Raw genomic sequence first — 55,270 nt, 5'->3', positions numbered from 1 at the left:
GCGAATAGACGAGCATCGCCTGGCGCAGCCTGTTGTCGGGGATGACGAGCTCGAACTCGGTGGCGCTTTCGCCGACCTTGCCGAACACCCTCAATATTCTCTGGCCGCCGAAGAACAACGTATCGATCGCGCCCGACATGGCGGCCACGGGCCCGGTGTGGGCAAGGTCGATATGCTCGTCGACCTCGGGCGGCATCTCGGCGATGACGAGCAGCCGCGAGACGCCGTCCTCGCGCACCGCGATCGCCTTGGCGCCGATCGCCAGCAGTACATTGTCCTGCAGGGCGCGGGGCAGGCTTTCGGAATCTTCCTGGACGAGCACCACCGAGACGGCCGCCGCCGTCCCCAGCCGTTCTTCCAGCCAGCGCAGCTTGAAGGTGGCGATCGACGGCACGAAGATCAGGATTTCCGCGATCATCACGAAGAGGACCGTGAGGACCAGCAGCTTGATCGACAGGCCGCGTGCGAGCGGCACCGTCCGTGACGGGATCACTTCAGGCGTTTTGGCGGGATCCTGCAGAATTCTCTCGCTCATGCCAGACAAGGTCCCCGGCCACAGCGGTCTGTTGCTCAGCCGAAAAGTTGCAGCAGGCGCACCATGCCGCGTGCGAGCGGGGTGCGCTTGTTCCTTCCAAAATAGGCGATTGCGGCGCTTTTGCCAATTTCGCCCAATGTCGGGTGCGGCGGTATCGCCGCCGCCATGTCTTCGAGGCCGAGCCCTTTCGACAGAGCGAGCGTCCAGATGCCGATCAGTTCGGACGCGTTGGCGCCGGCGATCGTGACCCCCAATATGCCGCCATTCCTGGCCGCGACCACCTTGATATGGCCCTCGGTGCAGCGCCCGGCGCGCGCCCGGTCGTTCTCGGCGTAGGGCCAGCGCAGGATGGTGAGCTTCCTGTGCCGCGTAGACGCCTGCGCCTCGGTCAGTCCGACATGGGCGAGTTCGGGATCGGTGTAGACGACGCGCGGCACGATGGCGCGGTCCTTCGCCGGCAGCCGGAACAGCAGCGCCTTCAGCACCAGGCCGGCATGGTATGTCGCCGTCTGGGCCGAATCGGGCGTGCCGGTCACGCCGCCGATGGCGTATATCCGGCGGTTTGTCGTGCGCAGCATGGCGCTGACGTCGACGGCGTTGCCCTTGAGCCCGACGCGCGCCTTCTTGAGGTCGAGGCCCCCGACGTCGGGCATGCGCCCGACGGCGACGAGCAGATGGCTGCCGTCGACGTCGTCGGTGCCGGCCGCGGTCTCGATCCGCACCCTGACGCTGGTCTTGCCGCGCCGCTCGACCGCCGTGACCTTGGTGCCTTCGAGGAGGACGACGCCTTCGGCGCGCAGCCTGCGGGCGACGACCGCAGCCATTTCCGGATCCTCGCCGGGCAGCACCGTCGTCTCCACGAGCATGGTGACCTGGGAGCCGAGGCGCCGGAATGCCTGCGCCATCTCAAGTCCCGTCGGGTCGCCTCCAATGATGACGAGATGCCCCGGCCGGCGGCCGACCTCGAGGATCGTATCGCTCGTCAGGCAGCCTATCTCCGCGAGGCCGGGGATATCGGGCACGACCGGCGAGGAACCGCTCGCCAGCACGAAGCGGCGTGCGCGTATCTCCGTATCGCCCGCCACCACTCGCCCCCGGCCGGTGAAGCGGGCCTCGCCATGGATCAACGTCACGCCGAGCGTGGCCAGCCGCTCGGCCGAGACGGCGGGCGCGGCGGCGCCCGCCACCTCCCGCACATGGGTCATCACCGCCTTGAAGTCGATTTCCGGCTCGGACGCTTCCAGGCCGAACCGGCCGCCGGTGCGTGTCGCCTCGGCCTGCCGCGCTGCCGCCGCGAGCGTCGCGGCGGGCAGGATACGACCGAGATTGCCGCCGCCCGGCGGACCCTTGTCGACCAGCACGACCTTGATGCCGTACGTCGCTGCGCCGGTCGCAACCGCGAGGCCGCCCGGCCCGCCGCCGATGACGCAGATGTCGGGAATGAGTACCTTTGCCATGAATGCCTTTACCCCGGAGCCTGACGCTTTCGCGGCAAAGCGGCGAAGAGTCAGGGCGCTTCGCCCCCGCATCTTCCTTACAATCGTGGCGAGCATCGCGACAAGCGCCAGTGCCAACAAGGCGACGGTAATCTCGGCGTAACGTATCCGGGACGGCCACTTTGTCGGCTGGCGGCCGGTACGGCGCTTCCGGTTGACTCCGCGAACCTTTGTTCATTATAAGCCGCGCACGCTCGGGCCTTCAGTCCGGCGCTCTTTTTGTTGCGCCAGACATGCCCAAGCCAAGCTCCTGTTGCATCGGTGACAGAACCAAGAAGGGCCGCACGCCGCGGTATTAAATAAATGAAGCGTACCTATCAGCCGTCCAAACTCGTCCGCAAGCGCCGGCACGGTTTCCGTGCCCGCATGGCCACCAAGGGTGGTCGCGGTGTCGTCGCCGCCCGCCGCAATCGTGGCCGCAAGCGGCTCTCCGCCTGAACGAAGGCAACCCGTTGCCGGATACCGGCAAGCCCCGGCAGCCCGCCCCGGCGCGGCTGCGTAAGCGGGCGGAATTCCTGGCCGTCCGGCGTGGTGAGAAGCGCCGCGGGCGGCTTTTTCTGTTGGAAGTGCTCGACCGCGGCGACGAAGAGCCCGCCCGTGTCGGCTTCACCGTGACCCGGAAGGTCGGCAATGCCGCGGTGCGCAATCGAGTCCGCAGGCGGCTGAAAGAGGCCGTCCGCGTTCACGCCGCAGGTGACATGCAGCGCGGCAATGACTATGTGATCGTCGGGCGCGAGGACGTGCTGGCGGCACCCTTTGCCGAAATCAAGACCGAACTGTCGCGGCGGCTGCGCAAGACGCGCTAGGATCCCAAAGGCCTACGATGGAAAACAACCGCAATTTCTTTATCACCATCGCGCTTTCGGTGCTGATCCTGACGCTCTGGCAGGTCTTCTACATGAATCCGAAGATCGAGCGGGAGCGCGAGACTACCCGCATCGAGCAGGAGCGCGTCGCGGCCGAGCAGAAGACGGCTGCGCCGCAGAGCCAGGGCACTGCCGGCGATACGCCTGCGACCCCGCCCGGCGCGGTTCCTGGCGCACCGGGCGCCGAGAGCCGCGAAGCGGCGGTCGCCTCCACTGCCCGCATCAAGATCGACACGCCGAGCCTGTCCGGCTCGATCAATCTGACCGGCGCCCGCATCGACGACGTCAGGCTGAAGCGCTATCACGAGACGGTCGACGACAGCTCGCCGATGATCGAGCTGCTGACGCCGTCCAACCTGCCGAAGGGTTATTTCGCCGAGGTCGGCTTTGTCGGGCAGCCCGACGTCGGCACGCTGCCGGGTCCCGAGACCGTCTGGACCGTCGAGGGCGAGCAGACGCTGACCCCGACCACGCCCGTCACGCTCGCCTTCACCAACGAAAAGGGCCTGACCTTCCGGCGCACCATAGCGGTCGATTCCGACTACATGTTCACCGTCTCGGACACGGTGACGAATGATGGCGGGGCGCCTGTGTCCCTCCACAATTACGGCCGCATCATGCGCTTCGGCAAGCCGACGACCGCCTCGATCTACGTGCTCCACGAAGGTCTGATCGGCGTCACCGGCGAGGAGGGGCTGCAGGAGATCGACTACTCCCAGATCGAGGAAGACCGGGAGATCAAGCCCGGCAAGTCGAGCGACGGCTGGCTCGGCATCACCGACAAATATTGGGCTGTGGCGATGGTGCCGTCGGGCGCGCAGCCCTTCCAGCCGGGCTATGCCTATTTCGACGACAACGGCCGCCCGCGTTATCGCGCCGATTTCGTCACCGACGCCATCACCATCGCGCCCGGCGAGTCGGCGACCGTCGAAACCCGCGTCTTTGCCGGCGCCAAGGAAGTCGGCAAGATCCAGGCTTACGAGAACGACCAGAAGATCCGCCAGTTCGACCTGCTGATCGACTGGGGCTGGTTCTATTTCATCACCAAGCCGATGTTCTATCTCATCGACTGGCTCTACAAGGCGCTCGGCAATTTCGGCCTCGCCATCCTGGCCACCACCGTCATCGTGAAGGCGATCTTCTTCCCGCTCGCCAACAAGTCCTACAAGTCGATGGCGCGCATGAAGGTCGTGCAGCCGAAGATGATGGAGATCCGCGAGAAATACGCGGACGACAAGATGAAGCAGCAGCAGGCGATGATGGAGCTCTACAAGACCGAGAAGATCAATCCGGTCGCAGGCTGCTGGCCGGTGCTGATCCAGATCCCGGTCTTCTTCGCGCTCTACAAGGTGCTCTACGTCACCATCGAGATGCGCCACGCGCCCTTCTTCGGCTGGATCCAGGACCTTGCCGCGCCGGACCCGACCTCGATCTTCAACCTGTTCGGCCTGCTTCCCTTCGCCGTGCCGGCCTTCCTGATGATCGGCGTCTGGCCGCTCATCATGGGCATCACGATGTTCCTGCAGATGCGCATGAACCCGACGCCGCCGGACCCGACTCAGCAGATGATCTTCACCTGGATGCCGGTGATCTTCACCTTCATGCTGGCGTCGTTCCCGGCCGGCCTCGTCATCTACTGGGCCTGGAACAACCTGCTCTCGATCATCCAGCAGGGCGTGATCATGAAGCGCCAGGGCGCCAAGATCGAGCTCTGGGACAATCTCGCAGGCATGTTCAAGAAGAAACCGTCGCCGGCCGAATGATCGGCCGGCGTGCAGCGCTATTCACCGGAAGCACAAACGGCCCATAGTAGGCGGCTGACGCAGCGCATCAGCCGCCGTTGATCCGGTTGCCTGGTTGAGTATCGTGAACGGGCCGGCGATCCCGCCGCTCGTCAGGTCCCTCTTAGCAGCGCGCCGTATAGATAGAACCGTCAGGACGCTGGTAGCGGCAGTATTCCGTGCTCCGCGGCGTGGATGCGGTTCCGACAACTGCCCCGAGAAGAGCACCGGCGCCCGCGCCGGCCACCGTGGACCTCGTATTGCCGCCAATCGCCTGGCCGGCCAGGGCGCCGACGCCGGCGCCTACCAGTGCGCCGGTACCGGCGCGCTGTTCCTGCTCGGTTGCAGCGCAGCCGGCCAGCGAAATGCAAAGAAGTGCGGAGACGAAAGCAACTTTACCATGAAGTCTCATTAGACGCTCCTAACAATAATCTAGGCGGACCCCCGGCAACACTAGCATGAATGATGTCGCGCGCCAGTCGTGCTTGCCGGAACCTGCGCGTTGCCTGATCAGGCAGGAACATACGTCAATCGGATCACGTCCCTGCCGATCAAGTCGCTGGCGACGAGGCGGAGCGGCGGCCGGGGACCGGCGAAGAATGGCTTGCCGCGACCGAGCACGACGGGGTGGAAATAGAGGCGGTACTCGTCGACAAGACCGAACTCGGTCATGCTTTGCGCCAGTTCCGGTCCGGAAACGGAAACCTCGCCTGCCAGCCTATCCTTCAGCCCGCGTACCACCGCCTCGACGTCATCGGCGACGAGCGTGGCGTTGGGACCGACAGACTTCAGCGAGCGCGACACGACCCATTTCGGCTGGCGCCGCCACGCCTCCGCGAAGTCGCGGCGTTCCTGGGTCCAATCAGGGTGGTCTTCGTCCCAATAGCGCATGACCTCGTACATGCGGCGGCCGTAGACGCTGCCGGTCAGGCCGCGAACGTGATCTGTCCAGTGACGGAAGAGCGCGGGATCAGGCGCAAATTCCTGAAAGTCGACATAGCCGTCCAGGGACAGGTTCATTCCAAAGACGAGCTTCGCCATGCGATACTCCTCCGCCCCAGGCTTCAGAATACCCGGCGGTGCCGGGCTTCCGGGCCCTGTCGGTCCCGGTACCGGTTTCCCGTATTTACGCCGGGATCGTGCCGCCGAGTTCGTCCTCGACATGCGCGCGGATGATCTCGTCGAAGGAGCTCTCCGCCTCGAAGCCCAGCGAAACCGCCCGGCTGGCATCGAAATTCTGCGGCCAGCCGGCGACCATCTTGGCGATCGTCTCGTCGGGCTCGTGGCGGATCAGCTTCACCGCCTTCTCGCCGGCGATGCGCCGGAGCGCCTCAATCTCCTCGCCGACCGTCGCCGACAGGCCGGGCATGCTGAGCGAGCGCTGGTTGCCGAGTGCCGCCGTATCGAGTGCGGCGGCATGCATCAGGAAGCGGACCGCCGCGCGCGGGCTGGCGAACCAGTGGCGAACGCTTTCCTTGACCGGCAGCACGGCCTCCAGTCCCGACAGCGGCTCGCGCAATATGTTGGAGAAGAAGCCGGACGCTGCCTTGTTGGGCTTGCCCGGCCGGATCACGATGGTGGGCAGCCGGATGCCGATCCCGTCGAGGAAGCCGCGCCGCGAATAGTCGGCGAGCAGAAGTTCGCCGATCGCCTTCTGTGTGCCGTAGCTGGTCAGCGGCGTGTGATGGTGCGTGTCGTCTATGACTGCAGGCAGCGGCTCGCCGAACACTGCGATCGACGAGGTGAAGACGAGCTTGGGCTTGTAGGGAGCCTTCTTGCCCTCCAGCCTGATCGCCTCCAGGAGTTCCCGCGTTCCGTCGAGGTTGACCCGGTAGCCCTTCTCGAAATCGGCTTCCGCTTCGCCCGACACGATCGCCGCAAGGTGGAAGATCAAGTCCGGCCGCTCGGCGGCCAGTCCTGTCGCCACTCCCTCGTCGGACAGGTCGGCCGCGAGGGTGCGGGCCTTGCCGGCGAAGCGCGCCGGCACGGCCGGTTCGACGATATCGACCAGCGTCAGCCGTTCGATCAGCTTGCCGTTGATCTCGCCCTTGGCGACGAGCGCCTCGACCAGCTTGCGCCCGACCATTCCAGCCGCGCCGATAACAAGTATGTGCATGTCTGTCCGATCGTGTTGGTGTCAGTCTTCGTCGGGCCCGTCGGAAACTTCCGTTTGCGGGCGATCGTCGCCCTGGGCAACCTCGCCGTGCCACTTGCCCGCCGCATCTTCGTACTCGATTCCCTCGGTTCTGCCAGCTACCTGCTGCTCCGCCGCCGCGATTTTCGCGGCCGCGAGGGCGTCGGCATGGGAAGGGAACGTCTCCGAATAGGTGGTGCCGAGCTTGTAGGCCCAGCCTCCGTCATGCTCGACGATCTCGTAGGTGACCTTGTTCATCGCCTTCTCCGCTCATCTTCTCCCGCTGCCGGCTTCATATGGAGCGCTGCCCGGCGGAAGCAAACCGCCCGGCAGTCGGTCCGGCAGCAGGCTCGGCCGTCCGCACGAAGCCGGCGCTCGCCGCCAGCAGCCTGCGGCTATAATCCTGCGTCACATGCCCGGCGGCAAGGCTTGCGGCGTCGAGCGTCTCGACCTCGGCGCCATTATGCATCACCATCAGCCGGCCGCACAGATGGGTGATGATCGCGAGATCGTGGCTGACCATCAGGAAGGTGAGGCTGCGCGTCCGCCGCACCTCCTCCAGCAGGTTCAGCACCTCGGCCTGCACCGAGGCGTCGAGTGCGGAGGTCGGCTCGTCGAGCAGCAATATGGAAGGCTCGAGGATCAGCGCCCGTGCGATTGCCACGCGCTGCCTCTGTCCGCCCGAAAGCTGGTGCGGATAGCGGAAGCGGAAGCCCGAGCCCAGCCCGACCTCGTCGAGTGCGCGCACGATGCGTTCCTCCGCATTCGCGAAGCCGTGTATGGCGAGCGGCTCCAGCAGCAGCCGGTCCACCGTCTGGCGTGGATGCAGCGAGCCGTAGGGGTCCTGGAACACCATCTGGACCTTGCGGTGGAAGGCCTTGTCGCGGCGCGGGCCGAGCGTTTCGCCGTCGACCGTGATCGTGCCGGCCGACACGGGCGCCAGCCCGGCGATCGCCCGCAGAAGCGTCGACTTGCCCGAGCCGGACTCGCCGACCAGCCCGTAGGATTCTCCCGGCTCGATCCGGAGGCTCACCCCCTTCAGGACATGGTAGTGGTCGTAGACCACGCCCAGGCCGTCGATCGCCAGGGCCGCCGTCAAAGCGCCCACTCCGGCTTGCGGTCGAGCACCGGCAGCGGATGCCGCTGCTCGCCGATCCTCGGCATGCAGTCGAGCAGGCCGCGTGTGTAGGGGTGGCGTGCCCGGGCAAGCTCGGCGGCGGGCAGTTCCTCCACGATCTTTCCCGCATACATGACGATCACCCGGTCGCAGAAGGACGAGACCAGCCTCAGATCATGCGAGATGAAGATCAGGCCCATGCCGCTTTCGCCGACCAGCCGGTCGAGGATGCGCAATATGTCGAGCTGCACCGTCACGTCGAGCGCCGAGGTCGGCTCGTCCGCGATCAGAAGCTGGGGCCCCGCGATCAGCATCATCGCGATCATGGCGCGCTGGCCCATGCCGCCCGACACCTCGTGCGGATAGAGGTCGTAGACGCGGTTCACGTCGCGGATCTGCACTGCCTCGAGCATGGCGAGCGCCCTTTCGCGCGCCTGTGCCTTGCCGACGGCCTCGTGCGCGCGCAGCGCCTCGACGATCTGCCGGCCGATCGTCATCACCGGGTTCAGCGAATATTTCGGGTCCTGCAGGATCATGGCGATGCGCTTTCCCCTGAGGTCGCGGCGCAGCCGGGGAGGGGCCTTCATGAGGTCGATGCCGTCAAATTCCAGTCGGTCCGCGGAAACCTCGGCATTCGCAGGCGTCAGCCCCATGATCGCGCGGCCGGTCTGCGACTTGCCAGAGCCGGATTCGCCGACGATGCCGAGCCTTTCGCGACCGAGCGTGAAGGAGATGCCGCGCACGGCCTCTATCGTGCCGGTGCGGGTCGGGAAGCGGACGCCGAGCCTCTTCACGTCGAGCAGCGGCTTCATTGCTCGCCGCTCCTCGGATCCAGCGCATCGCGCAGCCCGTCGCCGAGCAGGTTGAAGCCGAGGCTGACGACGAGGATGGCGATGCCCGGCATGCCGGCCACCCACCACTGGTCGAGGATGAAGCGGCGGCCCGACGCGATCATCGCGCCCCATTCGGGCAGCGGCGGTTGCGCGCCGAGCCCGAGGAAGCCGAGCCCGGCCGCCGTCAGGATGATGCCCGCCATGTCGAGCGTCACGCGCACGATCAGCGACGACAGGCAGAGCGGCATGATGTGGCGCAGCACGATGCGCATCGGCGACGCGCCCATCAGTCGCACGGCGGCGATGTAGTCCGAGTTGCGCACCGTCAGCGTCTCGGCCCGCGCGATGCGCGCATAGGGCGGCCACGAGGTGATGGCGATGGCGATCACCGCGTTCTCGATGCCCGGCCCGAGCGCCGCCACGAAGGCGAGCGCCAGGATCAGCTTGGGGAAGGCGAGGAAGATGTCTGTCACGCGCATCAGCACCGCGTCGATCCAGCCGCCGGCATAACCGGCGACCGTGCCGACCAGGAGGCCGATCGGCGCGGCGATGACCGCGACCAGGATGACGACGAAAAGCGTCAGCCGGGAGCCGTGGACGATGCGCGAGAAGATATCGCGGCCGAGATCGTCGGTGCCGAACCAGTGCGTCGCGCTCGGCGGCAGCAGCCGCGCATTCTTCAAGTCGCCGATGGTCGGGGAGTAGGGCGCGATGAGGTCGGCGAAGATCGCCACCAGCACGAGCGCCACGATGATACCGAGCCCGACAAGCGCCAGCCCGTTGCCGGAAAATCGCCGCCAGGTCACGTATGCGCGGCCGAGTTTCGCCTGCAGCCGCGATTGCGGCCGGTCGCTGAGCAGCCATTCCCGGCGGGTCTGCGCTGTCGTGCTCATCGCGTGCGGGTCCTCGGGTCCAGCATGCGGTAGAGCGCGTCGGACAGCAGGTTGATGCCGATGAATACCGAGCCGATGACGATGGTGCCGCCGAGCACGGCATTCATGTCGGCGTTCTGCAGCGAGTTGGTGATGTAGAGCCCGAGCCCCGGCCAGGCGAACACCGTCTCGGTCAGCACCGACCCTTCGAGCAGCCCGGCATAGGAGAGCGCGATCACCGTCACCAGCGGCACGGCGGCGTTGCGCAAGGCGTGAAGCCAGATGATGCGGCTTTCGCTCAGGCCCTTCGCCCGCGCCGCCACGATATATTCCTGCGACAGTTCGGCCAGCATGAAGGAGCGGGTCATACGGCTGATATAGGCAAGCGAGAAATAGCCAAGCAGCGCGGCAGGCAGGATGATGTGCCCGAATATGTCGCGGAAGGCGCCCCAGTCCCGCTGCAGCACTGCGTCGAGCAGGTAGAAGCCGGTGATCGGCGTGAAGGTGAACTCGTAGGCGATGCCGATGCGGCCCGGTCCCTCGGTCCAGCCAAGCCGTGCATAGAAGACCAGGAGCGCGATCAGACCGAGCCAGAATATCGGCACCGAATAGCCGACCAGCCCGATCACCCGGACGATCTGGTCGACGAGGCTGCCGCGTTTGACGGCGGCGAGGACGCCGAGCGGCACACCGACCGCCGCGCCGATGATCGTGCCGAGGGTGGCGAGCTCGATCGTCGCCGGGAATACGCGGGCGATATCGGCCATCACGGGATTGGTCGACAGCACCGAGCGGCCGAAATTGCCCGTCAGGGCGTTTTTCACATAGAGCACGAACTGCTCGTAGAGCGGCAGGTCGAGCCCATATTCCTTGCGCGCCTGCGCGATCACGCTCGCCGGCGCCCGGTCCCCCACGATCGCCAGCACCGGGTCGATCGGAATGACCCGCCCGATGAAGAAGGTGACGGCAAGCAGGCCGAGATAGGTGACGACGACGACACCGAGGAACCGCAGGGCGGCGGACGCGTAGACCGATGCGGGGGCGCGTCTGCGCCCCGCCCCGGTCCTTGTTTCGCTGACGGACAACCGGCGAGCCTCTACGGCCGCGTCCGGATTGTCACTTCGTCACCGGTCCGACGAAATTGGTGTCGAAGGTCGGTCCGAGCTTGTAGCCCTTTATGGTGTTGCGCAGCCCCGCCACTTCCGTCTGCTGGAAGATCAGCACGAACGGACTCGTCTCGAGGAAGGTCTTCTGCAGTTCCTTGTACATGTCGGCGCGCTTGGCGTTGTCGCGTTCCAGCAGGGCGGCCTTGGTGGCTGCGGTCAGTTCCGGCACGTCCCAGGCATTGCGCCAGGCAAGCGTCTTGTTGGGCGAGTCGTCGGCATTGTCGGGGTTCGACGTGAAGGTCTCCGCGTTGGAATTCGGATCCCAGTAGTCGACGCCCCACTGGCCGATATAGATGTCGTGGTTGCGCGCCCGGTACTTGGTCAGCGTCTGCTTGCCGTCGCCCGGGATGATCTCGATCTTGATGCCCGCCTGTCCCGTCGTCTGCTGGATCGACTCGGCGATGCCGGTCACCGGCTGCGAGCTGCGCACGTCCATGGTCACGTTGAAGCCGTCCGGCGATCCGGCCTTGGCGAGCAGTTCCTTCGCCTTGGCGACGTCGAGCTTGTAGGGATTGTCCTCGGAGGCTCCGAGCACGCCCTTGGGCAGGAAGTTCTGGTGGATCTCGCCGATGCCCTTGATGAGGGTCGAGCCGATCGCGTCGTAGTCGACCAGCCACTTGAAGGCCTCGCGCACCTCCGGCTTCGCCAGCGTCGGGTTCTTCTGGTTGAGGCTGATGTAGTAGACGGTGCCCTTGGGCGCCGAGGTGGTCGCCAGGTCGGCATTTTGCGACACCGCCTCGTAGTCGCCCGGCTCCAGGTTGCGCGCCACGTCGATGTCGCCCTTCTCCAGCATCAGGCGCTGCGTGGCGCTTTCCTTCACATGCCGGTAGATGACGCGCAGGAGCGCTGGCTTCGGCCCGTAATAATTGTCGTTGCGCTCCAGCACGACGACCTCGTTGGCGCGCCATTCGCGCAGCTTGAACGGGCCGGACCCGGCATAGTTGGTCTTCAGCCAGTCATTGCCGAAGTCGTTGTCGAACATGTACTCGTCGCTTGGCGTGACCGCTGCGACATGTTCCTTCACCAGCTTGCTGTCGACCACGGCGGCAACCGTCGCGGTGAGGCAGTTGAGCACGAAGCTAGGCGCATAGGCCTGGTCCACCGTGAACACGAAGGTCAAGGGATCGGTGGCCTTGGCCTTCTCGGTGACGTTGTCGCCGGTCAGGCCGAACTGCTGCAGGATGAAGGCCGGGCTCTTGTTGAGCTTCACGGCGCGCTCGAACGACCAGGCCACGTCTTCCGCGGTGATCGGATTGCCCGAGGCGAATTTCAGGTCCGGCTTGAGCTTGAACGTGTAGGTCAGGCCGTCGTCGGACAGCGTCCAGCTCTCCGCCACGCCGCCGACCACATTGGTGGTGTCGTTGATGTCGAGCCGCACCAGCATGTCGTAGGTGTTGCCGGTGATCTCGCCGGTGCTGATCTCGAACGCTTCGCCGGGGTCCATGGTGATGATGTCGTCGATCGCCCAAGCCTGGACGAGCGTATCGGCCGGCGTCTCGGCGACGGCGGGTGCGGCGGCGAAGATCAGTGCAGACATTGCAGCGCCAGCAAGCGCCATGCGGAAACGTCCGTGCGTCTTTCCCATCATCATGTCGGTGGTTCCCTGTTATGTTGTCGTTGAGTTTCCCCGCCCTTCAAGGCCCGTTTTTGTCGGGCCGTAGTTCACTCATGCCAGGCCGAGGCCAGTACCCTCAGCCAGTTGTCACGGCATATCTTTGCCAGGTCGCCGTCACCATATCCGGCGTCCCGCAGCCCATCAACGAGCTTCTGAAGGCCTGCCGCGTCGCCGATCTCCGCCGGCACCGTGGCCCCGTCGAAGTCGGAGCCGATCGCCACGCCTTCGATGCCCAGCCTGTCGACCAGATGGTCGATGTGCCGGATCATGTCCGATATCGGCGTGTTCGCGTCCTCGCGCCCGTCCGGCCGCAGCATGCCGACGGCGAAGTTCAGGCCGACCAGCCCCTTGCTCTCCCGCACCGCGTCGAGCTGCCTGTCGGTCAGGTTGCGCGCCACCGGCGTGATCGCATGCACGTTGGAGTGGCTGACCACCAGCGGCTGGTCGGAGAGTTTCGCTGCGTCCCAGAAGCCCTTCTCGGTGATGTGGGCGAGATCGATCATGATGCCGAGCCGGTTGCATTCGCCGACCAGCCGCTTTCCGGCCTCGGTCAGGCCGGGGCCGGTGTCTGGGCTCATCGGATAGGCGAAGGGCACGCCGTGCCCGAATATGTTGTTGCGGCTCCACACCGGGCCCAGCGAGCGCAGCCCGGCGGCGTAGAATGTCTCCAGCGCCGAAAGCTCGGCGTCGATCGCCTCGCAACCCTCCATGTGGAGCACCGCGGCGAATTTGCCGGCCTCTATCGCAGCGGCGATGTCTCGCGAATTCCGGCAGATGTTCCAGCCGCCCGCCCGCTCGATGCGCAGCGCGATCGCCGCCATCTGGAGCGCGATGTCGAGGGAGGGCTGCCGCTCGAGCGGCTTGGAAAGCGGCGTTTCGTAGTTGCCCCTTTCGTCAGGCTTGCCGAAATCGAGATGGCCGGAGGTGATGTAGATCGCGCAAAGCCCGCCGGCGAGGCCGCCGCTCCGGGCCCGCGCCATGTCGATGTGGCCGCGCTCGGCACCGTCATAGCCGGCCGCCTCAGAGCCTTCGATGAACTCGGCGACGGGATCCGTGCCTTTGGCCGCATGGTTCCACAAGCGGTAGAGCACACTTTAATGGTCGATCTACGGAATGCGGAAAACGCATGGCTCAAATGGCGTTCGCGGGATAGGTCGGACGAATGTGCAGAGGGTGCCCCCACGGGGGGGATTTAGCGCTTCTGTTTGTACGTTATACGCATACAAATTTTTCTCTGAAATAGTCGCTGGTTATTCGACCCGGACTGCGTTCACCACGTGTCGCGTCCTCTCCTTCCGCAAGCCACCCTTGCAAATGTGAACCCGCTCAAGGCGTAACCACACGCGTGTATGCGGCCATTCGGCGCGATCGATTGCCCAACGGCTTCCGAACTCAAGGCGAAGGGTGCTTCCGTCCTCTGCCTTCTCACGAATTTCAAGTGTCTCCTTGCTGCACCCATCGTCTTGGGCGCTTGTGCCGGTCACAAACAGCAGGAGGATCACTACGGCATTGGGAAAAGCCCTCATTCCAGTTCGTCACGTTTCCCGATGGCGCGGGGGTCTAGGGTGATCCCCCGAATGCCTCCCGCGTACAAGCGCGCTCCGTCGCTAGTGAACTCAACGCCGCCGTGTTCCAGAGCCGATCGCAAACCTTGTAGGGAGGTCGGTTTGAGTGTCCGCACTCCGCCTTCAAATGCCTGGATGGCTTCAAGAGACACGCCGGATTTTTCGGAGAGATGGTCTTGGGTCCACCCAAAAACTGAGCGGCCCGCTTTGCATTGTTCGGCAGTGATCATGGTACCCCCTCAATTTACGTTGCTGTGGCAAAACGGTTGGGCATTTTATGAACGCCGGTGTGCTGAAGCAATCAATATCGCTCCACTAGCGCAGCCTCCACGATAGAAGTCTTCATTCCCACGCCGATGTGTGAAAGATGGGCACCGGCAATCACGCCACCTAAGGGACACCCTTGCCGATGACCAGCTACCTGATCACCTTCACCAACGAAGCCGGGTACACCCATGGCACCCTGCGCACCCTCGCGTTTTCCCATTGGGACGCTTGCGTGTTCGGATGGGACAACGCACCTGAGGGAACCGACGACTTCCAAGTGGTTGAAGTCGACGCGCCATAACTTCGCTTAGATCAGCGCCACTCTTATGTCTTGTTGTTATGGCGAGTGGGAGGCTGTTATGGCGCTGATCGTCACATGTTTTATTGTTGGCCTGATCTTCGTAATGCTATTCTCTTCAGAAGGCCGTTGGTTTCTCAAAAGCCTGCTTAACCTCGTGGCCGAAGTGGCAGAAATTACGTTTTTAGGTGCCCTTCTGCTAGGCGGTGGCGTGGCCGGTGTTGTCTGGCTTCTCTGGTTTGTAGGCTAAGTGCGCGGCCTAGATGGCTCCCCAGACTCTATAGACCACTCATGGAGCCTCGTTGGCATATTCCGGGGCTACAGACACCTGACAGGGCTTCGCCCGTCTCCATCCACGATTCCTGGGCCGCTAGCGCGGCGTGAGGGAACCCTCGCGCAATCTTCAATCACAGGTGAGATACGAAAGAAGGGCGTGAGGGTTCCCTCGGGTTGCTGGAGGCGGCTTAGGCCCCAGCAATCTCCGAAGCGGAGACGGACTTGTCGAGCAGTGCGGCGTCGGCAGTAAAGGAGGCCTCAGCCTCCTCCTCGGTGACGTAGGTTACAGGACCAGCCATCTCTGGAAAGATGCGCTCAAGCTCGGCGCTGGTGACCTTGGGGGTCCCTGCCGACAGGTCACGCACCGTCTTGGTGTCGGCGGTGTACTCAAGGCCCGTAACGGGATCGTGGGTGCCCTTCCTGATTCCGACGCCTACATGCGCCATCGACGTGCGCGAGGCGGCAGCGGCGGCTTCCATGAGGGCCTGTGATCGCTCATCGGCACCGTAAGTGCGGGAGCGGATGTCGATACCTCGAACTGCCTGTCGGATCGTATCCATGTCCTTCTCAAACTGTCGGACCTGCTTCTCAAGGCTGGTGCGCTGAGCGGTCAGTGCTGCGACCTCCCCAGTCAGGCGGGAGACTTCGGCCTCCAGCTTGGCGGTTTCGGTTGCAGTGTCGAGGGCTTCTAGTTGGGCGATGAGTTCATCGCGGGACAGCGGCTTCTTTGCCATGTGTAGTTTCCTTTCAAGTTTGTCGTTCTGACAAAGTCAGAGTGTGTATGCGTGGGAGGCGATCAAAAGGGCGGCGATGATGATGAGGTCAGCCGTCATACCGTGATGCCGGTCGGGCTCTTCTTGATGCCCAGACCACCGCTGCCGAGGCCGGATTCGTTCCGGTACTTCTTGGTGCCAACTGCGAGTGTCGAGGAGCGGCTAGGCTGCGCTGCGGTCTTCTTGTCGGGAGCCGCCTGCTTGAGAACCTCAGGCGGCGGCGTTGGCTTGATGGGCTCAGGCTGGTCGATGAAACACATGGCTCAGTCCTCCCCATCCGGCAGGCGGTCGTACCAGTATGCGTAAGCATCCATGAGCTTGCTCGGCTCAATGTTGCCCTGGATAAATTCTGCCACGATGCGTTTGGCTAGCGGGTCCGGTGTGGCCGCTGCGGCGTAGACAATGGAGGCCCAGCGATCGCTGCCGATGTGTTCGGAGGCGACGGGCTCTGCTTCCATCACTGTAGTTTCGATCAGCGTGGCGGCGGTCTGCGTGTCGAGGCCGGTGGCTTCCGAGAGAAGCTCAAGGGTATCCTCGGCAGTGCCGCCTACAAGCAAGTCAACGGCAGCATCGAACGCGCCGCCGAAATGATCGGCAATGTCGTCCAGCGTCGGTGACAGCGAGGGGGAGCGGTCGGACTGTGCCTCAAGTTCGTCCGTGAGGGCCTCAAGCTCCTCGTCGGAAATCTCGAGTTCCTCAGGGTTCAGGACTTCCTCGCCAAGCTCGTCGGCTAGGGCGAGCGGGTTGAGAGTGGGTGAAGCACTATCAGGGGCTCCCTGCGTTCCCGTAGCGGGCCCAGACAACCCAAGCTGAGCAGCTATGTCGTGGTCGACGTAGGTGTTGAGGCCGGGGACAAAGACCATGCCCTCGGGAGCCGGTGCAGGAGCAGAGCCGATGGCATAGCGGGGCGCGACATAACCGGAGTTCGGGTCATGGGGTGATGGGAGGCGGAGCATTCCGCCATCGTCGTCGTAAGACATCTTGGGTTTTCCTTTTGGGTGTTCAGAGTAGGCCACGCTGCTCTAGATGCTGATGCATCACAGCAGCTTAGCGGCCTTGAGAGCTAGTTTGGTGTAGTCGAGCAGGGTCATGTCCTGCCCGTCCTGAGTGGTGACAGGCGATGACCAGAAGGACGCGCCGTAGATCGTCGTTGCGTGGTGGACGAAGTCTTTGCCGAGGTGGCGGTGGGTTGCCCCTGAGGCCTCCTTGGAAACCGGTTTGCCCGCGATGGTCTTGCGGAAATCGCCGAGCAAGGCACCGGCACGGGTGCGCAGGAAGGCCTCGCGGTTGCGCCAGATGCCTCCGGCTAGGCCGCTGTCGTAGTAGACCAGCATCCAGCCCATGAGAGCGAGCGCGTTATCGACGGCCTCGGTATAGGTCTTCCCTTCCCGGTGCTGCCAATTAGCGAGGAGGCCGGTGGCTTTGGCGACCTGCGGCAACTTCCGATGAATGTCGGCTGGCGAAAGGCAGAAGGACGGCGGCAAAGCCTTGGTGCGCTCAAGGGCCCCGAGGTCCGCCGAGATACGTTTAGCCAAGGCAGGGTCTGTCGCGAGATAGACGCCAATGGCATGTTTGAAGATGGCGAGTTCGTTGCGGGACGGGAGACGAGCTAGAGGGTCCCCGCGCTTGCTGGCGACATCGCGATGGCTTCGGCAGTATCGACCGACGCCGCTGCGCTGGTGGTCGCAGCCGGGGACATCGCAAGGCTTCGTCTCATTGACTATCTGGCGACAGCGCAGCCGCTGCGTGGACACGGGAGATTGCTTACCGACACGCCAGTCTGACGGTCGGCCTATGGTGATGGGGGCTGGCATTGTAAGGATTTCTTTCAGCAGTTTTTCACTCCAACGGAGCAACATGCGTCCACTCACATTGCGGGAGCTGTCCGTGAGCGGAAACAAGTACGACGAAGCGTGGGACTGGCACGACAAAGTGGTTGCAGCCGAGAAGCGGGAAGCCCACGAGCGCCGGTGGTGGGCTAGACGCAATTCGCGACTGGTCGGCTTGGGTCTTCGGCCACGCGGCCAACTGGAGGGGAATCTTATCTGCCAGTTGTGTGGCGAGCGGTTCTTTGGTCCGATCGGTGATGTGCAATGCCGAAGCTGCGCCGGATTGACCGACTAGCTTTCGTTGACGTCGAAACGAACCGATGAGCAGGGATCCGATACAAGAGGGAACCCGTGAGAACCTGAGTTCTCACCAGTTCACTATGGTGTCCCTTGAGGATAGTACCTCTCAGATAAACTCTTCGGAGAGACTTGAGGTATCTTAAGGCTCTTAAGTTCCCCCCTATAGTCTCTCCAAATTAGGCCGGGATAGGTTGCCGTCCTCGGCCATGCCGGTCTGGCAAAGCTTCTATTGCGTTCCTTGTCTCGCTGGTCAGAACGAACTCAGTCTCGCCCCAGTGTTCGTCGCGAATCTCGAGATGGGCGAGCATCGGGTTTCGCCACGTCCAGTAATTCTCTGACCGCCAGCGTCCTCCTTTGAGCGTCTGGACGATCCATTGGATGTTGTCTTTGCAGTTGATGATGCGAGCGGCGGGGCTGATTTGCACCACCACGTCCCGGTAATCCGGGGCGGATTCTTTTTGGCTCATGGGTTCCTTGTGGGGATGGTGCCGAGTGTGTGTCGGCGGAAGGCGCTTCCTCGGGGTAGGAAGCGTGGATAGAGCCGGATTGACGGCTCATGGGTACTTGGGGAGCCCTGAGGGCCTAGCGCGTCTCCAGCCACGGTCTGCGAGTCAGCCAGGGGCGATCCGTGACACTGGGACGGACGATGCCGCACACGACTCAGAAATGGTGGATGGAAGCGATTTGAGGCTTGGCCGGTGTATGGGAGCCCGGAAGGTGTCAGAGCGACTCCAGCCACGGTCCCTGAGTCAAGGAACGGCTATTGCTCAGCTGCTGGTAGCAGCGTGGCGAGCATGGGTGCCCCCTTGGTAGTGTGGCTATGCAACAGTAAGGCACCCAAGCCAAAACCTGCCACCCAGTCAAAAACAGGGAGGAAAGACTAGGACGGATGCAGAAGGAGAGGGAAAAGGCCCTCGGGAGGAGGATGCTGGAAAGGATCAACCAACATAAACCTCCCAAGGGAACCTAAAGATATCTCACGGGACAGCGATGGAAGAGCGTTCGCTGTATCTCATTATGAGGAGGTAATTGCCGACCCTCGTAATCTCTGTATGTCAATATTAGCTGTCGCTAATTTTGAGCTTCTCTGTACATTATGGGGCGCTAATTGCCGACAAAGTGTAAATAGCAATTAGGAACAGATGGTTATCCAAAATTTTCACTGAGGCTCTGCGTTGCCGAAAACGATGTTCTGTTGACGGCCACTCCTTAGGGTGACACTCGCGAGCCGCACGTCCCCATCGCTCTCCAGTTCGATCTTCTCGACCAGATCAGCGATGAGACGACGAGCACCCTCTCGGTCCTCCACGGACATTACCTTGATCCGGGCAGCGTCCTCGGTGAAGTCTGTTCCTGCGGTATAGGAAGCACGGGCGGCGCTCTCGCGAGCCTCGACAAGTTGGCGCTTAGTAGCGTCTATCCGCGCACCCAACTCGTCGGACTGTCGCAGGAGGATGGCGCGGGTGGCCACATCGGTGGCCTCGCTCATGCCAGCAAGCACGTTCTCCCGCTTGGTCTCAAGGGCGCTGAGGGCGTCCATGATGGAGGCCGTGGGGTCCTCTCGAGGAGCGTCGGTGGAGGGGACAGCGAGGAAGCCGATGCGGTCGAGGAAGGCATTCTCAAAGGTCTCGTAATGCCAGTTCGGCGCGTCACAGTCGGTGCGCTTGGTCACTCGACCAGAGCAAGCCAGATAGCGGTATTTGGAGACCCTCGACGTCGTCATGGTCATGGCAGAGCCGCAGTGTCCGCAGCGGGTGAGCCGGGAAAACAGGTTGGCCGCGTTGTTTGCCTGAGGGTTTGAGCGGCGCACCTTGGCGCGGTGCTGGATTGCAAGCCACTCGGTCTCAGTGATCAGGGCGGAGAAGTAGTCAGGTATCGTCTCGCCCTTAAGCCTCAGGGCACCATAGGCGGCGGGTGTTGCTAGGACGGATTGAACGGCGCTCTTAACCCACGGGCCGCCCTTGGCACTCGGGATTCCGAGAGTGTTTAGGCGAAGGACAATGGAATGGTGAGAGACCCCCTCGCTTGCGAGGCGGAAGATTAGGCGGGCATCGTCGGCACGGCCATTGAGTTCCTGGGTCTTCTGATCAATCCAAAAGGGAACCTTGGACAGCTTCACGCGGGCACCGTCCTTAGCGCGTTCGACGCGACCGATATAGGATTGCTCCACTCGCTCGCTGAGCTTGGCGCTGTATTCGTTGGCCGCAGACATTGCCATGATGGACATGAGAACGGAGGCAACGTTGGAGCGGTAGTCCTCCAGCGTGTGGACCCTCTGGTCTAGCATCGTCACGATGGTGACGCCGGTCTTGAGGACCCCGTGGAAGAACTCCAGAGCATCCATGTGGTTCACGCGGGACACGCGGTCCATAGCCTCGACCAGTAGGACAGTGTCAGACGGAATTGTCCCTGCCTTCACGCCTTCAACGAAGCGACCAAGGGAGGCCTCAAGGTTCGCACCTTTGAATGCCGAGACACCATTGTCGACCATTTGGTGGTCGAGGGTGAGGCCGTAGGTGAGGCAGAAGCGCTCGGCTTCCTCGGTCTGTCGGCGCAAGCTATCCCCGGCGCTCTGTCGGTCGGATGACCAGCGAGCGTAGGAGATTGCGCGGCGTCCCTTGAGGTCGCGAGGTGTAAGCATGGTCAAGCCCTCCAGTGAGTTGCGTCTCTGGAGGAATCTTTACCTTGTACGTAGAGTGAACGTCAAGGCACGTCGTTGTGGCCGTCGAAAACGAGCTGCATCGGTATCTCCTGCTTAACGGCCTTTGAAACGGTGCCCGGAAATGGGCATCGTCGCGTGCGCGCCGTCAAGCCGGAAAGCGGTGGATGCCGGCTCGGCTCAGGGCAGGAGCTGGTATTCGTGCAGCTTTCTGTAGGCGCCGTCCGGCTTGGCGAGCAGTTCGGCGTGCGTGCCCTGTTCGATCGCGCGCCCGGCGTCCATCACGATGATCTTGTGGGCGCGGTGCACCGTCGACAGACGGTGGGCGATGGCGATGGTCGTGCGCCCCTCCTGCAAATTCTCCAGCGCATCGCGGAACAGCGATTCGGATTCGGCGTCGAGCGCGCTGGTCGCTTCGTCGAGCAGCAGGATCTGCGAATTGCGCAGCATCGCCCGCGCGATCGAGATGCGCTGGCGCTGGCCGCCCGAGAGCAGCACGCCGTTTTCGCCGATGGGCGTGTCGTAGCCTTGCGGCAGCGCCTTGATGAAGGCATGCGCGTTGGCCGCCTTCGCCGCCTCGATGACCTCCTCGTCCGTCGCCTCCTGCCGCCCCATGCGGATGTTCTGCATCACCGTCTCGTCGAACAGGAACGTGTCCTGGCTGACATAGGCGATCTTCTCGCGCAGCGAGTGCAGCCTGGCGGGCTTGATGTCCTGGCCGTCGACGAGGACCTGCCCGCTATCCGGATCGTAGAGGCGCATGATCAGGTTGAGCACGGTGGATTTGCCGCCGCCCGAGGCGCCGACCAGCGCCGTCATCTTGCCGGCGGGGAAAACGATGTCGAGATCCTTGAGGACGGGCTCTTCGTCCCGATAGGAAAAGGTCACGTGGTTGAACTTGATCTCGCCGGGGCCGTCCGCCAGCGGCTTGGCGTCGGGGGCCTCCTCGAGCTGCAGCGGCCGGTCGGCGATCTCGTACATCAGCCTGACGCCGACCATGCCCTTCTCGAGCGACACGCGCGCCCTCGCCAGCCGCTTGGCCGGCTCGTAGGCGAGCAGCAGCGCAGTGATGAAGGCCATCACCGAACCCGGCGTGTGCCCGCCCTGGACGATCAGATAGCCGCTGACCAGGATCACACCGGCGATCGCCAGACCTGCCAGCGTTTCCATGATCGGGCTGGTGATGGCCTCGAGCGCGGCGATGCTGTTTGCCCGACGCTCGACATTCGCCACGGCGTCGAACATGCGGGTGCGCATCGCGCCTTCCAGGTTGAAGGATTTCACGATGCGGGCGCCGAACACGGTTTCCTGCATCACGCGCATGATCATCGAGACGGAAACCAGTTCCTTCTTCATGATCCGCCTGGTTTTCTTCAGCAGCTTGTTGACCGCGAAGATGGCGACCGGCCCGACGATGAAGGCGACGAGCGACAGCAGCGGCTGCTGGATCGCCATCACCAGCACGAGGCCGACGACGGAGAAAAGGTCGCGGATGAACGACGTGACCATTATGTCGATCACGCTGCGCGCCGCGTTGGCGCCCTGCGTCATGCGCATGATCAGGTCGGCCGACGAGTAGGAATGATAGAACTCGATGCCGTGATCCAGCATGCGGTCGTAGATCTTGCGTTGCCGGTCGGCGATGATCGCATTGCCGGCCCGGCTGAGAAACAGCGTCTGAACGTAGGTCGCGATGCCCTTGATGATGAAGATCGCGGCGACCGCGCCGGCGATCAGATAGATGCTGTCGATGTCCTTCGGGCCCGAAAACTCGTTGGCGATGTCGCGCATGATCCAGGCGCTCGCCGCCGTCATCGCCGCCATGATCAGCATTGCCACGATGGCGACGCTGTAGGTTCTGGCATGCTTGCGGAACGATTCCCGCAAGAGGCGGCCAATCAGGCGCTGGTTAGCCGATGAACGGAAGAATTTGAGCAATAGAGGTGTTCCTGGTGCCGAACGTCCCGGGGCAGCCGGCGTATATAGGATCGACCTATTCAAGTCACGGCTGAAACGGATATGTGTGCCTGCCGCGGGAGCCGCGCGGCGGCGGTCCGGGCCGGTCGCATTGAGCCTCAAATTCGGAAATTCCATGGTTGCAGGCCGAAACCGCATCCTTTTCGACGTGACGGACCTGGTTTCGCTGATGCTCCTGCGGGAGCACCCCAACGGCATACCGCGGGTCATCGCCCGTTGTCTTGCCGAGCTTCTCGACAGGGAGCCGGAGGTCGTTCCGGTGTTTTTCTCCAGGATAAGCCGGGCATTCTGCCGGATCGACGGCAGGCGGCTGCTGGCCCGCGATCTGGACTACCTGCGGCGGCTGAACCCCGCCGCAAGGGACAATCTGCGCCGTGCCCGCGCCTATATGGGCGTGCTTCGCTCCAGCCGCATCGTGCCCGGGCCGGATGACACGCTGCTCCTGCTTGGCGCCGGTTGGGGTTTTCCCAAGCGCCACGGCTACTTGTTCGGAGCCCGGCCTCCGGCCTGCGGGGTCGTCTGGTTCTGCCACGATCTCATTCCGCTGCGTCATCCGGAATTCGTGATGAATCCCGGTACGTTCGGTGAAGCCTTCAGACTATGGCTCGACGCCGCGCTCGGCCGGGGGCATCGTTTCATCTGCGCCTCGCGGCATGTCGAGGCGGACCTGCGCGATTACGCCGCCTCGCAGGACGTGCCCGTCGACGTTTCGGTGGTGCCGCTGGCGCATGAGTTCAAGCCCGTCGCAGGCCCCATGCGGGACAGTCTGTCCGGCTTGGCCGCCCGGCAGACCGTCCTCTGCGTCAGCTCGATCGGCCTGCGGAAGAACCAGATCGCGCTCGTTCGCGCGTGGGACAGGCTCAGGAGGGAGTTCGGCGACGAGCTCCCGACACTCGTCCTTGCCGGGGAGGTCATAGAAGGCGCGGAACTGGAAGCTTTTCTGCGACGGACAGGCAATGTCGGGGGCACGGTGGAGCTTCTCGGGCCGGTCAGCGAGTCCGAACTCGCCAGGCTCTACGAATTCTGCGATTTCACCGTCTTTCCGAGCCTGGAGGAAGGCTGGGGCCTGCCGGTCGGCGAAAGCCTGTGGATGGCGAAGCCCTGCCTGAGTTCCGGCCTCTCGTCGCTGCCGGAAGTCGGCGGCGGCCATGTGACCTATTTCGACCCGCGCGACGAGGCCGGGATGGCAGCGGCGCTGCGCCGGGCGGTGCAGGGCGAATTCGCGGCCCTGCCGCCGCCGCGCAGCCGGTTGCGGACGTGGCGTCAGGTCGCCGACGGCCTGCTGGCCGTGGCTTCGCGATGACCCTCTGTGGAGACCGTGGACATGGCGCCGGTGCGGCTGTCCACGCGATTGCCCGCTTTCTGGAATTCGCCTACCTTGACCAAACAATAAAAAAACAGGACGGGATGACCCCGAACCCTGAACCAACCAGAGGTGGTCCGAATATGCCCAAAAATCAATTTCTTGCCGGCCTTCCGGCTGTCTCGCGCAGGCAATTGCTCAAGGCCTCCGGCGCGGCCGCGGCCCTTTCCGCGATCGGAACCCCGTCGCGCCTCTTCGCCCAGGAGAAGCTGAAGGTCGCCGCCGTCTACACGGTGCCGTTCGAGCAGCAGTGGGTCAGCCGCATCCACAAGGCGGCCAATGCCGCCAAGGAACGCGGCGACATCGAATACGTCGCCACCGAGAACGTCTCCAACACCGACTACGAGCGCGTCATGCGCGAATATGCCGAGGCCGGCAACAAGCTGATCCTCGGCGAGGTGTTCGGCGTCGAGGAGGCCGCGCGCACGGTCGCCGCGGACTATCCCGAAACCGCCTTCCTGATGGGCTCGTCCTTCAAGCCGGACGACAAGAACCCGAATTTCTCCGTGTTCGACAATTATATCCAGGACGCCTCCTACCTCACCGGCATCATCGCCGGCGCCATGACCAAGTCGAAGAACATCGGCATGGTCGGCGGCTTCCCGATCCCCGAGGTCAACCGGCTGATGCACGCCTTCATGGCCGGTGTGAAGGAAACCGCGCCCGAGGCGAAGTTCCAGGTCGCCTTCATCGGCTCCTGGTTCGATCCGCCCAAGGCCAAGGAGACGGCCTTCGCGCAGATCGATGGCGGTGCCGACATCATGTACGCCGAGCGCTTCGGCGTGTCGGACGCGGCCAAGGAGAAGGGCGTGCTCGCCATCGGCAACGTCATCGACACCCAGGCGGACTATCCCGAGACGGTGGTCGCCTCGGCGCTCTGGCATTTCGAGCCGACGCTGGACAAGGCGATATCGGAGGTCAAGGCCGGCACCTTCAAGGCGGCCGACTACGGCATCTATTCCTTCATGAAGCACGGCGGCTGCTCGCTGGCGCCGCTCGGCACCTTCGAGGGCAAGGTCCCGGCCGAGGTCATGGCCAAGGTCGCCGAGAAGGAGAAGGCGATCAAGGACGGCTCGTTCACGGTCGAGATCAACGATACCGAGCCGAAATCGAGCTGAGCGGGGCGTTCCCCTCCCCCTCGAGGGGAGGGTGGACAACCGCCGTAGGCGGTTGGACGGGTGGGGCTGTTGCGGAAGCGCTCCACTTGCCACACTTGGTTTCCTGAGCGTGCGAGAGGGCTGAGCATTGCCGCAACGACCCCACCCGGCGGCTTCGCCGCCACCCTCCCCTCAAGGGGGAGGGGAAGGCGCTGCTCCACCAGTCCTCCGCCTTTCCGGCGTCACCAAGCGCTTCGGTCCGCTTCTCGCCAATGACGCGATCTCCTTCGAGCTCGCGCGCGGCGAGGTGGTCGCGCTGCTCGGCGAGAACGGCGCCGGCAAGACGACGCTGATGAACATCCTCTTCGGCCACTATGTCGCCGACGAGGGCGCCGTCGAAGTCTTCGGCAAGCCGCTGCCGCCGGGCGATCCCCGCGCCGCGCTCGAAGCCGGCATCGGCATGGTCCACCAGCACTTCACGCTCGCCGAAAACATGACGGTGCTGGAGAACATCGCGCTCGGCACCCAGGGGTTCCTCAACTGGAAGCTCGACCGCATCGGCGCGCGCGAGCGCATCGAGAAGCTGTCATGGGAGTTCGGGCTGGCCGTCGATCCCGCCGCGCGCGTCGCTTCGCTCTCCGTCGGCGAGCGTCAGCGGGTCGAGATACTGAAGGCGCTCTACCGCGACGCCAGGATCCTGATCCTGGACGAGCCGACCGCCGTGCTGACGCCGGCCGAGACCGACGCGCTCTTTGCCACGCTGAAGCTCCTGGTGGGGCAGGGGCTTTCGATCATCTTCATCTCGCACAAGCTGAACGAGGTCATGTCGGTCAGCGACCGCGTCCTGGTGCTGCGCAGCGGCAGGTTGGCGGGCGAGCGCGTCACCGCCGGGACCAGCCGGAGCGAGCTTGCCGCGCTCATGGTCGGACAGGAGGTGGTCTCGCCGCCGGTCCCGCCGCCGGAGCCGGGACAACTCCAGCTCGTGCTCAATGCCGTCTCCACCGCGCGGCGCGGCGCCGGCGTGACGCTCGACCGCATCTCGCTGTCGCTGCGCGGCGGCGAGATCACCGGCCTCGCCGGCGTGTCGGGCAATGGACAGGCAGCGCTCGCCGCCCTAATCTCGGGCGTCGAGGCTCCCGCCTCAGGCGAAATCATCGTCCGCGGCAACCTGGCGAAGAACTGGTCCCCGCGGGCGGCGCTTTCGGCCGGCATAGGCCGGATTCCCGAGGACCGGCACGCCGTCGGCACGATCGGCGACATGAGCGTCACCGAAAACGTGATCGCCGAACGCTATCGTACGTCGCGCTTCAGCCGCCGCGGCTTCCTCGACTGGCGGGCCGCGCGAAAATTCGCCGAGGAGATCATCGCCGACTACGATGTCAAATGCCCGTCGCCTGAAGCGCGGATACGCCTGCTTTCCGGCGGCAACATGCAGAAGCTCATCCTCGGACGTGCGCTCGATTCGGCTCCATCAGTCATTCTGGCCAACCAGCCGACGCGCGGCCTGGACGTCGGCGCCGTCGGCTATGTACACGGCAAGCTCCTCGAAGCCCGCGCACGCGGCGCCGCCATCCTGCTGATCTCGGAGGACCTCGAGGAGATCCTGGCGCTGTCCGACCGCATCATCGTCATGTCCAAGGGCAGGTTGTCGGCGGCGTCGCCGCGTGGCGAACGCACGGTCGCGCAACTCGGTGCGCTGATGGCCGGCCACGACATGGAGGCGGCTTGATGGTGACCGCAGCGCCCGGAGTACGCGATGCGCGTTGAACCGAAACCCGCGCCGTCCTTCGCGGTCACGCTGCTTTACCCGGTGGCGGCGATCGCGCTGACCTTCGCCATCACGGCTCTGCTGGTGCTCGCCGCCGGCGCCTCGCCCTTCTCCGTCTTCCATCTCGTCTGGAAGGGCGCCGCCGGCTCGCAATTCGCGTTGCTCGAAACACTGACCCGCGCCACGCCGCTGATCTTCACCGGTCTTGCCGTCGCGGTGGCCTTTCGCGCGAAGCTTTGGAACATCGGCGCGGAAGCCCAGCTCTATATGGGCGCGGTGGTCACCGTCGTGCTCGGCACCGGTGCGTTGCCGCTGCCGGCGTTTCTGCTCATCCCGATCATCGTGATCGTCGCCATGGCGGCGGGTGGCGTGCTGTTGCTTGGCCCCGCCGTGCTGAAGACCCGCTTCGGCGTCGACGAGGTGGTCACCACCCTGCTCCTCAACTTCATCGTGCTTCTCTTCGTCTCGATGCTGCTGGAAGGGCCGCTGAAGGACCCGATGGGTCTTGGCTGGCCGCAATCGCCGAAAGTCATCGCCGATGCGCAACTGCCGCGTATCGTCCAGGGCAAGCGCCTGCACTACGGTTTCGTCATGGCGCTCGTCTCGGCGCTGGTCGTCTGGGTGATCATGAAGAAGACGGTTCTCGGCTACGAGATGCGGGCCGTCGGCCACAATCAGCAGGCGGCTTCCTTCGCCGGCGTCCCCGTCAACTCGGTGCTCATGAAGACTGCGTTGCTCTCGGGCGGCCTCGCCGCGCTTGCCGGCTTCAGCGAGGTTTCCGGCCTCAAGGGCAATCTCACCCTCGATCTGTCTCCGGGCTACGGCTATACTGGCATCGTCGTCGCCATGCTCGCCATGCTCAATCCGATCGGTGTCGTCGCCTCGGCGATATTCGTGGCGGGCATCTTCGTTGGTGCCGATGCCATGAGCCGCTCCGCAGGCGTGCCGAGCTACATCGCCGACGTGATGGTGGCGACCGCGCTGCTCACAATGGTCGTCGCGATCCTGTTCACGCGCTACAGGCTCAGGTGGAAGTGATGGAAGCGCTCGACATCCTCCTCACCGCCTCGTTCTGGGTCGCCGCGATCCGTATCGCCTCGCCGCTGATCTTCGCCACCATGGGCGAGTTGATCTGCGAGCGCGCGGGCGTCCTCAACCTCGGCATCGAGGGCATCATGACGGCTGGCGCCTTCGCCGGCTGGTTCACCGTCTATGCCGGCGGCGATCTGTGGACGGGTGTGCTGGTCGCCGCGCTCGCCGGCGCCATGTTCGGCCTGCTCCACGCGACGCTCACCGTGCCGCTCGGCCTGTCGCAGCACGTGGTTGGCATCGGCGTCACCCTGCTTGCCACCAGCCTCACCTATTTCACCTACCGCTTGGCTTTGCCCGAGGTCACCTCGCCGCCGAAGATCGAGCCGTTCCAGCCGCTGCCGATCCCGGGCCTGTCCGACATCCCGGTAGTCGGCCCGGCGTTGTTCAACCAGACGCCGCTCACCTATCTCGCTTTCCTCACCGTCGCGCTCACCGCCTGGGTGCTCTATCGCACGCCGCTCGGTCTCGCGATCCGCGCGGCGGGCGAAAACCCGTCGGCGGTCGAGGCGCAAGGCATCAGCGTCACCGCTATCCGCATGGGCGCTGTCATGGCCGGCAGCGCGCTGATGGCGGTCGGCGGCGCCTTCCTCACCATGTCGGCCTTCAATTCCTTCTTCTTCGAGATGATCAACGGCCGCGGCTGGATCTGCATCGCGCTGGTCGTCTTCGGCTCCTGGCGTCCGGGCAAGGCGCTCATCGGCGCCATCCTCTTCGCCGCCTTCGACGCCTACCAGGTGCGGCTGCAGCAACTGAGCGGCGGCGTGGTGCCCTATCAGATCTTCCTGATGATGCCCTACGCCCTGTCCATCCTCGCGCTCATCCTCGTCGCCCGCCGCGCGACCTACCCCAAGGCGCTGATGGTGCCATATCAGAAAGGCGAAAGATGAGTTTTGACCTGGTCATCAAGGGCGGTGTCCTGCCCGACGGCAAGAGCGCCGACATCGGCATCAATGGCGAAAGCATCGCCGCCATCGAGCCGTCGATCGCGACCGAGGCCGGCCGCGTCGTCGACGCCTCAGGCTGCCTCGTCTCCTCGCCTTTCGTCGACCCGCATTTCCACATGGACGCCACGCTCTCCTACGGCATCCCGCGCATCAACGCGTCGGGCACGCTGCTCGAAGGCATATCGCTGTGGGGCGAATTGAAGCCGCTGCTTACCCACGAGGCGGTGAAGGAGAGGGCGCTTGCCTATTGCGACTGGGCCGTGTCGATGGGCCTTCTCGCCATCCGCACCCACGTCGACGTCTGCGACGACCGCCTGCTCGCCGTCGAGGCGCTGCTCGAGGTGAAGAAAGAGGTCGCGCCCTATATCGACCTGCAGCTCGTCGCCTTCCCGCAGGACGGGCTCTACCGCTCGCCGACCGCTCGCGAAAACACCATCCGCGCGCTCGACATGGGCGTCGACATCGTCGGCGGCATCCCGCATTTCGAGCGTACCATGGCCGACGGCACGCGCTCCGTCACTGAGCTCTGCGAGATAGCCGCCGAGCGCGGCCTCATGGTTGACATGCATTGCGACGAGACCGACGATCCGCTGTCGCGCCACATCGAGCAACTCGCCTATGAGACGCAGCGCCTCGGCCTCGCCGGCAGGGTGGCGGGCTCCCACCTGACGTCGATGCATTCGATGGACAATTATTACGTCTCGAAGCTGTTGCCGCTGATCGCAGAGGCAGAAGTCTCGGCAATCCCCAACCCGCTGATCAACATCATGCTGCAGGGGCGCCACGACACCTATCCCAAGCGCCGCGGCATGACGCGGGTCAAGGAGATGATCGCCCACGGCATCCGCGTCGGCTTCGGCCAGGATTGCGTGCTCGATCCCTGGTATTCGCTTGGTACCGCCGACATGCTCGACGTCGCCTTCATGGGCCTGCACGTGGCGCAGATGTCTTCGCCTGTCGAGATGGCGCGTTGCTTCGACATGGTGACCAACGTCAACGCCGCGATCATGGGGCTCGAGCATCTCGGCCTTGCGGTGGGAAAACGCGCCAGCCTCGTCGTGCTCGACGCCGGCAATCCGGTCGAGGCGCTCCGGCTGCGCGCCGAGCGTCTCTGTGTCGTCTCGCGGGGCAAGGTGGTCGCCGAGCGGCCGCGGCGCGACACGCAGCTTTCGCTTCCCGGCCGCCCTGGCCAGGTCAACCGCCGCCACAGACCGGCGGGATAGCTATTCGATCGAGGGTTCGGCCTCGGTCGGCTGGTAGTCTGAGGGCAGCAGGTCGTCGAAACTTACCGGCGCCTGCTGGAAGGCGCGCTTGTATTGCACGTTGCCGATCACCACGCCCCCTTCTTCGGGGATCAGCATGGTGCGCTGGGTGCCGTCATTGCAGTTCATGACCGCCTGCGCGTCGCCGTCCGGCCACTGCACGAGCCGGCAGTTCAGCTCGCGGAACCAGTTCTTGCCGCTGTCCTCGAAGGACAGCAGGAACGACCCCTTGCCGGTGCGCGCGACGAGGTCGCCGTTCGGCGCACTCCACGCCCATTGCAACGGCTCCGGCAACTGGTCGCTGTAGAGCTGCGAGCGCGCCACCAGCGGTGGCTGGTAGCCTTGTGCCAGCGCGACGCGGTACCAGGTCATGGCGGAGGCATACTCGGGTGGCACGGCGGCCACCAGCGCCCCCGCCGGACCAGGATCGGAAACCAGGGGCGACCTGTCGGCGAAGCTCAGTCGAAGTTGCGAGCCGTGCGGCGTCGAAGGATCGATTCGATAGTCGAATCCGAAGGCGTGCCCGCTGAAAGCAGACGCAAGCATGGCTGCCACAAAGATCGATATCCTTCTCATTGCTGCGATTTTACCATCGAGTTAGCCAGGGGTGAACCGTGCCGGGCGGGAAACTTAATTTTTGATTAAAACCTGAGGACGTCTTGCTTCTGCAAAGCGCAATCGGCGCTTTTCCCGCGCCGCAATAAAGTCTACTATAAGAGTCCGGTTTATGAGCATGCTCCGGAGACCGACGATGAGACTGTGGCTCTTGCCTGTCCTGGCGCTGACCGTTCTGCTGTCCGGTTGCCTGACGCCGGAAGAGCAGCGCGCCGCCGACGAGCAGCGCTGCCGCGACTACGGCTTCAAGAAACGCAACGATGCCTTTGCCGAATGCATGCAGCGCCTCGACCTCGACCGGCGTGCGCGGCTGAGGAACGGCCCTTATGTCGACGGGTTTGTCGGCGGCGCCGTCGTGGTCATCGACTGAGGCCGGCCCCACTGCTTCGGGCGAGGCTCTATCGTCGGACCGACGTGGCCCAAGGGGATGGGAGTTTTAGCCTCGCCAGGGTAGGGGAATGCGGCTACCTACCTCTTTCCCCCGTGCATCCTAGGCCATGAACGCGCTTCGCAATCCCGCAAACCAGATCCTGCTCGGCATCCTCCTGATGCTCGGCGGCGATTTCATGTTCTCGCTGAACGATGCGATGGGCAAGTGGCTGGTCGCGACGCTCTCCGTCGGCCAGGTTCTGTTCATCCGTTCGATCGGCGCATTCGTCGTCCTCGGCCCGATGATGGCGCGTCAGGGAAGGCGCGCGCTGTTCGACGTCGAGCGGCCCTGGCTGCAGGTCGCCCGCGCCGTGCTGACGGCTCTCGAAACAGCGATGTTCTACGCCTCCGTCTACTACCTGCCGCTCGCCGACGTGTTCAGCTTCTACATGGCAGGTCCGATCTACGTGGCGGCCTTGTCTCACATGCTGCTCGGCGAAAGGGTCGGGTGGCGCCGCTGGATTGCCATCCTGGTAGGCTTCGTCGGCGTCCTCATCATGCTGAAACCCTCGGGCGATTTCTCGCTGGCGTCGTTCTACGCCGTCGCCGGCAGCCTGCTTTTCGCCGTGACGATCATCCTCGGCCGCGTGCTGCGCGGCACCAGCGACACCACGCTGGTGACCTGGCAGACCGTATGCTCGCTTATCCTGGGCGGGGGCATGATCCTCGTGCTCGGCGGCTGGAAGGCTCCGACATCGGTCGAGTGGACGGGCATGCTCCTGCTCGGCATCGTTTCCTGCGTCGCGCATCTGATGATCGTTCGCGCGCTGAAGCTCGCTCCGGCTGCGGTGCTCGCTCCGCTTCACTACACGCTGCTGCTCTGGGCCGTGATCCTCGGCTGGCTCTTCTTCGGCGACGTACCCGGCATCCGCATCCTCGTCGGCGCCGCCATAGTGGTGCTGGCCGGCCTGTTCATCTTCCACCGCCAGAGCGTCAAGTCGACCGTGGAGCCCGAGGACGTTCCCAAGGGCGTCAACACGTAGGGCAATCCCCGGAAAACCGGTCAGCCGACGAAGCCCACCTTCTTGTGGCTGCCGTCGCAGAACGGCTTGTTGGAGGAGTGGCCGCAGCGGCAGAGGAACGTCCTCGTCACGCGGTCGATCGTGTGGCCGGTGCCGCTGACCACTTCGAGATTGCCGTCGACCCGCAGCGGACCGTTCGGTTGCGGTGATACCTTCACCGGCCCGTTGCGCGCTTCCAGCGCCTTCGATTCCTTCGAGGCCGGCTCGCCGCTGGCGGTGAAGCCGATCTTGCTGTGGCTGCCGTCGCAATAGGGCTTGTTCTCCGACGCACCGCAGCGGCAGAGCGTGGCGCGCAGCGACGCCTCGCCGGCGATCTCCATTTCGGCATTGAAGGCCAGCGGCCCGTTTTCCCTCAGCCGCACGAGGTTCACCACCGGCGGCTGCTCCTCCGCCCCGCCATCCTTGCGCCGGTAGGTGATGGCGCCCGACGGGCAGCTATGCGCGACGAAGGTGATCGCCTCGGCCGAGGCGGCGTCCGGATGGATCCATTCGCCCGGAGCGTTAGGCACGAAGACTTCCGGATGGCCGAGCACGCAGTTGCGCGAATGGATGCATCGCTTGCCGTCGAACCCGATATCGATCTTCCCGCCTTCGACGAAGTGTCGGGTCATGGGTAAGCTCCTCAGCGCGTGCAAGGCGACTTTAGCACCATCGCCTTTTGCCGGAAGCGAAAAACGCGCCCCGCCTAGCCCTTGCGGACCGCATCGACGTGGCGCGAGAAATCCGCCGTCTGCATCAGCTTGCGGCAGCGCCCGAAGCGCCCGTCGGCATAGGCGCGGAAATCGTCGACGGGATTTTCGTTGGCGAGCTGGATCAGGCCCCACAGCGTCCACAGGAGATCGCACATCGCCTTGTAGATGACGACGCGGCCGCGCTCGGCCGGCCTGGGCTCGCCGGAGAAATAGGCGCCGAGCATTTCTTCCTCCTGCCGCTCGCCGAACTTGCCCTCGACCGCAAGGTCGCCGAGGTCCCACATCGGGTCGTTCATGCCCGAATATTCCCAGTCGACGATCCACATGCGCTCGCCCGTATCGAGGAAATTCTCGCAGAGCGGATCGCAGTGGCAGGCGACCAGCGGCAGCGGGTGCATGGACAGCGCCGTCCTGATGTCTTCCGCCTCCTTCAGCACGTCGTGATAGCCCTTGGGCAGCACGACATCCTTGGTGGAGAGGATCTTCAGATAGTCGTCGATCATCGAGAACAGATAGAAGCGGAACGGGAACACCGCGCCTGACGTATGCAGCTTGCGGAAGGCTTCGCCGGCGCGCGCCGGCGCTCCCTCGTTCAGCTTGAAGGCCGCCGGTGACATGGTCTGCGCGCCGTCGACGAAGCGCGTCACCATCACGCCGTTGTCGTCGAAATAGAGCACGTCCGGGCTGACGCCGGCCTTCGCCGCCTCGCGCGCCGCGACTGCCTCGTTGGCGCGGTTGATATATTCCTCCGTCCCCTTGCCTGGCACCCGGATGCAATGGTCGCCGGCCTGGAAGACGAGATTGGTCAGCCCGCCCTGCCTGACGATCGGCCCTGAATAACCGCTCATGAAAGGCACGCTGGCGATAGCCTTCCGCGCCAGTGCCAGATCGTCGCTCATGAAGTCTCCCGCCTGCTTGCAATAAATGTGCGGCGGACCGTTTCACAGAATTCGCCGCTTGGCTATGATCTTGAAGACACAGGGGAAACGGACGACACCGATGGCGCAAGGCAAACATGGCGGGGCGCTCGGCGCTGTCTACGAGGCGAAGGGAGCCGAGGAGGTCGCGGCCCTCTACGACCGCTGGTCGGAAACCTACGACCACGAGATGGCGATTGCCGGCTACCGGCATCCGTCGATCTGCCTGGCGCTGCTCGCGCGCCACCTGCCGCGCGGCGCGGCGCCCTTGCTCGACGCCGGTGCCGGCACCGGCCTGATTGGCGAATGGCTTGGCATCATGGGCTATCCGCATGTCGAGGCGCTCGACATTTCCGAAGGCATGTTGGCCAAGGCGGCCGGGAAGGGCGCCTACAAGGCCTTCCACAAGCTCGCGCTCGGCGGCCCGCTGCCGTTCGCCGACGGCCATTTCGTCGGCATCGTCTCGGCCGGCGTATTCACCTCCGGCCATGTCGGCGTCGAGGGTCTCGACGAGCTGATCCGAATCTGCCGCCGCGGCGGCGTCATCGTCTTAACCGTCAAGAACACGCTCTGGGACGGCGGCTTTTCCGCCCGCATCGCCGAGTTGGAAGGGCAGGGGCTCGTTGCGCGAGCCGAGGAGACGGAGCCTTATGTGTCCATGCCCGGCGAAACCGGCACGGTGCCCAGCCGTGGACTGGTGTTGAAAGCACAGTGATGACTTTGACGATCGACAGGAATCCAGAAATATCGCCAGGAAATTGTTGATCTAACCCAAGCCCAAAAGTTTCCGATCGAATTGTACGCCGGAATGGACCTCGTATGTACCTTCGAGATAGTACTGACCGTCTCGTTCCGACAGACTCGCTCCAATTCGCTCAACAAGTGGGCTTATACCGTTGTTCTCAGAGAGCCACTCCTCAAAACCTTTTAGCGATGGGCCACCGACGTTAATTACGAATTCGTGTCCATATATACAGAAGGCAAAAAAAGTCTCCCGTCGCTTATTCATGAAAATGTCATAGCCAAACCCGGCTTGAACCCATTCTCCAGTTTGAGCGTGACGCATTAAGGTCTCTTCAGGATAGATTTGCCTTTGGGAAATAGGCCAATCTTTAAAGTTGTTTCCAAGGCGCGCCCAATCCCTGATTCGATCATAATGAGGATCGTCTATAAGGCGATCAAATAAGGAGAGATCAATCAAGAAACGCTGTGCGAGCGCTTCAAGTGCCATTTTGCCTAAGAAGCGAGACATCAAACGCTTCGGTGGTGTCACTTCCCTGGAAAATACCAGTGCGTCTGAGACGCCACCACGAGACGAAACATGTTTTTCAAGCTGTTTCCGAAAAGATTCTCGCTCTGGCCGAATCTCAGGTTTTCCATGGGGTCCTAAGCGCAGACCGATATCGATATCCGTGCCAGCCACAAATCCATAAAGATGTGGCATAACTCCTCGCTTCGTAGGTACTTGATACCATGCTCTCAAATTGCGAAACGAAGTATGAGAAAGTAGAGGCCCCTCAATTTTTCTTGAGAAGTAGTTGTTGCATTTGTCACAAACAACGCCTTTCGCAAGAATGTGACGTCGGTTCCCAAACGACTCTGGTACAATGTGCTCGACGCTCTTAGAAGTAGTTGTTGGGTGTTTGCAAAACAGGCAGCGCATTAAGACATTGTACCGTTAAACCCGTTCAACTCTAGCCCTTCACGTGCTCCGCCTCCGGGTTGCATGTGGATTCTCGACGGCATGCGTGGAGAAATCATTTTGCCAACCCATTGATTTCGTTCAATTGCGATAGAAATTTCGAGCCTGTTTATTCACACCCCTCAAAGCTCCCGCATACTCCGTCCCGCAGCTTGCTTGTGGGAACGGGTGTACACGACCTCCATCCAGGCAAGTGTGGCGCTGGATCGCGTCCCGTGTTGGTCACACGGGCGGCTCCGGTCCCGATGCTGGCCTGCGCGCCCGCTCCTCCAGACTATCGGAAGGCGATGGGCCGGGCGCGGCAGCGGGAAAAACGCCGGCGGCGCATGGCTGCGCGTCAAATAACAATAATGATGGACGCCGCAGCCATGCGCCGCTTCCCACATTTTCAATGGCCAGACTGCAAAAAGCAGGGCGTGGCGATGATGAAGCGCGCGGGTACCCCTCCCCCTTGAGGGGAGGGTGGACAACCGCTGCAGGCGGTTGGACGGGTGGGGTCGCTGGCGAAGTGCTCGGCTCCTTCCTCGCTCCCGCGAAGCGGAGAGGTGGATCGGTTCGGAGGACCGAGACGGAGAAGGGGTGATGAAGGGACGCGATTCAGAAACAATGTCGGAGCGCCGCCTCAGCCGACCCCACCCGGCTCGCTTCGCTCGCCGACCTCCCCTCGAGGGGGAGGTGAATGAGCGCAGCGAGATGCTACCCTTTCACTCGATCGCCCTTGGGATCGTACATCGACCCCAGCCAGATCCTTGCCGGCTTGCGGTCCATCGCCACCACCAGCTCGTAGTCGCCCGAAGCGAGGAACGCGTCGCTCACCCCGCCGGCTTCACGCACATAGCCGTAGCCGATGTTTTTGCCCACCGTGTAGCCGTAGCCGCCGGAGGTCAGGTAGCCGACGGGCTCGCCATTGCGCAAAATCGTCTCGCGGCCGACCAGCACCACGTCGGGATCATCGACCGTGAAGCCGGCGAAGCGTTTCTTCAGCGCCCCGCCAGACATTTTCTCCAGCGCGCGGCGCCCAAGGAAATAGGTGTTTTTCCGGAGCTTCACCGCCCAGCCGAGTCCGGCCTCGGCAGGCGTGTCGTTCGGGGTGATGTCGGAGCCCCAGGCGCGGTAGCCTTTTTCCAGCCTGAGCGACTCCAGCGCGCGGTAGCCGACCGGCCTGATGCCGTGCGGCGCGCCTGCTTTCATCAGCGCGTCGAACACCTCGCCGGCGGCCGCGATCGGCACATGCAGCTCCCAGCCAAGTTCGCCGACATAGGTGATGCGCAGCGCCCGCACCGGGTACCCGGCGATGGCGATTTCCCTGACATGGCCGAACGGGAAGGCGGCGTTGCAGACATCCGCTTGCGTCACCCCGGCCAGCACGTCTCGCGCCTTCGGCCCCATCAGCGACAGCGTGCCGAAATCCTCGGTGACATCGACCAGCTTCGCGTCGAGGCCGGCGCCAAGATGGTCTTCGATCCAGCCGAAATCATGCGTGCGGAAGCCGGTGCCGGTGACGATGTAGAATTTTTCGTCGGCCAGCCGCGCCACTGTCAGGTCGGACTCAATGCCGCCGCGGCTGTTGAGAAGCTGCGTATAGGTCAGCCGCCCTGCAGGCTTCGAAACATCGTTGGCGCAGATCCAGTCGAGCGCCTTCTGCGCGTCCTTGCCGCTGAGCTCGTATTTGGCGAAGGAGGACTGGTCGAAGATGCCGACCTTCTCGCGCACGTGTCGGTGCTCCTCACCGACGGCGTCGAACCAGTTCTGCCGGCCCATCGAATAGACGTCCTTCGGCTCGACCCCCTCGGGCGCGAACCAGTTCGGCCGTTCCCAGCCGAGCTTCGAGCCGAACACGGCGCGGTGCTTCTTCAGCCGCTCGTAGAGCGGCGAGACGATGCGCGGCCTTCCGCTCTCATATTCCTCGTGGGGGAAGCCGATGGTGTAGTGCTTGCCATAGGCTTCCAGTGTCCGGTCGGCCACCCATTGCCGGTCGCGGTGCAGTCCGGAGAAGCGTCGGATATCGACTACCCAGAGGTCGAGCGGCGCCTCGCCGTCCACGACCCATTGCGCGAGCACCCAACCCGCGCCGCCGCCCGAAGCGATGCCGAAGGCGTTGAAGCCGGCACCGACGAACATGTTCGCGCATTCAGGAGCGACGCCGAGGATGAAGTTGCCGTCAGGCGTAAAGCTTTCCGGCCCGTTGATCATCTGTTTGACGCCGGCGGTTTCCAGCGCGGGCACGCGCGCGATCGCTTGGCTCATGTGCTGCTCGAAATGGTCGAAATCGTCGTCGAACAGGCGGAACTCCCATTCGTCCGGCACGTCTCCAGTCGTCCAGGGCTGCGGGTTGGGCTCATAGCCGCCCATCACCAGTCCGCCGACCTCTTCCTTGAAATAGGTGCGCCGGTCGGGGTCGCGGATCGTCGGCGCGTCCGCGGCGAGCCCCGGAAGCTTCTCGGTGATGATGTACTGGTGCTTCACCGGCTGCAGCGGCACGTTGATCCCCGCCATCGCGCCGACCTGCCGCGCCCACTGTCCGGCGCAGTTCACCACCTTCTCGCAGGCGATGTCGCCCTGAGTGGTCTTCACCTTGACGATGCGCCCGTCCTTCATCTCGAAGCCGGTGACGCGCACGCCTTCGAATATCCTGGCGCCATTCATGCGCGCGCCCTTGGCGAGCGATTGGGTGATGTCGGAAGGGCTCGCCTGCCCGTCAGTCGGCAGCCACGACGCGCCGACCAGGTCGGAGACGTCCATCAGCGGCCACATCGCCTTCACCTCGGCCGGCGAGACGAGCTGCATGTCCATGCCGAAGCTTTTGGCCGTCGTCGCCAGCCGGCGGAATTCCGTCCAGCGATCCCTGTTGGTCGCGAGCCTGAGGCAGCCCGTCATCTTCCAGCCGGTGGCGAGACCCGTCTCGGCTTCCAGACCCTTGTAGAGCTCGACCGAATATTTCAGCACGCGCGTGATCGACGCCGAGGAGCGCAACTGCCCGACCAGTCCCGCCGCATGCCACGTCGACCCGGATGTCAGCTTGCCCTGCTCGAGCAGGACGACGTCGGCCTTGTGGTCGCGTGCAAGGTGGTAGGCGGTGGAGCAGCCTATGATGCCGCCGCCGATGACGACGATCTCAGCGTGGCCGGGCAATGTCATGCGGCGAGCTTTCCATATGTGGTCTGATAGTCATCAAGCGCTGCGTCGAGCCGCGCCAGGTTTTCCGCCGTGTAGGCGACATAGTCGGCGCCGGGTGCGGTGAGATGCAGCTCGGACACCATGCTCCACATGGCTTCGCGCAGCAGCGACGCGCATTGCATCGCAGCGTGCGAGCGCTTGAGGGCTTCGTCGGGCTTGCCGCCGAAATATTCGGCGAGCAGCTCTTCCGATTGTCCCGGCGTCATCTCCGCATTCGATGCCGCGCCCGCGAGATCGAACATCGCGGTGTTGAAGCCGGCATATTCGAAGTCGATCAGCCAGAGTTTTTTGCCGTCGTCGAGGAAGTTCGCGGGCAGGAGGTCGTTGTGTCCGAAGACGATCGGCAGCGGCTGCTGCAGCCTCTCCAGCGCATCGTTCAACGCCAGGAATTGCGGCAGCCTCTCCGCCATGCGGCTTTTGCCCGCTTCCAGCGTGCGCGCATAGTCGCGGTTGACGTGGAACACCCAGAACATGAAGCCGGCGCCCGACACATGCTTCGGCATTTCCTCGTGAAATGCATGGATGAGCCGCGCGATCCTCAGCCGGTTGGCGCGCACGTCCTCCGGCCCGTAGGTCTTGGCGCCGAGATAGGCCGAGACCATCACGCCGGGTTCGGCGAATTCCACCCTGGGGGCAAAGCCCGCAACCGCCGCCGCCTTCGCGGCCATGATTTCGCGCTGGCGGAAGACATGGTGGAAGGGAAAATCCTTGCCGAAGCGAACGACATGCCTTCCGTTCGCGTCGGCGACCAGAAAGCTCTCATTACTCAAGCCCCCCGTCAGGGGCTCGACCGCGATCGCTCCGTTCCAGATCGGCAGCGCGCGGATGCGGTATTCCACCGAACTCACAGCCTCTCCCCCTGGCCCGGTCCTGGGAGCCTCGTTTCCAACTTCGATTCCTTGACGACAGGCTTCTCGCTGCAATTTTTCGTGGTCGGGAAGCCTCATGAAATGAACCGGCACTGTCGAATAGGCCCGTTTTACTGTCAACGTGGGTTTGTGGCTTTTTATGCCTTTTTGCCCGCTTCATCCCTATTTGCTCAAAAACACGCCATGCTGCGACAGGAATGAGCGCGAAACGTGCAGATATGCACCAAAGGTCGAGTGACATTCGCCATAATTTCCCAACCAATCTCGCCGAAAGAGTATAGAAGCGGCCGTTGCGGAGAAGGCTGCACTCAGGCTCACAGGGTACGAAGAGGCGGATGAATTATTCCAAGCGGCATGGCGAAATCCTGAAGCTCATTCAGGACGAAGGCACGATCACGATCGCGCGTCTGGCCGACAGGCTGGGCGTCTCGCTGGAGACGGTGCGCCGCGACGTGAAGCCGCTCGCCAAGGACGGCTCGGTGCTCAAGATGCACGGCGCCATCGGCCTGCCCTCGGTGGTCGGCGAGGCGCCTTTCGAGCGGCGCATGCGCGAGCAGTCCGATGCCAAGCGCGCCATTGCGAGAATGGTCGCCGCCACCATCAATGACGGCGAATCGGTCATGCTCGACACCGGCACGACCACCAGCTTCCTCGCTCGCGAACTGCTCAGCCACCGCCGGCTGACCGTTGTCACCAATTCGTCCGACATCGCCCGCACGCTGGCCACCATCAACGGCAACAAGGTCTATATGGCCGGCGGCGAGCTGCGCAGCGATTCGGGCGCAGCCTTCGGCGTCTCGGCAATCGAATTCGTCAGCCGCTTCAGCGTCAATCATGCCGTCATCACCGCGGGTGCGATCGACGTCGAGCACGGCGTCATGGACTATGTGCTGGAGGAAGCGGAGTTCGCCCGCGTCGTGCTGACGCGCGGCACGCGCAAGATCGTCGTCACCGACCACACGAAATTCGGCCGCCAGGGCCTCGTCCAGGTCTGCGGGTTCGACGCCTTCGGTGATCTCGCCACCGATCTGCAGCCGCCGGGCGAGATCGCCGCGGCGGTCGAGAAGGCCGGCGCGAGACTTCTGGTGGCCAGCCCGCGCTAGGCGAAGACGAGCGACCGGTGTGCGGCGACGCCGGCCATGGCTCCGTCTGCGACCGCGAAGGGCACGTTCGGCGCCGGACGGGCAATGTCGCCGGCGGCGAATACGCCCGGTACCGTCGTCTGCTTCGTCTCGTCGACCTTGAGGATCGGGCCGAACGGCGCGTCGACATGCAGACATCCGAGTTGCTGGCCGATGTCGGTGGACGGGCGCGAGTTAGGCTGGGTGAACAGCCCGGCGATGTCGACGGCGTGTCCGTCGGCCAGTCGGACGGTCAGGCCCGCCGCTCCCGAGGCGACTGCCGCGACCGGCCTGCGCTCGACCGTGACGCCGCGCGCCTCGAATTGCTGCAGCATGGCTGCGTCAGGTTCGATGACGCCGTTGAGGAACAGCGTGACAGGGCCCCATTCGCGCACCAGCATTGCATGGTGGAGTGCGGCCTCGCCATTGGCTGCGAGTACGCCGAGCGGTCCGCCGCCGAACTCGTAGCCGTGGCAATATGGGCAATGCGCGACCCGCTTGCCCCACTCCTCGGCGAGGCCGGGGATGTCGGGAAGGGAATCGCTGACGCCGTGCGCTAGGATGATCCGGCGGGCGGAAAGTTCGTCACCTCCGCGCAGGGTAACGGAAAAGGCGTCGGCGACTCCGGACGCCCGTTCGGCGCGCGTCTCGACGAAGCGCGCCGTCGGATAGGCGGTGAGCTGCCGCCGCGCCTTCGCCAGCATCGCGGCGGGTTTTGCGCCGTCCTGCGTCAGGAAGCCGTGCGAGGCAGCGGCGAAGCGGTTGCGCGGCTCGCCGGTGTCGAGCACCGTTACGCTGCGCCGGGCGCGTGCCAGCTGCAATGCGGCCGACAGGCCGGCGAAACTTCCACCGATGATGGCGACGTCAGTGTGCATGTCGGTTCTCCAGATGTGCCGCGACGCCGGGACCGCACTGGGCGGCGATGTCCGCCAGCGTTACCTGGGCCAGGCGTTGCGAAAGCAGGTGCTCGATCTCGTCGCGAACTCCGTCGAGCGCGTCGTTGACGGCGCGCTCGACCAAGCAGCGCGGGTTCTCCGGCTCTGTACTGAACGCGATCAGCCGCTCGTTTAGCGCGGCGGTCACTTCGGCCAGCGTGATCGTCTCCGCCGGGCGCGCCAGCGTCCATCCGCCCCCATGCCCCCGTGCAGATGACAGGATGCCGGCATCCCTCAGTCCCGCCACCATGCGCCTGACGACTACCGGATTGGTGTTCAGCCAGGAGGCGATCTCCTCGGAGGTCATCGGTCGTTCAGGCCTCTCGGCCATGTGCAGGAGCGCATGGAGGGAGGCGGACAGCTTGCCGTTTCGTTTCATGTAACTTTATTAGTTACAAATCAGAAAAGCTGTCAAGCGTTTTCAACGATCCGGCGCGCTGCTATCTGGAAGCATGGCCTTCACCATCAGGCAGCTGCAGTATTTTGTCGCCGTCGCCGAGCAGGGCACCGTCTCGGGCGCCGCGCAGCACCTGTCCATCTCGCAGTCCTCGGTGACCGAGGCGATCAAGGAACTGGAGAGCGATCTCGGCGTCGCACTGTTCGAGCGTCATCCGCGCGGGCTGAACATCACCCACAAGGGCCACCAGTTCCTGCGCCACGCCACCAAGATACTGGCCGACGTGTCCGATGCGCGGCGCACGTTCTTCAGCGACCGGCAGGCGACGACCGGCCGCCTTCAGCTCGGTGTCACCTCGTTGGTTGCAGGCTATGTGCTTTCCGATCTGCTCGCCCGCTACCGGCGTGCGCATCCGGCGGTCGAGATTTCCGCCATCGAGGACAATGGCGACTATCTCGAGCACCTCTTGGTCGGCGGCAAGCTCGACATCGCCGTCATGGTCACCTCGAACCTGCGCGATCGCATGGCGCTGCAGTCGGAAATCCTGGAGATCTCGGCCTACCGGCTCTGGCTGCCGCTCGGCCATCCGCTCGCCACTGCCGAGATCATCAACCTCGGCGACATCGCCGCGGAGCCGCTGATCATGCTGACCGTCGACGAAATCGAGGAGAACACAGGCAAGCTGCTCGCCGCGCTGGGAACACGTCCCCACGTCGCCTTCCGGACCCGTTCCGTGGAGGCCGTGCGCAGCCTTGTCGCCACCGGCGCCGGCGTCGCGCTTCTTCCCGATCTCGTCTACCGGCCCTGGTCGCTTGAAGGCGATCGCATCGAATCCCGCGACATCTCCGGCTCGCTTCCCGTCGTCCAGGTCGGCATGGTGTGGCGGCGTGGTTCCGGGCTGCCGCAGGCCGCGCGCGATTTCATCGGGATCGCCCAGGGCCAGCACATGGCGCGTCGCTAGGGTTCTCGCCCGCGCCTCGCGCTTGCAGGCAAGATCTCCTCGGCCTTGAACGGCGTGATCGGCGCTGCCTCGAAGCGACCCGCACCGGCCAACCGGACGGCGCGTCGGAATGTCGGGCATTCCATCGGTCGGGCAGCCGGGCATTTGGCGGCATGCCGCAAGGCCTTGCGAATTACGGTCAAGCGCTGGATGGTTCGGTCCAGTTCGTCCGCCTTGGCGTCGAGGCGGGCGCGGTCCATGCGAGGCAGGCCTTCCGGCTTCAGCATTTCGCCGATCTCGTCCAGCGCGAAACCGCCGGCGCGCCCGAGCGCGATCAAAGCGAGCCGCTCCAGCACCGCCGGGTCGAAGAGGCGGCGCAGGCCGCGTCTGCCGGTCGAGGCGATCAACCCCTTTTCCTCGTAGTAGCGAAGCGTCGAAGCAGGCACGCCTGTCCGTCGCGACACCTCGGCAATATCGAGATCCTTCATGCTTGACCTCAAGTCGACTTGAACTCGTAGACTGCTCGCGATGACAGGTCGGAGCAACAGGAAACGAGGTCCGCCATGCCGCAAGCCGCCCAACCCAACATGCAGCAAGCCACGCTCTGGAACGATGCCAGCGGCAAAGCCTGGGTCGATCTCCAGCCGGTTCTCGACGAGGTGCTGGCGCCGTTCGCACGGCTTCTGGTCGACGCCGGCTTTCCCGGCGAGGGCGGCAGCGTTCTCGACATCGGCTGCGGCGCGGGAGCCACGACACTGGCAATGGCGCGCCGTGTCGGCAGCGCCGGACGCTGCGTCGGGCTCGATATTTCCGAGCCGCTGGTCGCCCTGGCGAGGACGCGCGCGCAGGCGAATGGACTGGAGAACGCCGAATTCGTCGCGGCCGATGCACAGACATACGCATTCGAGCCCGCTTGTTTCGGCGCCGTCATTTCGCGTTTCGGCGTGATGTTCTTCGACGACCCGGCGACCGCCTTCGCCAACATCCGGAAGGCCGTGAAGCCCGGCGGCAGGCTCGTCTTCGTCGCTTGGCGCAGTCCTGCCGAAAACGGCTTCATGACGGCAGCCGCGCGGGCGGCAGCCCCCTTCCTGCCGCCTGCGCCACCGCCAGACCCGAATGCGCCCGGACAGTTCGCGTTCGCGGACGGTGCCAAGATCTGGCGGATTCTCGAGGCGAGCGGCTGGTCGTCGATCGGTGTGGAGAAGGCGGATATCCCCTGCCAGGTGCCTGAAGCCGATCTGATGACATATGCCACACGGCTCGGCCCGGTCGGCGGCGCACTGCGCGAGGTCGACGCGGCGACTGCCGAGAAGGTGACGTCGGCCCTGCCGGGCGCATTCGCCCGTTTCGTGCGTGGCGGCATGGCTCGGTTCGATGCAGCCAGCTGGCTGGTGACGGCTCGGGCTTGATGTCAGGCTTCGATATCGGAAATTCCGATAGCGACCTTCTGACAAATGAATTTGCGAAGGCTCGGCTTTCACGTCACGTTTCCTCCAGGGACACGCAGCCGCTGGAGAGCTGCCCCTGCCAATGGGAGACGTCATGATGAAATCGTTCCTGAAATCCTGTACCGCACTTGCGCTCGCCGTCAGCTTCTCGGGCCAGGCAGTTGCCCAGGTCAAGGAGGTTGGCGCCGGCGAGGGCCAGCTCAACATCGTCGCCTGGGCCGGCTACATCGAGCGCGGCGAGACCGACAAGAATTTCGACTGGGTCACCAAGTTCGAGGAAGCCACGGGCTGCAAGGTGAACGTCAAGACCGCGGCCACCTCCGACGAGATGGTTGCGCTGATGAACGAAGGCGGCTTCGACCTTGTCACCGCGTCGGGCGATGCGTCGCTGCGCCTCGTCGCCGGCAAGCGCGTGCAGCCGGTCAACATCGATCTCATCAAGAGCTGGTCGACCGTCGACGACCGCCTCAAGGACGCGCCCTGGCACACGGTCGACGGCGTCCATTACGGCGTGCCTTACATGTGGGGCCCGAACGTCCTGATGTACAACACCAACGTCATCAAGACCGCGCCGACCTCCTGGAAGGTCGTGTTCGAGGAGATGACGCTCGACGACGGCAAGTCCAACAAGGGCCGCGTCCAGGCCTATGACGGCCCGATCCACATCGCCGACGCTGCGCTCTACCTGATGACGCACAAGCCGGATCTCGGCATCAAGGATCCGTATCAGTTGAACGAAGACCAGTACAAGGCGGCGCTCGACCTCCTGCGGCAGCAGCGCCAGCTGGTCGGCCGCTACTGGCATGACGCCTTCATCCAGATCGACGATTTCAAGAACGAAGGCGTTGTCGCGTCGGGCTCCTGGCCGTTCCAGGTCAACCTGCTGAAGGCCGACAAGCAGCCGGTCGATTCCGTCTTCCCGGAAGAGGGCGTCACCGGGTGGGCCGACACCACCATGATGCATGTCGATTCGGCCAATCCGAACTGCGCCTACATGTGGTTCGAGCATCAGCTCTCGTCCAACCTGCAGAGCGATCTTTCGGTCTGGTTCGGCGCCAACCCGTCCGTGCCCGCTGCCTGCACCGATGGTCGCGGCATGCAGAACGCCGAAGGCTGCACCGCCAACGGTATGGACAATTTCGAGAAGGTGAAATTCTGGACGACGCCGACCACCAAGTGCGCCACCCAGAACGACCAGTGCGTGCCCTATTACCGCTGGGTCTCCGACTACATCGGCGTCATCGGCGGGCGGTAAAGGAGACCGCTTCCATCCTTCCCGTGCTTGCCGCGGGGAGGGGCCATCATGCAGCGACGGGTGGGGTTGATCTTCATCCCCACCGGCGCAGCAAATTCTGCTCCTTCCTCTCCAGTGGGAGAGGGTGGCCGCGCAGCGGCCGGGTGAGCGGGCTTTGAACCGGGTACTGGCACCATGACCCCAGCCGTTTCCTTCAAGCAGGTCTCGCGCCATTTCGGCTCGGTCCGCGCCGTTGACGCCGTCGATCTCGACATCGGCGCCGGCGAATTCTTCGCCATGCTGGGGCCGTCCGGCTCGGGCAAGACCACCTGCCTGCGCCTGATCGCCGGCTTTGAGCAGCCGACGTCCGGCCGCATCGAGATTTTCGGCGAACGGGCCGAGGGCGTCCCGCCATACAGGCGCAACGTCAACACCGTCTTCCAGGACTATGCGCTCTTTCCGCATCTGAACGTGCTCGACAACGTCGCTTACGGGCTGATGGTGAAGGGCATCGGCAAGGCCGAACGCCATCGCGAGGCCGAGACCGCGCTGGAACTGGTCAAGCTCCCCGGCTACGGCGCGCGACGGCCGAGCCAGCTTTCTGGCGGCCAGCGGCAGCGCGTCGCGCTCGCCCGCGCGCTGGTCAACCGGCCCAAGGTGCTTCTGCTCGACGAGCCGCTCGGCGCGCTCGACCTGAAGCTGCGCGAAAACATGCAGGAGGAGTTGAAGAGCCTGCAGAAATCGCTCGGCATCACCTTCGTCTTCGTCACCCACGACCAGGGCGAGGCGCTGTCCATGGCAAACCGCATCGCGGTTTTCGACCACGGCCGCATCATGCAGGTCGGATCGCCGGAGGACATCTACCAACGGCCGAACTCGCGCTTCGTCGCCGATTTCGTCGGCTCGTCCAACGTGCTGCCGCCGGACTTCGTCGCCCGCCACGGGGGCGCCCGCCGCTGGGCAAGCCTGCGTCCGGAAGCGGTTCGCATCGTCGACGGCGAAGCCGGTGCATCCGGGGCCCGTGGGCTCGAAGCCACCGTCGTCTCGCACTCGTATCTCGGCGGCACGACACGTCTCGGCCTCGATGTCGAGGGCCAGCGCATCAACGCGCTGCTGCCGGCAGGACAACCGCTTCCGGCCGAAGGCCAGCCGGTCCGCGTCGGCTTTGCGCCATCCGACCTCCATCTGATGGAGGAGGGCGGATGAGCGCGGCGGACGCAGTACTGCGCCCGGACACCGCCGGGGCCATCCTTCCGGACCGCGGCGGCCTGTGGGGGCATCTGTCCGACGCCTTCTGGCGCAAGCCGAAGCTGCTGCTCTTCCTGATGCTGCTGCCGCCGGTGCTCTGGCTCGGCATCGTCTATCTCGGTTCGCTGTTCGCGCTTCTGCTGCAGAGCTTTTTCTCGATCGACGAATTTTCCGGCATGATCAACCGGGAGTTTACGCTCAAGACCTATGCGGAGCTTCTCAAGCCGTCGAACCTCGACATCATCCTGCGCACCGTCACGATGGCCGCGCTGGTGACGCTTGCCTCGGCCGTCGTCGCCTTCCCCATCGCTTATTACGCGGCGCGCTATGCGCGCGGGAAATGGAAGGCGCTGTTCTATCTCGGCGTCATGCTGCCGCTCTGGTCGAGCTATCTCGTCAAGATCTACGCCTGGAAGCTGATCCTCGCCAAGGAGGGCATCCTCACCTGGTTCTTCGAGAAGGTGCATCTCCAGTGGCTGATCGACGCCTGGCTGTCGCTGCCGATCGTCGGGGGCAACTCTCTCTCGGTCTCCTTCACCGGCACCTTCATCGTCTTCGTCTATGTGTGGCTGCCCTTCATGATCCTGCCGATCCAGGCCTCGTTGGAGCGCGTGCCCGGCAATCTGATCGAGGCGTCGTCCGACCTCGGCGCCAACCCGGCCCAGACCTTCCGCAACGTGCTGTTCCCGCTGGCGCTGCCGGGCATCGTCGCCGGCTCGATCTTCACCTTCTCGCTGACGCTCGGCGACTACATCATCCCGCAGATCATCGGCACGTCGCGGCTGTTCATCGGGCAGGCCGTCTACGCGCATCAGGGCACCGCCGGGAACATCCCGCTCGCCGCCGCCTTCACCGTCGTGCCGATCGTCGTCATGGGTTTCTACCTCTGGGGCGCCAAGCGCATGGGGGCGTTCGATGCGCTCTGACCGTTCCTCCGCTCCCGTCTCCCTGAAGATCGCCGCCGCGGCGGGGCTGCTGTTCCTGCACCTGCCGATCCTCCTGATCTTCGTCTACGCCTTCACCACCGAGGAGAAGAGCTACCAGTGGCCGCCGCCGGGCTTCACGACACAATGGCTCGCCGTGACCTGGAACCGGCCCGACGTCTGGCAGGCGCTCGGCCTCTCGGTGCAGGTCGCGGCGATCTCGACTGTCACCGCACTGGTGCTCGGCACGCTCTGCGCGGCGGCGATCAGCGGCTCGAAATTCTTCGGCCGCGAGGCGATCTCGCTCTTGGTCATCCTGCCGATCGCGCTGCCCGGCATCATCACCGGCATCGCGCTGCGCTCGGCCTTCTCGCTCGCCGAAATCCCCTTCTCTATGTGGACGATCATCCTCGGTCACGCCACCTTCTGCGTGGTAGTCGTCTACAACAACGCGGTCGCGCGTTTCCGCCGCGTCTCCGGCTCGCTGGTCGAAGCCTCGATGGACCTCGGCGCCAACGGCTTCCAGACCTTCCGCTATTGCATCCTCCCGAATATCGGCACGGCGCTGGTCGCGGGCGGCATGCTCGCCTTCGCGCTCTCCTTCGACGAGGTGATCGTCACCACCTTTACCGCCGGCCAGCAGCAGACCCTGCCGATCTGGATGCTCGAAGAGCTCGTCCGTCCCCGCCAGCGCCCGGTCACCAATGTTGTCGCCATGGTCGTCGTGCTGGTGACGCTCTTGCCCATTCTCGCCGCCTATTACCTCACCCGCGACGGCGATCAGATCGCCGGCTCCGGCAAATGACGAAGCGAATGGGGAGTAGCGAATAGCGAATTGAAACAACGTCATGTTCGCTACTCCCTATTCCCTATTCGCTCTTTGAAACGCTGATCAGGGAGACTGTCATGCAGACTGAAATGCTCATCGGCTCGAAGTTCGAGGCCGGAACGGAAGCCGCCGAGGCGGTGCTCAACCCGCGCACCGGCAAGACCATTCTCGACATGCCGGAGGCCTCGCAGAAGCAGATCGACCAGGCCGTCGCCGCCGCCGAAAAGGCTTACGCCACCTGGTCGCGCACCACGCCGGCGCAGCGCTCCGCCTACCTCCTGAAGATCGCCGAACGCATCGAGGCCGAGGCGGAGGAGTTCGCCAAGCTCGAGGCGCTGAACTGCGGCAAGCCGGTCAACGCCGTTCTCAACGACGAGATCCCGGCGATCGTCGACTGCTACCGTTTCTTCGCCGGCGCGGTGCGCTCCATGCCGGGAGTCGTCGCCGGCGAATATCTCTCCGGCCACACCTCGATGATCCGCCGAGACCCGGTCGGCATCGTCGCCTCGATCGCACCGTGGAACTACCCGCTGATGATGATGGCCTGGAAGCTGGCGCCGGCGATCGGCGGCGGCAATACGGTCGTGTTCAAGCCGTCCGAGCAGACGCCGCTGACCGCGCTGAAGCTTGCGAAAATCCTCGCCGACGTTCTGCCCGAGGGCGTCGTCAACGTCGTGCTCGGCCGCGGCAACAGCGTCGGCAACGCGCTGATCAATCATCCCAGGGTCAATATGATCTCGATCACCGGCGACGTCGCGACGGGCAAGAAGGTGCTGGAAGCCGCCGCCAAGTCGGTGAAGCGAACGCATCTCGAGCTCGGCGGCAAGGCGCCGGTCATCGTCTTCGACGACGCCGACATCGATGCGGTGGTGGGCGGCCTGCGCGCCTTCGGCTACTACAATGCCGGCCAGGACTGCACCGCCGCCTGCCGCGTCTATGCCGGCAAGAAGATCTACGACCGGCTGGTGGCGGACCTCTCCGCTGCCGCCTCGTCGATCAAATACGACCGGGCAGACGACACCGAGAACGAGATCGGGCCGCTGATCTCGAAACGCCAGCGCGACCGCGTCGCCTCCTTCGTCGAGCGCGCCTCCGAACTGAAGCACATCGAGATCACCACCGGTGGCAAGCCGGGCGACGGCACCGGCTTCTACTACCAGCCGACGGTGGTCGCCGGCGCCTTGCAGGAGGACGAGATCGTGCGCCGCGAGGTGTTCGGGCCGGTCGTGTCGGTCACGCGCTTCTCGGATGTCGACGATGCCGTCGCCTGGGCGAACGACTCGGATTACGGCCTCGCTTCCTCGGTGTGGACGAAGGACGTCTCCCGCGCCATGTCGACGGCCGCGCGGCTGCAGTATGGCTGCACCTGGATCAACACGCATTTCATGCTGACCAACGAGATGCCGCATGGCGGCCTCAAGCAATCCGGCTACGGCAAGGACATGTCGCTCTACGCGCTTGAGGATTATACGGCGGTGCGGCATGTCATGATCGCACACGGGTAGCCTCCTCCTGCGTGCAGGCATGCGAAATCGTTCCCGCGCCTTGTTTTTTGAAGCCGGGGTGTGGGAGGCGGCGCATGGCTGCGACGTCTTCAAGTTTATCTAGTTGACGCGCAGCCATGCGCCGCCGGCGTTTTTCCCGTTGCCATGCCCGGTCCATCCCCTTCCGATAGGCTGGAGGAGCGGGCGCGCAGGCCAGCACCGGGACCGGAGCCGCCCGCGTGACCAACACGGGACGCGATCCAGCGCCACACTTGCCTGGATGGAGGTCGTGTACACCCGTTCCCACAAGCAAGCTGCTGACGGAGAGTATGTGGGAGGTGGGAGGGGTGTTGGTAAAATGGCGGGCGGGAAGGGGCAGAAATCGTACAAGCCCTTGATTCCAGGGCGATAAAATATTCTTGAATGCAGAAATTTCTTCACGGACGTGGCCGGACTTGGCTCACATCGTCATCATGCTCGAAAAGAGCACGATTCCTCGGCCACCCCATCTGGTCCTACCAGATTTTCCCCGCTAGATTGCCGGCCAAGGCCGGGCGCACGGCCATCGGGAGGAAAGATGAAAATTGGATTCTGCATGTTCCTGTGGACGACCAACGTCACGGGAAAGCATTCGAGGCTGCTCAAGGACATCAAGGCGACCGGCTATGACGGCGTCGAGATACCGATCTTCGAGGGCACGCCTGACGACTACAAGCGCCTCGGCGAGATGCTGGACAGGATCGGCCTCGAGCGCACCGCGGTCACCGCCATGGGCGACCCCGGCATGAACCTGATCTCGCCCGACGCAGCCACGCGCCGGAAGGGCGTCGCCTACATGAAATGGGCAATCGACTGTGCGGCGGCGCTTGGCGCGAACCGCCTGTCGGGTCCGGTCCACTCGACTCTCGGCGCCTTCACCGGCGTCGGCCCGACCGCCGCCGAGAAGAAGCGCTCGGTCGGCTCGCAGCGCGCCATCGGCGACCATGCCGGCAACAGGGGCGTCACCATCGGTCTCGAGGCGCTCAACCGCTTCGAATGCTATCTGCTCAACACCATGGCCGACCTGTCGGCGCATGTCGACGAGATCGACCGTCCGCACATCAAGGCGATGTACGACACGTTCCACGCCAATATCGAGGAAGCCGACCCGATCGGCGCCTATACGAAGCACGTCAACAACATCTGCCATATCCACATCTCGGAGAACGACCGCGGCGTGCCCGGGCGCGGCAACATCCCGTGGAGGAAAACCTTCGCGGCGATCAGGGAGAGCGGGTACGACGACTGGCTGACCATCGAGGCCTTCGGGCGCGGGCTCAAGGACCTCGCCGCAGCGACGAAGGTCTGGCGCGACTTCGCCGAGAGCCCGGAGGCCGTCTACCGCGAAGGCCTCGTCCATATCAGGCAGCATTGGAAGAAGGCTGCCAAAAGCCGCTGAAAAATCCGGCTAAGTTCATAATTCCTTTTACGTTTCTCCTCTAAGGCCGTTTCGGCTGGTTTGGCAGAAATGTAGAGAGGAATATCAGGCAATGTTGCGCTCTATTCTCGTCGCGGTTTCGGTCCTTGCGACCGTCAACGCATCCTTCGCCTGCACGGCGGTCGACATCGTGGCAGCCGACAAATCCGTGATCGCCGGAAGGACCATGGAATGGGCCTTCGACATGAAATGGACGCTGGTCAGCCAGCCGAAGGGGACGGAAGTCACGCTTTCCGCGCCGTGCGACCTCAACCTGCCGGAGGTCAAGGTGGCGACCAAATATCCGGTTGTCGGCGTCAGCGCCGGCATCATCCCCGGTGGCGCGCTGCTCGAAGGCCAGAACGCCGAAGGCCTCGGCATGAGCGGCAACTTCCTGCCCGAGTTCACCCAGTACCAGGGGGTCACCAAGGAGGACAAGAACTACGTCTCCATCCTCGCCTTCGGCTCCTGGGTGCTCGGCAATCACGCCACGGTGGCGGAAGTTCGCGCGGCGCTGCCTGACATCAAGGTCTGGTCGGATTCGTCGCTGCCTTCCGGCCCCACCCCGCCGACCATCCATTTCGTCTTCACCGATCGCTCGGGCGACGGCATGGTCGTCGAGTATGTCGGGGGCGAGCTGAAGATGCACGACAATGTCGCGCATGTGCTGACCAACTCGCCGCCCTATGAATGGCATCTGCTCAACGCCCGCAACTATCTGAATCTGTCGACGGTGGGCGTCACCAGCCGGCCGATCGGCAACGCCAATGTCACGGCGATCGGCCAGGGCGGCGGCATGATCGGCCTGCCGGCCGACTACACCCCGCCGGCGCGCTTCATCCGGGCCGCCTTCCTGCGCCACAACATCGAGCAGCCCACCAATGCCGGCGAGGCCATCCAGGCGATCGGCCACATACTGAACACGGTCGACATCCCGCTCGGCATCGCGCAGGCCAAGGAAGGCGACCAGGTGTTCTCCGACTACACGCAGTGGGTGGCGATCAAGGATCTGACCAACAACAAGCTTCTGATCACCGACTACGCGCACCGCACGACCTACCTGACGCTCGATCTCAACACGATCTTCGCCCAGGACAAGCCGGTTTCCATCCTCGTGTCCGACCTGCCTTATCCGGACGCGATCGACGGCACGGCGGCGCTCAAACCCTGATACGATGCTCCAGTCGCCTTCAGGCCGGACTCGTTGACCCGAGCCCGGCCTGAAGGCAACGAACCTCGCGGCGGAAGCCGCCTTCCACCGCTTTCTTGCGCTTCTCCTGCTGAATTCCCAGTTTTTGCGGCCGAGGCCGGTTTCCCAATCGCCGATGGGGCGCTATTTGGCGCATATATCGTCGGCTAAAGGATTCCCCAATGCTCGGCTGGTTCCGTGCGCTGCTGCCCCGCGAGGACAAGTTCTTCGACCTGTTCGAGCGGCATTCCCGCATTCTCGTCTCGGGCGCCGAAGCGCTTCAAAAGCTGCTCGATGGCGGCGAGGACGTCGAACGTCATTGCCGCGAGATCGTCGAGCTGGAACACCAGGCCGACGAGATCACCCGCGAGGTGCTGCTTGCCGTGCGGATGAGCTTCATCACGCCGTTCGACCGCAGCGACATCAAGGATCTCATCCAGTCGATGGACGATGCGATCGACATGATGAACAAGGTCGTCAAGATGGTGAGGTTGTTCGAGCAGACAAGCTTCGAGCCGCGCATGAAGGAAATGGGCGCCGTCATCGTCGAGGCGGCGCACCTGACCGCCGAAGCGATCCCGCTGCTGGAGAAGGTCGGCGCCAACGTCACGCGGCTCGGCGAAATCGCCGAAGAGATCACCAAGGTTGAGGAACGCGCCGACGGCCTGCACGACGCCGGGCTGAAGGAGCTGTTCCGAAGCCATGGCCGGACCGACGCCATGGCCTGGATCGTCGGCAGCGAACTTTACGGCCAGCTCGAAAAGGTCGTCGACCGCTTCGAGGACGTGGCCAACGAAATCAGCGGCATCGTGATCGAGAACGTCTAAGCGGATGGACCCGACCCTCGCCTTTCCGCTCCTCGCCGGCCTGATCGGCGTTGCGCTGTTCTTCGATTTCCTGAACGGCCTGCACGACGCCGCGAACTCCATCGCCACCATCGTCTCGACGCGCGTGCTGCGTCCGCAATACGCCGTCTTCTGGGCGGCCTTCTTCAATTTCATCGCCTTCCTGTTCTTCGGCCTCCACGTCGCGGAAACGATCGGCAGGGGCATCGTCAGCGCCGAGATCGTGACGCCGCAGGTCGTCTTTGCGGCGCTGGTGGGCGCGATCTCGTGGAACATCATCACCTGGCTCTACGGCATACCGTCATCCAGTTCGCATGCGCTGATCGGCGGGCTGGTCGGCGCAGCGGTCGCGAAGGCTGGCAGCGTCGCCATCGTCTGGGCAGGGTTGCTGAAGACCGTCGCGGCCATCGTGCTGTCGCCGCTCACCGGCTTCGTGCTGGCGCTCTGCCTTGTGCTGATCGTGTCGTGGCTGTTCGTGCGGCAGACGCCGTTCGCCGTCGACGGCACCTTCCGCTGGCTGCAGTTCGTGTCGGCCTCGCTCTATTCGCTGGGACACGGCGGCAACGACGCGCAGAAGACGATGGGCATCATCGCCGTGCTGCTCTATTCGCAAGGCATGCTCGGCGACGAATTCTACGTGCCGTTCTGGGTGGTCATCACTTGCCAGTTCATGCTGGCGTTCGGCACGCTTTTCGGCGGCTGGCGCATCGTCCACACGATGGGCTCGAAAATCACACGGCTCAATCCGATGCAGGGCTTTTGCGCGGAAACTGGCGGCGCCATCACGCTTTTCGGCGCGACGTGGCTCGGCATCCCGGTTTCGACGACGCACACGATCACCGGCGCGATCGTCGGCGTCGGCGCCGCAAGGCGCGTCTCGGCGGTGCGCTGGGGCGTCGCCGGCTCGATCGTGATTGCCTGGGTGATCACCATGCCGGCAACGGCGATCATCGCGGCCGTCGTCTATGGCCTGACCTCGCTGTTTACCTGAGCAAGCCGGCTAACGGTCGATCAGGTTCAGGATGTTGCCGTCGGGGTCCTTGAACCAGGCGACCTTCATGCCGTAGCCGACATGGAGGTCGCCTTCGAGCGTGCTGCCCGGCATGTCGTAGTGCTCGAAGCTCACGCCCTTGGCCTTGAGCGCCTCGACCATCCGGCCGATCTCGTCGCCGACCGTCCAGGTCACGGCCGTCGCCTTGTTGGTCCCGGCGAATTCTGACCGATAGACGTTGATGAGCGTGTCGCCGCTCTTCATCACGATCACCTCGTCGCCTTCCGCGTCGACTTGGGTGAGGCCGAGCGTGCCTTCGTAAAATTTCCTGGCAACCGCGAGATCCCTGACCGCGATGTTTGCCGTGGCGTTGGTTTTTCCAAGCATGTCTTCCTCCTTTGAGGTTTCGAACCGGCAACGGGTGAACCGCCGTCGGGCCTACCCGTTCCGAAACCGGCCGCCTGTCGCAAGGACGCATGGAAACCCGCCGTCCCGACAGGCTTTTTCGATTTGCCGCATGCGACCTTTCCGATGTCGCCTGACGGCTTGGGTTTGCCGTCGAAAGGGACTATCTGAAACGACGACACGAATTTGGAAGCCGCCTGCCATGTCCGTCACCAAGGAAACCGTCCTCGACCGCCTGAAATCCGTGAACGGCCCGGACTTTACCGGCAACATCGTCGATCTGGGGCTGGTCTCCGACATCTTCATCGCCGACAGCAAGGTCTTCTTCTCGATCACCGTGCCCGCCGCGCGCGCGCAGGAAATGGAACCGCTGCGGGCCGCTGCCGAGCGCGCCGTCAAGGCGATCCCGGGGGTTGCCGGCGCCATGGTCGCGCTGACCGCCGAGAAAAAGGGCGGCGGCATGGAAGCACCGGTCCGGCCGCGCCCGGCGCCCGCCGCCCCGCCGCCGCACGCGCCG

General features: G+C 64.1%; 57 protein-coding genes (1 of these 57 cut by a window edge). 27 read left to right on the top strand and 30 right to left on the bottom strand.

Annotated features, from left to right (window positions below; genetic code table 11):
- Both D8676_RS17915 and D8676_RS17910 read right to left on the bottom strand, forming a co-directional pair.
- On the bottom strand, nt 1-535 hold the 5' end (the start) of the coding sequence (locus tag D8676_RS17915) for a HAMP domain-containing sensor histidine kinase (RefSeq protein ID WP_121582466.1). The gene continues 959 nt to the left of window position 1, outside the view; the window shows 535 of its 1,494 coding nt (coding positions 1-535); its start codon is at nt 533-535; its stop codon lies beyond the left edge, outside the window.
- 35 nt (nt 536-570) lie between these two features.
- Entirely contained in the window at nt 571-1,992 is a 1,422-nt protein-coding gene (locus tag D8676_RS17910) for an FAD-dependent oxidoreductase (protein WP_121582465.1), read from the bottom strand.
- A gap of 342 nt (nt 1,993-2,334) precedes the next feature.
- Here D8676_RS17910 and rpmH point away from each other — a divergent pair, with 342 nt between their 5' ends.
- Genes rpmH through yidC form a run of 3 tightly spaced genes read left to right on the top strand, consistent with a single transcriptional unit; the run spans nt 2,335 to nt 4,660 of the window.
- On the top strand, nt 2,335-2,469 hold the full coding sequence (gene rpmH, locus D8676_RS17905; RefSeq protein WP_008833937.1) for a 50S ribosomal protein L34: 135 nt from the start codon (nt 2,335-2,337) through the stop codon (nt 2,467-2,469).
- Nucleotides 2,470-2,483: 14 nt separating this feature from the next.
- Complete coding sequence (rnpA, locus tag D8676_RS17900) at nt 2,484-2,837, top strand: ribonuclease P protein component (RefSeq protein ID WP_121582464.1); 354 nt, start codon at nt 2,484-2,486, stop codon at nt 2,835-2,837.
- A gap of 17 nt (nt 2,838-2,854) precedes the next feature.
- On the top strand, nt 2,855-4,660 hold the full coding sequence (yidC, locus tag D8676_RS17895) for a membrane protein insertase YidC (protein WP_121582463.1): 1,806 nt from the start codon (nt 2,855-2,857) through the stop codon (nt 4,658-4,660).
- 142 nt (nt 4,661-4,802) lie between these two features.
- Here the strand turns inward: yidC and D8676_RS17890 are convergent, their stop codons facing one another.
- The 11 genes from D8676_RS17890 to D8676_RS17835 all read right to left on the bottom strand — a co-directional run bounded on the left by D8676_RS17890 (nt 4,803) and on the right by D8676_RS17835 (nt 14,210).
- The gene (locus D8676_RS17890; protein WP_121582462.1) at nt 4,803-5,090 is read right to left on the bottom strand and encodes a glycine zipper 2TM domain-containing protein; all 288 of its coding nucleotides are present in this window, start codon (nt 5,088-5,090) and stop codon (nt 4,803-4,805) included.
- Nucleotides 5,091-5,188: 98 nt separating this feature from the next.
- Nucleotides 5,189-5,719 carry a dihydrofolate reductase family protein gene (locus D8676_RS17885; protein WP_121582461.1) on the bottom strand — a complete coding sequence of 177 codons (531 nt, stop codon included), beginning with the start codon at nt 5,717-5,719 and terminating at the stop codon, nt 5,189-5,191.
- A gap of 85 nt (nt 5,720-5,804) precedes the next feature.
- Nucleotides 5,805-6,794: a D-erythronate dehydrogenase gene (gene denD, locus D8676_RS17880; protein ID WP_121582460.1), complete on the bottom strand. Its 990-nt coding sequence runs from the start codon at nt 6,792-6,794 to the stop codon at nt 5,805-5,807.
- Between the two features lie 21 nt (nt 6,795-6,815).
- Nucleotides 6,816-7,070 (bottom strand): DUF2188 domain-containing protein, encoded by a 255-nt coding sequence (locus D8676_RS17875; RefSeq protein WP_121582459.1) that lies wholly within the window; start codon nt 7,068-7,070, stop codon nt 6,816-6,818.
- A 34-nt stretch (nt 7,071-7,104) separates the two neighbouring features.
- On the bottom strand, nt 7,105-7,911 hold the full coding sequence (locus tag D8676_RS17870; RefSeq protein WP_121582630.1) for an ABC transporter ATP-binding protein: 807 nt from the start codon (nt 7,909-7,911) through the stop codon (nt 7,105-7,107).
- Nucleotides 7,908-8,741 (bottom strand): ABC transporter ATP-binding protein, encoded by an 834-nt coding sequence (locus D8676_RS17865; RefSeq protein WP_121582458.1) that lies wholly within the window; start codon nt 8,739-8,741, stop codon nt 7,908-7,910. The genes D8676_RS17870 and D8676_RS17865 overlap by 4 nt, the downstream gene beginning before the upstream one ends.
- Nucleotides 8,738-9,655, bottom strand: a complete 918-nt coding sequence (nikC, locus tag D8676_RS17860) for a nickel transporter permease (protein WP_121582457.1) — start codon at nt 9,653-9,655, stop codon at nt 8,738-8,740. The genes D8676_RS17865 and nikC overlap by 4 nt, the downstream gene beginning before the upstream one ends.
- Complete coding sequence (locus tag D8676_RS17855; protein ID WP_121582456.1) at nt 9,652-10,719, bottom strand: ABC transporter permease; 1,068 nt, start codon at nt 10,717-10,719, stop codon at nt 9,652-9,654. Before D8676_RS17855 ends, nikC begins: the two co-directional genes overlap by 4 nt.
- 31 nt (nt 10,720-10,750) lie before the next feature.
- Nucleotides 10,751-12,388 (bottom strand): ABC transporter substrate-binding protein, encoded by a 1,638-nt coding sequence (locus D8676_RS17850; protein WP_121582629.1) that lies wholly within the window; start codon nt 12,386-12,388, stop codon nt 10,751-10,753.
- Between the two features lie 74 nt (nt 12,389-12,462).
- Nucleotides 12,463-13,506 carry a dipeptidase gene (locus tag D8676_RS17845; RefSeq protein ID WP_121582455.1) on the bottom strand — a complete coding sequence of 348 codons (1,044 nt, stop codon included), beginning with the start codon at nt 13,504-13,506 and terminating at the stop codon, nt 12,463-12,465.
- Nucleotides 13,507-13,937: 431 nt separating this feature from the next.
- Nucleotides 13,938-14,210 (bottom strand): helix-turn-helix transcriptional regulator, encoded by a 273-nt coding sequence (locus D8676_RS17835; protein ID WP_183097138.1) that lies wholly within the window; start codon nt 14,208-14,210, stop codon nt 13,938-13,940.
- A gap of 179 nt (nt 14,211-14,389) precedes the next feature.
- Here D8676_RS17835 and D8676_RS27370 point away from each other — a divergent pair, with 179 nt between their 5' ends.
- Both D8676_RS27370 and D8676_RS17830 read left to right on the top strand, forming a co-directional pair.
- Entirely contained in the window at nt 14,390-14,548 is a 159-nt protein-coding gene (locus D8676_RS27370; RefSeq protein WP_183097137.1) for a hypothetical protein, read from the top strand.
- Nucleotides 14,549-14,606: 58 nt separating this feature from the next.
- Nucleotides 14,607-14,795: a hypothetical protein gene (locus D8676_RS17830; RefSeq protein WP_121582453.1), complete on the top strand. Its 189-nt coding sequence runs from the start codon at nt 14,607-14,609 to the stop codon at nt 14,793-14,795.
- 214 nt (nt 14,796-15,009) lie between these two features.
- Here the strand turns inward: D8676_RS17830 and D8676_RS17825 are convergent, their stop codons facing one another.
- From D8676_RS17825 to D8676_RS17795, 7 genes are all read right to left on the bottom strand, one after another.
- The gene (locus D8676_RS17825) at nt 15,010-15,555 is read right to left on the bottom strand and encodes a hypothetical protein (RefSeq protein ID WP_121582452.1); all 546 of its coding nucleotides are present in this window, start codon (nt 15,553-15,555) and stop codon (nt 15,010-15,012) included.
- 95 nt (nt 15,556-15,650) lie between these two features.
- Nucleotides 15,651-15,854, bottom strand: a complete 204-nt coding sequence (locus D8676_RS17820; protein ID WP_121582451.1) for a hypothetical protein — start codon at nt 15,852-15,854, stop codon at nt 15,651-15,653.
- A gap of 3 nt (nt 15,855-15,857) precedes the next feature.
- Nucleotides 15,858-16,574, bottom strand: a complete 717-nt coding sequence (locus tag D8676_RS17815) for a hypothetical protein (RefSeq protein WP_121582450.1) — start codon at nt 16,572-16,574, stop codon at nt 15,858-15,860.
- Nucleotides 16,575-16,631: 57 nt separating this feature from the next.
- Nucleotides 16,632-17,348: a hypothetical protein gene (locus tag D8676_RS17810; RefSeq protein ID WP_147448216.1), complete on the bottom strand. Its 717-nt coding sequence runs from the start codon at nt 17,346-17,348 to the stop codon at nt 16,632-16,634.
- Nucleotides 17,349-17,899: 551 nt separating this feature from the next.
- Nucleotides 17,900-18,190, bottom strand: a complete 291-nt coding sequence (locus D8676_RS17805; RefSeq protein ID WP_121582448.1) for a hypothetical protein — start codon at nt 18,188-18,190, stop codon at nt 17,900-17,902.
- 692 nt (nt 18,191-18,882) lie between these two features.
- A complete protein-coding gene (locus D8676_RS17800) occupies nt 18,883-20,364 on the bottom strand; it encodes a recombinase family protein (protein WP_121582447.1) in 1,482 nt (493 codons plus the stop codon).
- A 198-nt stretch (nt 20,365-20,562) separates the two neighbouring features.
- Nucleotides 20,563-22,320, bottom strand: coding sequence for an ABC transporter ATP-binding protein (locus D8676_RS17795; protein ID WP_121582446.1), 1,758 nt, complete (start codon nt 22,318-22,320; stop codon nt 20,563-20,565).
- Nucleotides 22,321-22,474: 154 nt separating this feature from the next.
- Between D8676_RS17795 and D8676_RS17790 the strand changes: the two genes are divergently transcribed.
- From D8676_RS17790 to D8676_RS17765, 6 genes are all read left to right on the top strand, one after another.
- Entirely contained in the window at nt 22,475-23,662 is a 1,188-nt protein-coding gene (locus D8676_RS17790) for a glycosyltransferase (protein WP_121582445.1), read from the top strand.
- 143 nt (nt 23,663-23,805) lie between these two features.
- Nucleotides 23,806-24,840: a BMP family protein gene (locus tag D8676_RS17785; RefSeq protein ID WP_121582444.1), complete on the top strand. Its 1,035-nt coding sequence runs from the start codon at nt 23,806-23,808 to the stop codon at nt 24,838-24,840.
- Between the two features lie 259 nt (nt 24,841-25,099).
- Nucleotides 25,100-26,548 (top strand): ABC transporter ATP-binding protein, encoded by a 1,449-nt coding sequence (locus tag D8676_RS17780; RefSeq protein ID WP_245426902.1) that lies wholly within the window; start codon nt 25,100-25,102, stop codon nt 26,546-26,548.
- Between the two features lie 27 nt (nt 26,549-26,575).
- The gene (locus D8676_RS17775; protein ID WP_121582442.1) at nt 26,576-27,625 is read left to right on the top strand and encodes an ABC transporter permease; all 1,050 of its coding nucleotides are present in this window, start codon (nt 26,576-26,578) and stop codon (nt 27,623-27,625) included.
- Nucleotides 27,625-28,566 (top strand): ABC transporter permease, encoded by a 942-nt coding sequence (locus D8676_RS17770; protein ID WP_121582441.1) that lies wholly within the window; start codon nt 27,625-27,627, stop codon nt 28,564-28,566. Before D8676_RS17775 ends, D8676_RS17770 begins: the two co-directional genes overlap by 1 nt.
- The gene (locus D8676_RS17765; protein ID WP_121582440.1) at nt 28,563-29,846 is read left to right on the top strand and encodes an amidohydrolase family protein; all 1,284 of its coding nucleotides are present in this window, start codon (nt 28,563-28,565) and stop codon (nt 29,844-29,846) included. The genes D8676_RS17770 and D8676_RS17765 overlap by 4 nt, the downstream gene beginning before the upstream one ends.
- Here D8676_RS17765 and D8676_RS17760 read toward each other — a convergent pair whose 3' ends face one another.
- On the bottom strand, nt 29,847-30,431 hold the full coding sequence (locus D8676_RS17760) for a hypothetical protein (protein WP_121582439.1): 585 nt from the start codon (nt 30,429-30,431) through the stop codon (nt 29,847-29,849).
- 205 nt (nt 30,432-30,636) lie between these two features.
- On the opposite strand from D8676_RS17760, the gene D8676_RS17755 reads away from it, so the two are divergent.
- Complete coding sequence (locus D8676_RS17755) at nt 30,637-30,870, top strand: hypothetical protein (protein ID WP_121582438.1); 234 nt, start codon at nt 30,637-30,639, stop codon at nt 30,868-30,870.
- A 127-nt stretch (nt 30,871-30,997) separates the two neighbouring features.
- Nucleotides 30,998-31,912 carry a DMT family transporter gene (locus D8676_RS17750; RefSeq protein WP_121582437.1) on the top strand — a complete coding sequence of 305 codons (915 nt, stop codon included), beginning with the start codon at nt 30,998-31,000 and terminating at the stop codon, nt 31,910-31,912.
- A gap of 20 nt (nt 31,913-31,932) precedes the next feature.
- On the opposite strand, the gene D8676_RS17745 is transcribed toward D8676_RS17750, so the two are convergent.
- Together D8676_RS17745 and D8676_RS17740 are read right to left on the bottom strand one after the other, a co-directional pair.
- Nucleotides 31,933-32,562 carry a CDGSH iron-sulfur domain-containing protein gene (locus D8676_RS17745; protein WP_121582436.1) on the bottom strand — a complete coding sequence of 210 codons (630 nt, stop codon included), beginning with the start codon at nt 32,560-32,562 and terminating at the stop codon, nt 31,933-31,935.
- 74 nt (nt 32,563-32,636) lie between these two features.
- Nucleotides 32,637-33,542: a phosphotransferase family protein gene (locus tag D8676_RS17740; protein ID WP_121582435.1), complete on the bottom strand. Its 906-nt coding sequence runs from the start codon at nt 33,540-33,542 to the stop codon at nt 32,637-32,639.
- 100 nt (nt 33,543-33,642) lie between these two features.
- On the opposite strand from D8676_RS17740, the gene D8676_RS17735 reads away from it, so the two are divergent.
- A complete protein-coding gene (locus D8676_RS17735) occupies nt 33,643-34,275 on the top strand; it encodes a methyltransferase domain-containing protein (protein ID WP_121582434.1) in 633 nt (210 codons plus the stop codon).
- A gap of 51 nt (nt 34,276-34,326) precedes the next feature.
- On the opposite strand, the gene D8676_RS17730 is transcribed toward D8676_RS17735, so the two are convergent.
- From D8676_RS17730 to D8676_RS17720, 3 genes are all read right to left on the bottom strand, one after another.
- Nucleotides 34,327-35,004, bottom strand: a complete 678-nt coding sequence (locus D8676_RS17730; protein WP_245426880.1) for a hypothetical protein — start codon at nt 35,002-35,004, stop codon at nt 34,327-34,329.
- Nucleotides 35,005-35,958: 954 nt separating this feature from the next.
- On the bottom strand, nt 35,959-38,400 hold the full coding sequence (locus tag D8676_RS17725; RefSeq protein ID WP_121582432.1) for an FAD-dependent oxidoreductase: 2,442 nt from the start codon (nt 38,398-38,400) through the stop codon (nt 35,959-35,961).
- Nucleotides 38,397-39,287, bottom strand: a complete 891-nt coding sequence (locus tag D8676_RS17720) for a phosphotransferase family protein (protein ID WP_245426878.1) — start codon at nt 39,285-39,287, stop codon at nt 38,397-38,399. Before D8676_RS17720 ends, D8676_RS17725 begins: the two co-directional genes overlap by 4 nt.
- 356 nt (nt 39,288-39,643) lie before the next feature.
- Here D8676_RS17720 and D8676_RS17715 point away from each other — a divergent pair, with 356 nt between their 5' ends.
- Nucleotides 39,644-40,411 carry a DeoR/GlpR family DNA-binding transcription regulator gene (locus tag D8676_RS17715; protein ID WP_121582430.1) on the top strand — a complete coding sequence of 256 codons (768 nt, stop codon included), beginning with the start codon at nt 39,644-39,646 and terminating at the stop codon, nt 40,409-40,411.
- Here D8676_RS17715 and D8676_RS17710 read toward each other — a convergent pair.
- On the bottom strand, nt 40,408-41,304 hold the full coding sequence (locus D8676_RS17710; protein WP_121582429.1) for an NAD(P)/FAD-dependent oxidoreductase: 897 nt from the start codon (nt 41,302-41,304) through the stop codon (nt 40,408-40,410). The genes D8676_RS17715 and D8676_RS17710 overlap by 4 nt on opposite strands.
- Nucleotides 41,294-41,743 (bottom strand): Rrf2 family transcriptional regulator, encoded by a 450-nt coding sequence (locus D8676_RS17705; protein WP_121582428.1) that lies wholly within the window; start codon nt 41,741-41,743, stop codon nt 41,294-41,296. Before D8676_RS17705 ends, D8676_RS17710 begins: the two co-directional genes overlap by 11 nt.
- 73 nt (nt 41,744-41,816) lie before the next feature.
- Between D8676_RS17705 and D8676_RS17700 the strand changes: the two genes are divergently transcribed.
- On the top strand, nt 41,817-42,722 hold the full coding sequence (locus D8676_RS17700) for a LysR family transcriptional regulator (RefSeq protein WP_121582427.1): 906 nt from the start codon (nt 41,817-41,819) through the stop codon (nt 42,720-42,722).
- Here the strand turns inward: D8676_RS17700 and D8676_RS17695 are convergent.
- Nucleotides 42,719-43,189, bottom strand: a complete 471-nt coding sequence (locus D8676_RS17695) for a helix-turn-helix domain-containing protein (RefSeq protein WP_121582426.1) — start codon at nt 43,187-43,189, stop codon at nt 42,719-42,721. The genes D8676_RS17700 and D8676_RS17695 overlap by 4 nt on opposite strands.
- A gap of 75 nt (nt 43,190-43,264) precedes the next feature.
- On the opposite strand from D8676_RS17695, the gene D8676_RS17690 reads away from it, so the two are divergent.
- From D8676_RS17690 to D8676_RS17645, 10 genes are all read left to right on the top strand, one after another.
- Entirely contained in the window at nt 43,265-44,110 is an 846-nt protein-coding gene (locus tag D8676_RS17690) for a class I SAM-dependent methyltransferase (RefSeq protein WP_121582425.1), read from the top strand.
- 136 nt (nt 44,111-44,246) lie between these two features.
- Entirely contained in the window at nt 44,247-45,404 is a 1,158-nt protein-coding gene (locus tag D8676_RS17685) for an ABC transporter substrate-binding protein (RefSeq protein WP_121582628.1), read from the top strand.
- A gap of 174 nt (nt 45,405-45,578) precedes the next feature.
- Nucleotides 45,579-46,589 carry an ABC transporter ATP-binding protein gene (locus D8676_RS17680; protein ID WP_121582424.1) on the top strand — a complete coding sequence of 337 codons (1,011 nt, stop codon included), beginning with the start codon at nt 45,579-45,581 and terminating at the stop codon, nt 46,587-46,589.
- The gene (locus D8676_RS17675) at nt 46,586-47,557 is read left to right on the top strand and encodes an ABC transporter permease (protein ID WP_121582423.1); all 972 of its coding nucleotides are present in this window, start codon (nt 46,586-46,588) and stop codon (nt 47,555-47,557) included. The genes D8676_RS17680 and D8676_RS17675 overlap by 4 nt, the downstream gene beginning before the upstream one ends.
- The gene (locus tag D8676_RS17670) at nt 47,547-48,359 is read left to right on the top strand and encodes an ABC transporter permease (protein WP_121582422.1); all 813 of its coding nucleotides are present in this window, start codon (nt 47,547-47,549) and stop codon (nt 48,357-48,359) included. Before D8676_RS17675 ends, D8676_RS17670 begins: the two co-directional genes overlap by 11 nt.
- 101 nt (nt 48,360-48,460) lie before the next feature.
- Nucleotides 48,461-49,888 carry a gamma-aminobutyraldehyde dehydrogenase gene (locus D8676_RS17665; RefSeq protein ID WP_121582421.1) on the top strand — a complete coding sequence of 476 codons (1,428 nt, stop codon included), beginning with the start codon at nt 48,461-48,463 and terminating at the stop codon, nt 49,886-49,888.
- Nucleotides 49,889-50,444: 556 nt separating this feature from the next.
- Nucleotides 50,445-51,305: a sugar phosphate isomerase/epimerase gene (locus D8676_RS17660; RefSeq protein WP_121582420.1), complete on the top strand. Its 861-nt coding sequence runs from the start codon at nt 50,445-50,447 to the stop codon at nt 51,303-51,305.
- A 91-nt stretch (nt 51,306-51,396) separates the two neighbouring features.
- Nucleotides 51,397-52,494 carry a choloylglycine hydrolase family protein gene (locus D8676_RS17655; protein WP_121582419.1) on the top strand — a complete coding sequence of 366 codons (1,098 nt, stop codon included), beginning with the start codon at nt 51,397-51,399 and terminating at the stop codon, nt 52,492-52,494.
- Nucleotides 52,495-52,694: 200 nt separating this feature from the next.
- Nucleotides 52,695-53,339: a DUF47 domain-containing protein gene (locus D8676_RS17650; RefSeq protein WP_121582418.1), complete on the top strand. Its 645-nt coding sequence runs from the start codon at nt 52,695-52,697 to the stop codon at nt 53,337-53,339.
- A 4-nt stretch (nt 53,340-53,343) separates the two neighbouring features.
- Nucleotides 53,344-54,348, top strand: a complete 1,005-nt coding sequence (locus D8676_RS17645) for an inorganic phosphate transporter (protein WP_121582417.1) — start codon at nt 53,344-53,346, stop codon at nt 54,346-54,348.
- A 9-nt stretch (nt 54,349-54,357) separates the two neighbouring features.
- Here D8676_RS17645 and D8676_RS17640 read toward each other — a convergent pair whose 3' ends face one another.
- Nucleotides 54,358-54,735: a VOC family protein gene (locus tag D8676_RS17640; RefSeq protein WP_121582416.1), complete on the bottom strand. Its 378-nt coding sequence runs from the start codon at nt 54,733-54,735 to the stop codon at nt 54,358-54,360.
- Between the two features lie 220 nt (nt 54,736-54,955).
- Here D8676_RS17640 and D8676_RS17635 point away from each other — a divergent pair.
- On the top strand, nt 54,956-55,270 hold a 315-nt coding region (locus tag D8676_RS17635; RefSeq protein WP_147448215.1), incomplete at its 3' end, for an iron-sulfur cluster assembly protein.

The sequence above is a fragment of the Mesorhizobium sp. YM1C-6-2 genome, assembly GCF_003666685.1.
Lineage (GTDB): Bacteria > Pseudomonadota > Alphaproteobacteria > Rhizobiales > Rhizobiaceae > Mesorhizobium_K.
This window is presented reverse-complemented; position numbering and strand designations above follow the sequence as displayed.

Excerpts from the sequence above, each read along its gene's own strand:
- D8676_RS17910 (WP_121582465.1), bottom strand. The coding sequence starts at position 1,992 with ATGGCAAAGGTACTCATTCCCGACATCTGCGTCATCGGCGGCGGGCCG.
- rpmH (WP_008833937.1), top strand. The coding sequence starts at position 2,335 with ATGAAGCGTACCTATCAGCCGTCCAAACTCGTCCGCAAGCGCCGGCAC.
- yidC (WP_121582463.1), top strand. The coding sequence starts at position 2,855 with ATGGAAAACAACCGCAATTTCTTTATCACCATCGCGCTTTCGGTGCTG.
- D8676_RS17890 (WP_121582462.1), bottom strand. The coding sequence starts at position 5,090 with ATGAGACTTCATGGTAAAGTTGCTTTCGTCTCCGCACTTCTTTGCATT.
- D8676_RS17885 (WP_121582461.1), bottom strand. The coding sequence starts at position 5,719 with ATGGCGAAGCTCGTCTTTGGAATGAACCTGTCCCTGGACGGCTATGTC.
- denD (WP_121582460.1), bottom strand. The coding sequence starts at position 6,794 with ATGCACATACTTGTTATCGGCGCGGCTGGAATGGTCGGGCGCAAGCTG.
- D8676_RS17875 (WP_121582459.1), bottom strand. The coding sequence starts at position 7,070 with ATGAACAAGGTCACCTACGAGATCGTCGAGCATGACGGAGGCTGGGCC.
- D8676_RS17865 (WP_121582458.1), bottom strand. The coding sequence starts at position 8,741 with ATGAAGCCGCTGCTCGACGTGAAGAGGCTCGGCGTCCGCTTCCCGACC.
- nikC (WP_121582457.1), bottom strand. The coding sequence starts at position 9,655 with ATGAGCACGACAGCGCAGACCCGCCGGGAATGGCTGCTCAGCGACCGG.
- D8676_RS17850 (WP_121582629.1), bottom strand. The coding sequence starts at position 12,388 with ATGATGGGAAAGACGCACGGACGTTTCCGCATGGCGCTTGCTGGCGCT.
- D8676_RS17835 (WP_183097138.1), bottom strand. The coding sequence starts at position 14,210 with ATGATCACTGCCGAACAATGCAAAGCGGGCCGCTCAGTTTTTGGGTGG.
- D8676_RS27370 (WP_183097137.1), top strand. The coding sequence starts at position 14,390 with ATGACCAGCTACCTGATCACCTTCACCAACGAAGCCGGGTACACCCAT.
- D8676_RS17830 (WP_121582453.1), top strand. The coding sequence starts at position 14,607 with ATGGCGCTGATCGTCACATGTTTTATTGTTGGCCTGATCTTCGTAATG.
- D8676_RS17825 (WP_121582452.1), bottom strand. The coding sequence starts at position 15,555 with ATGGCAAAGAAGCCGCTGTCCCGCGATGAACTCATCGCCCAACTAGAA.
- D8676_RS17820 (WP_121582451.1), bottom strand. The coding sequence starts at position 15,854 with ATGTGTTTCATCGACCAGCCTGAGCCCATCAAGCCAACGCCGCCGCCT.
- D8676_RS17815 (WP_121582450.1), bottom strand. The coding sequence starts at position 16,574 with ATGTCTTACGACGACGATGGCGGAATGCTCCGCCTCCCATCACCCCAT.
- D8676_RS17805 (WP_121582448.1), bottom strand. The coding sequence starts at position 18,190 with ATGAGCCAAAAAGAATCCGCCCCGGATTACCGGGACGTGGTGGTGCAA.
- D8676_RS17800 (WP_121582447.1), bottom strand. The coding sequence starts at position 20,364 with ATGCTTACACCTCGCGACCTCAAGGGACGCCGCGCAATCTCCTACGCT.
- D8676_RS17790 (WP_121582445.1), top strand. The coding sequence starts at position 22,475 with ATGGTTGCAGGCCGAAACCGCATCCTTTTCGACGTGACGGACCTGGTT.
- D8676_RS17785 (WP_121582444.1), top strand. The coding sequence starts at position 23,806 with ATGCCCAAAAATCAATTTCTTGCCGGCCTTCCGGCTGTCTCGCGCAGG.
- D8676_RS17775 (WP_121582442.1), top strand. The coding sequence starts at position 26,576 with ATGCGCGTTGAACCGAAACCCGCGCCGTCCTTCGCGGTCACGCTGCTT.
- D8676_RS17770 (WP_121582441.1), top strand. The coding sequence starts at position 27,625 with ATGGAAGCGCTCGACATCCTCCTCACCGCCTCGTTCTGGGTCGCCGCG.
- D8676_RS17765 (WP_121582440.1), top strand. The coding sequence starts at position 28,563 with ATGAGTTTTGACCTGGTCATCAAGGGCGGTGTCCTGCCCGACGGCAAG.
- D8676_RS17760 (WP_121582439.1), bottom strand. The coding sequence starts at position 30,431 with ATGCTTGCGTCTGCTTTCAGCGGGCACGCCTTCGGATTCGACTATCGA.
- D8676_RS17755 (WP_121582438.1), top strand. The coding sequence starts at position 30,637 with ATGAGACTGTGGCTCTTGCCTGTCCTGGCGCTGACCGTTCTGCTGTCC.
- D8676_RS17750 (WP_121582437.1), top strand. The coding sequence starts at position 30,998 with ATGAACGCGCTTCGCAATCCCGCAAACCAGATCCTGCTCGGCATCCTC.
- D8676_RS17745 (WP_121582436.1), bottom strand. The coding sequence starts at position 32,562 with ATGACCCGACACTTCGTCGAAGGCGGGAAGATCGATATCGGGTTCGAC.
- D8676_RS17740 (WP_121582435.1), bottom strand. The coding sequence starts at position 33,542 with ATGAGCGACGATCTGGCACTGGCGCGGAAGGCTATCGCCAGCGTGCCT.
- D8676_RS17735 (WP_121582434.1), top strand. The coding sequence starts at position 33,643 with ATGGCGCAAGGCAAACATGGCGGGGCGCTCGGCGCTGTCTACGAGGCG.
- D8676_RS17730 (WP_245426880.1), bottom strand. The coding sequence starts at position 35,004 with ATGCCACATCTTTATGGATTTGTGGCTGGCACGGATATCGATATCGGT.
- D8676_RS17725 (WP_121582432.1), bottom strand. The coding sequence starts at position 38,400 with ATGACATTGCCCGGCCACGCTGAGATCGTCGTCATCGGCGGCGGCATC.
- D8676_RS17715 (WP_121582430.1), top strand. The coding sequence starts at position 39,644 with ATGAATTATTCCAAGCGGCATGGCGAAATCCTGAAGCTCATTCAGGAC.
- D8676_RS17710 (WP_121582429.1), bottom strand. The coding sequence starts at position 41,304 with ATGCACACTGACGTCGCCATCATCGGTGGAAGTTTCGCCGGCCTGTCG.
- D8676_RS17705 (WP_121582428.1), bottom strand. The coding sequence starts at position 41,743 with ATGAAACGAAACGGCAAGCTGTCCGCCTCCCTCCATGCGCTCCTGCAC.
- D8676_RS17700 (WP_121582427.1), top strand. The coding sequence starts at position 41,817 with ATGGCCTTCACCATCAGGCAGCTGCAGTATTTTGTCGCCGTCGCCGAG.
- D8676_RS17695 (WP_121582426.1), bottom strand. The coding sequence starts at position 43,189 with ATGAAGGATCTCGATATTGCCGAGGTGTCGCGACGGACAGGCGTGCCT.
- D8676_RS17690 (WP_121582425.1), top strand. The coding sequence starts at position 43,265 with ATGCCGCAAGCCGCCCAACCCAACATGCAGCAAGCCACGCTCTGGAAC.
- D8676_RS17685 (WP_121582628.1), top strand. The coding sequence starts at position 44,247 with ATGAAATCGTTCCTGAAATCCTGTACCGCACTTGCGCTCGCCGTCAGC.
- D8676_RS17680 (WP_121582424.1), top strand. The coding sequence starts at position 45,579 with ATGACCCCAGCCGTTTCCTTCAAGCAGGTCTCGCGCCATTTCGGCTCG.
- D8676_RS17675 (WP_121582423.1), top strand. The coding sequence starts at position 46,586 with ATGAGCGCGGCGGACGCAGTACTGCGCCCGGACACCGCCGGGGCCATC.
- D8676_RS17670 (WP_121582422.1), top strand. The coding sequence starts at position 47,547 with ATGCGCTCTGACCGTTCCTCCGCTCCCGTCTCCCTGAAGATCGCCGCC.
- D8676_RS17665 (WP_121582421.1), top strand. The coding sequence starts at position 48,461 with ATGCAGACTGAAATGCTCATCGGCTCGAAGTTCGAGGCCGGAACGGAA.
- D8676_RS17660 (WP_121582420.1), top strand. The coding sequence starts at position 50,445 with ATGAAAATTGGATTCTGCATGTTCCTGTGGACGACCAACGTCACGGGA.
- D8676_RS17655 (WP_121582419.1), top strand. The coding sequence starts at position 51,397 with ATGTTGCGCTCTATTCTCGTCGCGGTTTCGGTCCTTGCGACCGTCAAC.
- D8676_RS17650 (WP_121582418.1), top strand. The coding sequence starts at position 52,695 with ATGCTCGGCTGGTTCCGTGCGCTGCTGCCCCGCGAGGACAAGTTCTTC.
- D8676_RS17645 (WP_121582417.1), top strand. The coding sequence starts at position 53,344 with ATGGACCCGACCCTCGCCTTTCCGCTCCTCGCCGGCCTGATCGGCGTT.
- D8676_RS17640 (WP_121582416.1), bottom strand. The coding sequence starts at position 54,735 with ATGCTTGGAAAAACCAACGCCACGGCAAACATCGCGGTCAGGGATCTC.